Source organism: Mycolicibacterium boenickei, assembly GCF_010731295.1.
Taxonomy (GTDB): Bacteria; Actinomycetota; Actinomycetes; order Mycobacteriales; family Mycobacteriaceae; genus Mycobacterium; species Mycobacterium boenickei.
This window is the reverse complement of the sequence record NZ_AP022579.1, coordinates 6,477,399-6,533,907: the sequence shown is the minus strand read 5'-3', so window position 1 is coordinate 6,533,907 and position 56,509 is coordinate 6,477,399. Positions and strand designations below refer to the sequence as shown.

The following is a 56,509-nucleotide window of genomic DNA, read 5'->3' as shown; positions in this document are numbered from 1 at the left end:
GTGATTCGTCTGCCGTGTCGATTGGCCGTGCCGCTGTGATACCAGTTCAGCTGATCGGTGCCGTCCAGCAACCGAAAGAGCATCTCGGTATTCGATGCGTCACGGAGTCCGGGATGTTCATCTGTGTGGTCGAAGCACAGCACGATGTTCTTCACGGCGACCCCCGGCGGGACTGTCAACTACTTCTCGACAACTGCTGACAAGTACTTTGCCGGGTCTATGGCCTGATGTCCTGAGTATTGCACTACTCGAATCGCGCAAAACGGCGCATTGTTCCTAATGCAACCGTTTGGGCAACGAAATCCGTGGCAGATGGCGGATCGTAAGGCGGAATTGCCCCGTTGCGGCGCCGTAAATTCAGTGGATTCCGCACTCGGCCCGACTGAACCGATTCATCAGCCGCCCATCAACATGCGCCATTGGTCGAGGTTTGACGCGCGATACACGTAGTTGCTGCGTTTGACTTCGTCGAGCGGGGCGCTCGGTTCCTCCGAGTACCAGTGCCCGGGGAAGACGGTCGGGTCTCCGGGCAGCTTGGCCAACGCCTGCAGGCTGCGGAACATGTCGTCGACATTGCCGCCGGGGAAGTCGGTGCGCCCGCATCCGTCGAGGGACAACGTGTCCCCGGCGACCAGGCGGCCGTCCAGCAGGAAGCACTGGCTACCCGGGGTGTGGCCGGGCGTGTGCAGTAGCTCGATCTGCACCTCGCCGACCGAAACCTTGTCGCCGTGGACGTGACCGGTCAGCTCGCTCGGCGCGATCCCGGTGACCTTCGAGACCCAATCGGCCTCGTGGGTGTTGACGTGGACCGGCACGCTCTGGCGTTCCAGCAGCTCGGCGAGGCCCTTGAGGGAGAAGCCCGCCATCGTGCCGCCGACGTGGTCGGGGTGGTGATGTGTGACCAGCACGCCGGACAGGCGCATGCCGTCGTTCTCGATCACGTCGACGAGGTCGTTGGCCGCGTACGCCGGGTCGACCACGACGGCGTCGCCCGTTTCGCGGTCGCCGATCAGGTAGGAGAAGTTGCGCATCTGCTGGGCGATCGGGTCGCCGGCCGCGTAGTCGCGACCCGACAGCAACTGCCGGAAGTACAAGCGGTCTTGGGCCTTGGGCTCGGACATGAGTCAAGCCTATTGGTGCTGCGGATCACCTGCGTCGCGTATCCCCGCAGGTCTAAAAACCGCACGTCATCACGTGTTTGAACCCACATGCAATAAAACTGGTATCAGAAATACGGAATTACTAGCGTCATCGGTATGCACCTCACCCGGTTCACCGACCTAGGACTGCGCACGCTGATGCTGCTGTCCTCGGGTGAGTCCGAGAACCGACGCATCACCACCCGCACCATCGCCGCGGGGGCCAACGCGTCCGAGCACCACGTCGCCAAGGCCGTCTCCAAGCTCTCCGAGCTCGGCATGGTGCACGCCCGGCGGGGCCGGGTCGGGGGACTGGTGCTCACCGACGCGGGGCGCAACGCCTCGATCGGCTGGCTGGTGCGCGAACTCGAAGGTGACCGCGAGGTCATCGAATGCGGCGGGGAATCCCCGTGTCCGCTCATCGCGGCCTGCCGACTCCGACGCGTGCTGGCCGACGCCAAAGAGGCGTTCTACCGCGAACTCGACCGCTACACCGTCACGGACCTCACGGCAGACAGCCGCCTGCCGATCGTTTTACAACTCACAACCGAAGGGAATCTCCGATGACCGTCACCAGCCCCGAGCCGTCCGCGGTACGCGACGAACTGGAGCCGCACCACGCCGAAATCGTCTCGGCGACACTGCCTCTCATCGGCGCGCACATCGACGAGATCACCTCGGAGTTCTACCGGCGACTGTTTGCCAACCACCCCGAGTTGCTGCGCAACCTGTTCAACCGGGGCAACCAGGCCCAGGGTGCCCAGCAGCGCGCGCTGGCGGCCTCGATCGCCACATTCGCCACCCATCTGGTGAATCCCGAGCTGCCGCACCCGTCGGCCCTGCTGGCCCGCATCGGTCACAAGCACGCCTCGCTCGGCATCACCGCCGACCAGTACCCGATCGTGCACGACAACCTGTTCGCGGCGATCGTGGACGTGCTCGGTGCCGAGACGGTCACCGCTGAGGTGGCCGCGGCCTGGGACCGGGTCTACTGGATCATGGCCGACACGCTGATCGCGCTGGAGCGGGATCTGTACGCCGGGGCCGGCGTCGAACCCGGTGACGTCTTCCGGCGGCTGCGCGTCATCTCCCGCGTCGACGATCCGTCCGGAGCAGTGCTGGTCACCGTCCGCGCCGAGGCGCCCGTCAACTTCGCTCCCGGACAATATGTCTCGGTCGGCGTCACGCTGCCCGACGGCGCTCGACAGCTACGTCAGTACAGCCTGGTCGGTGTGCCCGGATCGACCGATCTGACCTTTGCGGTCAAGCCGGTCGACGCCGTCGCGGACCAGCCCGCGGGGGAGGTGTCGTCCTGGATCCGGGCCAACCTGTGCGTGGGCGACCTGCTCGACGTCACGGTGCCGTTCGGCGATCTGTACAACGGCGGCCGGCCCGACGGTCCGCTGGTGCTGGTGTCGGCCGGAATCGGGATCACCCCGATGGTCGGCATCCTGGAATTCCTGGCTGCCGAGGCGCCCGACGCCCACGTGCGTGTCCTGCACGCCGACCGCAGCGACAACGGACACCCGCTGCGGGAGCGTCAGCACGAACTGATCGACGCGCTGCCCAACGCGAGCCTCGAGCTCTGGTATGAGGACGGCGTCACCGGCGGTGCCCCCGGAGTCCACGCCGGCCTGCTCAAGCTCGACGGCATCGAACTGCCCGCCGACGCCGCGTACTACCTGTGCGGCGGGGCCGGATTCGTCGAGGCGGTCCGCACCCAATTGAGCGACCGTGGAGTCGCCCACGAGCGGGTGCACTGCGAGCTGTTCGCGCCCAACGACTGGCTCCTGGACTAGCCGAACAGGGAAAACACCTCCTCGGCGGCCGCGTTGACCTGCGGTTTGGTGCGGCTGCCGGGGAGGTTGTACCCTCTTTAAGGCCCCGCAGCCGCAACGCTGCGGGACAAGCCCCCTTAGCTCAGTCGGCAGAGCGTTTCCATGGTAAGGAAAAGGTCAACGGTTCGATTCCGTTAGGGGGCTCGGTGGACGCCAGGCGAGCGAAGCGACGCGGGAGTATCCGACGTGGAGCCCCACCTGGGACCCTCCGGGGCGGTGTAGCTCAGCTGGTTAGAGCGCACGACTCATAATCGTGAGGTCGGGAGATCGAGCCTCCCCACCGCTACAGAAACATTAAAAGCAGAGCGTGATTTTGAGCAGGGAGAACTGACGTGGCGTCGAGTACCGACGTACGGCCGAAGATCACTTTGGCGTGCGAGGTGTGCAAGCACCGCAACTACATCACCAAGAAGAACCGCCGCAACGATCCCGACCGGCTCGAGATCAAGAAGTTCTGCCCCAACTGCGGCACCCACCAGCCGCACAAAGAGTCGCGGTAGCCAAACGCTCGTGGCTCTATCGACCAGCATCGTCGGGATGCACTACCGGCATCCTGAGCACTACGAAGTCGGGCGTGAGAAGATCCGCGAGCACGCGATCGCGGTCAAGAACAGCGATGCGTACTACTTCGACGAGGCTGCCGCAGCTGAGCTAGGGCACGACTCACTGCTCGCGCCGCTGACGTTCATCTGCATTTTCGGGTACCAGGCGCAGTGGGCCTTCTTCGAGTGGGCCGAGATCGGCATCCAGGACGCCCAGATCGTTCAGGTCGACCAGGAGCTGAAGTTCTTCAAGCCGGTCAAGGCCGGTGACAAGCTCTACTGCGACGTGTACGTGCATTCCGTGCGCAAGGCGCACGGCACCGACATCATCGTGACCAAGAACATCATCACCAACGACAACGGTGAGGTGGTCCAGGAGGCCTACACGACCCTGGCGGGACGTGCGGGTGACGGAGAAGAGGGTTTTAACTGATGGCGCTGCGCGAGTTCAGTTCAGTCAAGGTCGGTGACACGCTTCCGGAGCGCGTGATCCCGCTGACCCGTGGAGATCTGGTCAACTACGCCGGCGTGTCCGGTGACCTCAACCCGATCCACTGGGACGACGAGATCGCCAAGCAGGTCGGCCTCGACACCGCGATCGCCCACGGCATGCTGACCATGGGAGTCGGCGGCGGCTACGTCACCGAGTGGGTCGGCGACCCGGCCGCCGTGACCGAGTACAACGTGCGGTTCACCGCTGTCGTGCCCGTCCCCAATGACGGTGTCGGCGCCGAGATCGTGTTCAACGGGCGCGTGAAGTCCGTCGATCCCGAAGAGAAACTGGTCACCATCGCCATCTCGGCGACCGCAGGCGGAAAGAAGATCTTCGGGCGGGCTATCGCGACCGCGAAACTGGCGTAAGGAGTTCTGGGCCATGGCACTCAAGGCTGACATCCGCGGAATGGTCTGGAAGTATCCGCACCCCTTCCTGATCGGCCGCGAGCAGATCCGCCAGTACGCCAAGGCCGTCAAGGCCATGGACCCGGCCAGCCACGACGAGGCGGCCGCCGCCGAACTCGGCCACGACGCCCTGGTCGCTCCGCTCACCTTCGCCTCCACGCTGGCCCTGCTGGTGCAGGAACATTTCTTCCAGAACGTCGACGTCGGCATGGAGACCAAGCAGATCGTCCAGGTCGACCAGAAATTCGTCTACCGCAAGCCGCTCAAGGCCGGCGACCAACTGCACGCGGTCATGACGATCACCTCGGTCGAGGAGCGCTTCGGCGCCGACATCGTCGTCACGCACAACGTGTGTACCGACGACAACGGCGAAGTGGTGCTGGACGCCTTCACCACGATGATGGGTCACGACGCAGACGATTCGATCCAGGTGAAGTGGGATCCGGAGACCGGCAAGGTCGTTCGCAAGGCCGCCGGGGAGTAGCGGTCGATTAGTAGATGACACCCACGCCGGGGTACACTCGGCACTCGGGGTTTTTCCCATTTCAGCGCGCTGTCCGTCGGCTTGACAATCGAGCGATCGGAGAGCGCGCGAATTGTGTAAGCCTCGGCGCAGTACGGTGACAACAGCGCCAGCAAGTCACCAACAGAGGGGCGTAGCTCAACTGGCAGAGCAGCGGTCTCCAAAACCGCAGGTTGCAGGTTCAAGTCCTGTCGCCCCTGCTCAAACTGAATACTCGACAACGTGTGGACACTGGAAGGTGAACACACAAACCAGGACGAAAGGCATGCGGTGAGCGACGAGCGCGAAGGTGCCGGCTCCGCAGACGACACTGGAACCGACGCTGGCACCGACACCGGGGCAACGGACACCACTCACGGCCAGACCGCTGTGGTGACCCGACCGCTGCGCCCGACCGGCAAGCGGACCCGTCGTGGCGTGGCTGCTGAGGCCGACAGTGACGAGGCCGCCGAGGACGACGCGTCGAGCGACGATGCCAAGGCCGACTCCGGCAAGTCGAAGAAGGCCAAGAAGAACGCGAAGGCCAACAAGACCGGACCTTCGCGGAACCCGATCATGTTCGTCGTCAACTACCTGAGGCAGGTCGTTGCCGAGCTGCGCAAGGTGATCTGGCCGAACCGCAAGCAGATGGTCAGTTACACCACGGTGGTGCTGGTCTTCCTGGTGTTCATGGTTGCGCTGATCTCCGGCGCCGACCTTGGACTGGCGCGGCTGGTGTCGCTGGTGTTCGGCACCTGATCTGGAATTTGAGAGAGGACTGACAACGTGACCACGTTCGACGGCGACGAGACGCTCGCCGACGAGACCGTTAACGTCGACGGCGTCGAGTCGCAGACCGAGGAATCGGCCGAGGGCCAGGAGGTCGTCGAGGCGACCGACACGGTCGACGAGACCGAGTCGGCTCCCGAGGAGGCTGCGGCCGAAGAGGCACCTGCCGCCGACGAAGACGAGGACCCGGCAGTCGCGCTCAAGAAAGAGCTGCGCCTCAAGCCCGGCGACTGGTATGTCATCCACTCCTACGCCGGCTACGAGAACAAGGTGAAAGCCAATCTCGAGACCCGCGTGCAGAACCTGGACGTCGGCGACTACATCTTCCAGGTCGAGGTGCCCACCGAAGAGGTCACCGAGATCAAGAACGGCCAGCGCAAGCAGGTCAACCGCAAGGTGCTGCCGGGCTACATCCTGGTCCGCATGGAACTCAACGACGAGTCGTGGGGCGCGGTGCGCAACACCCCGGGTGTCACCGGTTTCGTCGGCGCCACCTCGCGTCCGTCGCCGCTGTCGCTGAACGACGTGGTGAAGTTCCTGCTGCCGCAGGGCGCGGCCAAGAAGCCCGCCAAGGCCACCGCCGCCGCGGCGACCGGTGCCAGCACCGAGGCCACCCTGGAACGGCCCGAGATCCTGGTCGATTTCGAGGTCGGCGAGTCCGTCACCGTCATGGACGGCCCGTTCGCGACGCTGCCCGCCTCCATCAGCGAGGTCAATGCCGAGCAGCAGAAGCTCAAGGTGCTGGTCTCGATCTTCGGTCGCGAGACACCAGTCGAATTGACCTTCAACCAGGTCTCCAAGATTTAGTCGCCACAGCGGCTAGAAACAACGGGCGTTCGCGCCCTTGGATGAGCAAGTAAAGGAACACCAGAAGCATGGCCCCGAAGAAGAAGGTCGCCGGGCTCATCAAGCTGCAGATCCAGGCCGGGCAGGCCAACCCCGCCCCGCCGGTCGGTCCTGCACTTGGCCAGCACGGCGTCAACATCATGGAGTTCTGCAAGGCGTACAACGCCGCGACCGAGTCGCAGCGCGGGAACGTCATCCCCGTGGAGATCACCGTCTACGAGGATCGCAGCTTCACGTTCGCACTGAAGACCCCGCCCGCCGCCAAGCTGCTGCTCAAGGCAGCCGGTGTGCAGAAGGGCTCGGGCGAGCCGCACAAGACCAAGGTCGCCAAGGTGACCTGGGACCAGGTGCGCGAGATCGCTGAGACCAAGAAGGCCGATCTCAACGCCAACGACATCGACGCCGCGTCGAAGATCATCGCCGGTACCGCCCGCTCGATGGGTATCACGGTCGAGTAGCGAAGCGGATCGACCCGACAACAAGGGTCGAATATCCGCATCCCTAGTGGGAGGGCTGGCATCGGCCCGCACCACGACTCCAAGAACACGATTGGATTTCAATGAGCAAGAACAGCAAGGCATACCGCGAAGCCGCGGAGAAGGTCGACCGGGACAAGCTTTACACGCCGCTTGAGGCTGCGAAGCTGGCCAAGGAGACCTCGTCCAAGAAGCAGGACGCCACCGTCGAGGTCGCCATCCGCCTCGGCGTCGACCCCCGCAAGGCTGACCAGATGGTCCGCGGCACCGTCAACCTCCCGCACGGCACCGGCAAGACCGCCCGCGTCGCCGTGTTCGCCGTCGGCGAGAAGGCCGAGCAGGCACTGGCCGCCGGCGCAGACGTCGTCGGCAGCGACGACCTGATCGAGAAGATCCAGGGCGGTTTCCTGGACTTCGACGCCGCGATCGCCACCCCGGATCAGATGGCCAAGGTCGGTCGGATCGCCCGCGTGCTGGGCCCGCGCGGTCTGATGCCGAACCCCAAGACCGGCACCGTCACCCCCGATGTCACCAAGGCTGTGGCCGACATCAAGGGCGGCAAGATCAACTTCCGTGTCGACAAGCAGGCCAACCTGCACTTCGTGATCGGCAAGGCGTCCTTCGACGAGGCCAAGCTGGCCGAGAACTACGGCGCCGCCCTCGACGAGGTACTGCGTGCCAAGCCGTCGTCCTCGAAGGGGCGTTACCTCAAGAAGGTGACCGTCTCCACCACCACGGGTCCGGGTATCCCGGTTGATCCGTCGGTGACCCGGAACTTCACGGAGGCGTAGCGCAGCGGAGCCGACCATGGGCTCTGAGGCGTAATCCGTCTGTCGAGTGGCCAGTTACGGCACAAGATTCTCTGAATCGCGTGTCATAACTGGCCATTCGGCGTTTCTGGGCCACACTCGGCGAGGCGGCGCCGCAGGAAAGCCCGCGCCGGCTCGGACCCGGCACCCTCGCCGTCGAGGGCGATGCGGTACCAGCGCCGTGCCTCGTCGAAACGGCCCGCCCGGCGCAGCAGATCCGCGCGGATCGGCGCGACCGCATTGGTCCGGGCCAGCCGCGGATCGCCGGCCACCTCGTCGAGGTCAGCCAACCCAGCCGCGAAGCCGTCGCGAAAGCCAACGGCGAGAGCACGATTGGCGCGTACGACGGGCGAGCCCGTCATCGCCGCCAACTGGTCGTAGGCCAGACAGATCGTCGCCCAGTCGGTGTGCTGCCAGGACGGCGCCGTCGCATGCAGTGCCGCGATCACCGCTTGCTGCAGATACGTGCCCGGCGCTCCTTCGGCCAGCCGCAAGTGCTCCAGGCCTCGCGCGATACGTCCCCGATCCCAGTGACTGCGGTCCTGCTCGTCCAGCGGTATCAGAGCGCCGTCCGCGTCGACCCGGGTGCGGCGTCGCGAATCATGCAGCAGCACAAGTGCCGCGAGGGCATGTGCGTCCCGGTTGCCGGGCATCAGTGAACACAACTCGCCCGCGAGCCGGACACCCTCGTCGCACAGCTCGTCACGGATCGCCGACGGCCCGCCCGTAGACCAGTAGCCCTCGGTGAACACCGAATAGATGCAGCCGAGTACATGCGGTGTGCGCTCCTCCAGAAGCTCCGGTGGTGGCACCCGTAGCGGAATGTTGGCCTTGCGAATCTTGTTCTTGGCCCGGGTGATTCGCTGTCCGATCGCGGCGTCGGACTGCAGCAGGGCGCGGGCGATCTCGGTGACGGTGAGCCCCGAGATCAGCCGCAGCGTCAGCGCCAGCTGGGAGCTGCGGTCCAGAGCGGGATGTGCGCAGGTGAACATCATCCGCAGCTCGTCGTCGCGCACCGGATGCAGTTCGGCGTCGCCCGACGCATTCACCTGCTCGTACACTGCAGCGAGTTCCTTTCCGGGACGGGCGGATTCACGCCTGAGCCGGTCCAGGGCCCGATTGCGCGCCACGGTGGTCAACCAGGCACCGGGATTGGCCGGTGTTCCCTCGGCCGGCCAGACCCGCAGCGCCTGCGCACAGGCCTCCTGGACAGCGTCCTCGGCCACGGTGAGATCACCCGACCAGCGGGCGATAGTGGCTACCGCCGGCCCCCACTCCCGCCGAAAGACGCTGTCCAGCTGGGTCATCGGTGATTACAGGCCCGAGACCCCGGCCAACTGGCGGACCTCGATGGCCGACGCCGGAATCATCGACGCCAGCTTCACGGCTTCCTCGCGATCGGCCGCCCGCAGCACGTAGAAGCCGTTGGCCACCTCGGCGCCTTCGATGTAGGGCCCGTCGGTCAACAACACCTTGCCGTCGCGCACCCGCACAGTGGTCGCCGTTGTCGGCGGGTGCAGCGGCGCGCCCGCCAGTGTCCTGTCGCCGATGGTCTTGGCGAGTTCGACGTGCTGGCCCGCCTGCTGATTCCACTCGTCGGTGCCCGGCGTGTTGATGTCCTCGGGCGGCTCCAGCAGCAGGGCCAACCAGTCGTTGCCGAGGGGCTTTTCGGGTGCCTGCCAATGCACCATCGGCCAGACCTCGACGGCGCCGAACTGGGCGACCGGGATGTCGCGGGCCAGGGCCAGCGCCTCATCGAGATTGTCGGCCTCGAGCACGTAGTAGCCGCAGGCCACCTCGGCACCCTCGGCGAACGGGCCGTCGGTGATCGTCGGGTGGTCCGGACCGCCGTCGATCCGGGTGGCGGCAGCGCTTCTGTCCAGCGCGTCGCCGGCCCGGATCGCCGACTTGGCCTTGGCGTGAAATGCCTGGAAGGCTGCCATGCCTTCGGCCTGCTGCTCGGGCGCGAGTGCTACGTCCTGGCTGATCAGTAATGCGAAGTAGTGCATCGTCGTCTCCGGAGGGTCAGCGAGTAGAACCGTCTGTTCCACTCTCTACCTATCCGACGAACGACGCTGCCGGGATCCGACAGTCCGCGGGCGGGATTCCCGGGACTACTTCTGCAGCGTGAACTGATGGACGCTGATGTGGCCAGAGGCGAAGTACTTCTGGCAGCCGTTGAGGTACTTGTCGTAGCGGTCGTACACCTCTTGGCCCTGGATGGCGATGGCCTCATCCTTGTGGGCCTCAAGTGCGTCGGCCCAGATCTTGAGCGTCCTGACGTAGTGCGGGCCGATCTCCTGCAGCTGGGTGACCTTGAACCCGGCCTCGGTCGCCTTTTCCTGCTCCATCGCCACCGAGGGCAGCCGGCCGCCGGGGAAGATCTCGGTCATGATGAACCGGGCGAACCGGGCATCCTCGAACGTCATGTGCAGGCCGAGCTTCTGTCCTTCGCGAAGGTCGAATCCCGTGATGTTGTGCAGCAGCATGGTGCCGTCGTCGGGCAGCGCGTTGTAGGCCGTCTCGAAGAACGCCGGATAACGCTCGAAACCGAAATGCTCGAAGGCGCCGATCGAGACGATGCGGTCGACCTTGTCGTTGAACTCTTCCCAGCCCTGCAGCCGAACCTCGACGTTGCGCTGCGTGGGCACCTTGGAGAGCTTGTCGATGGCGTACTCACGCTGCTCGCCACTGAGCGTCAGGCCGATGACGTTGACGTCGTACTTCTCGATCGCCCGAGCCATGCACGCGCCCCAGCCGCAACCGACGTCCAGCAGGGTCATGCCGGGCTCGAGACCCAGCTTGCCCAGCGCCAGGTCGAACTTGGCGATCTGAGCCTCGTCGCCGGTCATGTCCTCGCGCTCGAAATAGCCACACGTATATCCCATTGTGGGGCCCAGAAACAGTTCATAAAATTCGTTGGAAATGTCGTAGATCGACTGCAGTTCTTCATATTTCGGTGTCAATTTGGACATATTCGATATGCTCCAAGCTGTAGTGTTCTCCCCGCGGATCTCAGGGTACCGCAGGTCACTACCGGGCTCCTGTTGCCGCCGCCGTCACTGAATTTGTTCGGCAAACAAATTTTTCCCGAGGCAAGATCGTTCGTGGGGCGTTGCCTGCGCAAATGCGCCGGGCGCGCCTCGTTAGCGAAGGAAATTAACCTGCGACATGCAGGGTGAACTGGTTGACGTCGATCTGGCCCTTCCGGAAGAGGTCCGCGCATCCGGTCAGATAGCGCATGTACCGGTCGTAGACCTCCTGGGACTGGATCCGGACGGCCGCATCGTGGTTGGCCTCCAGGTTCGCTGCCCACAGGTCGAGTGTGCGGGCGTAATGGCTCTGCAGGGACTGGCGACGGCTCAGCGTGAACGAGGCGCGTGCCGAATACTCCTCGACCATCTCGATCGACGGCAGCCGGCCGCCCGGGAAGATCTCGGTGAGGATGAACTTGATGAATTTGGCGAGGTCCAAGGTCAGCGGGACGCCCCTGCTGTGGGCCTCGCGCGGGTGCAGTCCGGTGATGGTGTGCAGCAGCATCACGCCATCGGCGGGCAGGGCGTCGTGGGCGAAGCGGAAGAAGTCGTCGTAGCGGTCATGTCCGAAGTGCTCGAACGCGCCGATCGAGACGATGCGATCGACCGGCTCGTCGAACTCTTCCCAGCCGGCCAGCAATACTCGCTTCGTGCGTCGGCTGTCGGATTCGTCGAACAGCTGCTGCACGTAGGTGGCCTGATTGCGGCTGAGCGTCAGGCCCACCACGTTGACGTCGTACTGCTCGAGGGCGCGCATAGCCGTTGCACCCCAACCACATCCGACATCGAGCAACGTCATTCCCGGCTGCAGTCCGAGCTTGCCGAGCGCCAGGTCGATCTTCGCCGTCTGTGCTTCTTCCAGTGACATGTCGTCGCGCTCGAAATATGCGCAGCTATAGGTCCGGCTGGGATCCAGAAAGACCGCGAAGAAATCGTCGGACAAGTCGTAATGGGCTTGTACGTCGTCGAAATGAGGTTTGAGTTTTCCCGGGTGTTCGCCCACAAAGGCACCTCTTTGGCAGGGACTTTCCGGGTAGAGCTGCGCTACGCCACGTCTTGACCTAGCCGCCCCCCAGACTGCTGCCACAGACTGTAGAGGCAATCCGTCCAGCTACCGAGCTTTCAGCTGCCGGCAAACAGTGATTCGCGAATTTAACGTTGCGGATTCACGTAATCAGCTTGACATGGCAAAGTTCGTCTTGAGTTCGCCGACGATCTCGTCCCAGACCGGCTCCGGTAGCTCATGCCCCATGCCGTCGATCAGGACCAAGCGCGCACCGTCGATCGCCCGGGCGACCGCGCGGCCACCGAACGGACGCATCAGCCGATCGGAGCGTCCGTGGATCACCACCGTGGGCGCGCTGATCCGCTTGTCGTGGTGGCGCAGACTGCCGCTGCCGAGGATGGCGTCGAAATGCCTGGCGATGCCGGCCGGGTAGTAGGCGCGGTCGTACAACTCGGCCGCCTGGGCCCTGATCTCCTCTTCGGGAGTGGGGTAGCCGGGGCTGCCGTTGATCTTGTTGATCCGAACGGCGTTGTCGATGATGGCTTCTCGCGACGAATTGGCCGGCGGGCCGGTGATCACCGACAGCAGCTGCTTGATGCCGGGAGGCGGTAGCAGGGACTGGTTGTTGCTGGAGAAGATCACCGCGAGCGACTTGGTGCGCTGCCCGTACCGGGACGCGAACACCTGCGCGATCATCCCTCCCATCGAGCCGCCGACGATGTGAGCGGTGTCGATGTTGAGGTGATCGAGCAGAGCCGCAGCATCATCGGCGACATCTTCGAGCGTGTAGACCGACGGGCTGCGCAGGCCCAGAAACGACCGGGCCATCCGCAGCGACAGCGGAGAGTCGACCCGCTTGCCCGACAACTTGGTGGACAGCCCCACGTCGCGGTTGTCGTACCGGATGACGCGCAGGCCCTGGCTCACCAGCTTTTCGCAGAAACCGGTGCGCCACATCAGCATCTGCGCGCCCAAACCCATGATCAACAGCACCGCCGGATCGTTCGGGTCGCCCATGTCCTCGTAATAGAGGTCGACACCGCCGGGTTCCGCCGTCGACTTGGCGAAGCCGGACCGCACCTTCATGCCGGCCACTCAGCCCTCGTTCCCGTCGGAATTCGACCCAGGCGCTCCAGCTGGATTCTCCTCGCGCAAGCGCTCGTCGGCGTGCTCACGGCTGATATCCACCATGAAGTTCGCGAAGTACCCGGTGAGCCGCGGGTCGTTCATCATCTGCCAACTCGGCGCCAGCAGCTTCATGTAGCGCTCGACGTAGAGGAACTGCTTGCCGATCAACACCAGTTCCCGGGGAAGTTTGACGTCGTAGGCATCGGCAAGCGCGGAGAGCTGCTTGCCGATTTCGGCGTAGGACATATCGCCGAGCGACTTCATCGTGAGGGGGGTAGCGAACTTCTCCAGGTCCTTGGCGGCCTGCGCTTCGGGTTTCACCGTCCCCACGGCCCCCATCAGCACCACGATCTTGCCCGCTGCCGCGTGATCCTTCTTGACCAGCAGGGCGTACACCAGCTCGCGCAACAACCACCGGGTGCGCGGGTCGATGCGGCCCATGATGCCGAAGTCGAAGAACACGATCTTGCCCTCGTCGTCGACGTACAGGTTGCCCGCGTGCAGGTCACCGTGGAACAGGCCGTGTTTGAGGCCGCCCTCGAACACGCTGAACAACAGGGCCTTGACCAGTTCGGTGCCGTCGAAGCCCTTCTTGCGGATCGCCGCGACGTCATCGATCCGGACCCCGGTGACCCGCTCCATCGTCAGCACCCGCTGGCTGGTCAGATCCCAATACACCTGAGGGACCCGGATGTTCTCGCCGAGCGGCGAGGCGTGCATGTGTGACACCCAGGCGTCCATCGACTGGGCTTCCAGCCGGAAGTCGAGCTCCTCGGCGAGATTGTCGGCGAAGTCGGCGACCACGTCCTGGGCCGACAGCCGCCTGCCGAGCTTGGCCAGCTCCACCAGTTGCGCCCCACGCTTGAGGATCTGCAGGTCCGCGGCGACGCGGCGGCGGATACCCGGGCGCTGAATCTTGACCACCACCTCCTCGCCGCTGTGCAGCGTGGCGTAGTGCACCTGCGCGATCGACGCGGAGGCGAAGGGCTTCTCGTCGAAACTCTTGAACAGATTGGTGGGCTCATCGCCGAGTTCCTCGACGAAAAGCTTGTGCACCTCGTCGGTGTCGGCCGGCGGCACCCGGTCGAGCAGGCTGCGGAACTCGCGGCTCAGCGGTTCACCGAAGGCGCCGGGACTCGATGCGATGATCTGGCCGAACTTGACGTAGGTGGGACCCAGATCAGAGAAGGTCTGCGGCACCTGCTTGATGATCTTCTGCTGCAGGGACCCGCTGCCGAACATGTTGGCGGCGACACGGACCCCGGTGCGGGTGATCTGCCATCCGGTGGCGCCGATACGGGCGGCCTCCACAGGCAACGGCACCCGGCTCAACCTGGCGACCTCACGGTGCTTGGTTTTCGGCGGCGTAGTGCTCATAGCTGCAGTGTCTCAAAGGCCACGGTGCGGCCAAAAACATCTGTGCCGTGAGTCACACTGACGCGAAGCTCTCTTCGACCTCTTCGCGGCTGAGAACCGGGTCGCTTCCGGGCACGTAAGTGGGCTCGGGGTGCGGGACGGTGGTTCCGTGCGCGACGCGCTTCTGGGCCGCCCGGAACTCGAGCGTGGTGCCCGCCGCGGTGTGCAGGCCGTTGATGATCGACCACACCAGGGCGCGCCGGCCGGCCCGCTCGATCGGGTTCGGATCGGTGTGGCCGATGAGCTGTTTGGCCCACTTCGGCATGGTGTCGCGGATCGCCCAGTCCACGGCGCTCTGCGGCATCGGCAGGTTGGACCCGGTGGCCATGGCGGCCCCGTGGGTGAGGGCCAGTTTGGGTAGGTATGACTCGAGGCAGTCCAGCGTCTCGGCCTTGGTGGTCGGAAGGTCGGTGCCGCCCAACGCGTGCCCGACGCGGACGAACTCGCCGTAGTAGCGGTCAAGTTTCTTGCCGCGCAACGGGTTCGGATGGTAGATCTCGTGCGCGGTGGCCAGGCCCCACACCACGGTCGCGTAGTTCCAGCGCAGCCAGTCCGGATCGTCGGCGTCGTAGACCGCGCCGTCGGGGCGGGCGCCCTTGATGGTGTGGTGCATCGAGCGGACGGTCTTGGACACCCGCTCGGCGGTCTCGGTGTTTCCGTACGCGGTACCGATGAAGAACGCGATGGAGTGTCCGAGTCGGACCGCCGCGCCCTGCGGATCGATCACGGGGATGGCGGTCCCGTCTTCGTCACGTTTGACCAGTCGCGAATGGTGCATGCCCATCCAGTAGATCGACGGATCGAGGCGCTCCATGTAGGCCGCGCACTGCAGGCCGAAGATGAGCGCCTCGGTGTGGGAGTGCACGTGCCAGACGGCGCTGCCCGGGCCGAACCATCCCGGATCGCCCGCAGGCCCGGCGAACTCCATGCCGCGGAAGTAGTGCTGACGAATGTCTTTGTCGAACTTCCGCTGCAGCATCTGTTCGAGCACCTGGTGCGGCATGTCCACCGTGGACCCCCTTCTGGTTACGTCTGTAGCCAGAATACATTTTGGGTACGGGTGTGACCAGACCTAAGCTGTAGGAATGTCCAGTCCGACGCGATGGGCCGGCGTGCCGCTGACGGACCGCCGTGCCGAACGCCGCGCGCTGCTCGTCGACGCGGCGTTCCGGCTGTTCGGGGACGGTGGGGAAGCCGCGCTGTCGGTGCGCTCGGTGTGCCGTGAGTGCGGCCTCAACACGCGCTACTTCTACGAGAGCTTCGCCGACACCGACGACCTGCTCGGCGCGGTCTACGACCAGGTGAGCGCGGCCTTGGCGGCCGACGTCGAGGCGGCGATGGCCGGGGCAGGCGACTCGCTGCCTGCCCGCACCCGCGCCGGGATCGCCGCCGTGCTCGGCTTCAGTTCGGCCGACCCGCGTCGGGGACGGGTGCTGTTCACCGACGCCAGGGCCAACCCCGTGCTGGCCGCGCGGCGCGCCGCGACCCAGGACCTGTTACGCGAGGCGGTGCTGTCGGAGGGCGGACGGCTCAATCCGGGGTCGGACCCCGTCGCCGCCCAGGTCGGTGCGGCCATGTACACCGGTGCGATGGCCGAACTCGCCCAGCAGTGGCTGGGCGGGAACCTGGGCGACGACCTCGGGGTGGTGGTGGACTACGCGCTCCGGTTGGTCCTCGGGCGCTGAGTCGGCAGGGCGGTCAGACCTCGGCGGGCCGCCACCGCTTGATCCACTGGGTCTCGGGCCACTGCTCTTCGGCGGCGAGCAATTCGTACATCGTTGCCCGGTCGATCGATTCGCGGATGATGTCGGCATGCCCGGCGTGGCGGCTGAGCTCCTCGATCAGGTGCATGGCCACCCACCGGACCGACCAGTTGTCGACGTCCTGCGGAAACCACGGCACGTCGTGAGGCACCGGAACGGCCGTGTCCAGATCGCGCTCGGCGAAAATGCGCAGGGTCTCGGCATTCTGGGCCTTGAACGCCTCGAGTAGCCCGGCCAGGGTCTCGTCCTCCCGCATCACGTACAGATCGGCGTATTCGGCGGCCTGTTCCTCGAACGGACGCGGATCCGGCGGCGGAAACTCCGGTCCGTGCTCGGCGCGGGCGGCCCAGCTCTTCTGCACCGCGGTGACGTGCTTGATCAGGCCGCCGACCGACAGTGCGCTGACCGAAGGGGTGGACCGGGCCTGTTCGTCGGTCAGCCCGTGGGCCACCGCGCAGAAGGCGTTCTGCTGAAACGCGAGGAATTCGATCAGGGTCTGACGTTCGTCGGTGGACGGAGGGGGCATTCCGGGCATTGTTCAGTTCTCCTTGTGTTGAGTTGTGTGGACGTAAAGATCACGGATGCAGGCGATTTCGGCGCCGTGGTGGATTGCCTCCCGGTTGATGTGCAGGATCAGCACGGCCATCGAATGCTCGGCCCACGGGCCTTCGGCCGGGCCGACTGGCTTGGCCAGGTCATCATCGTCGAGTCCCCGGACCCCGTCGATCCAATGTCGGTATGTGTCGTCGAGTTGTTTCAGGGCGGTGGCCGCATCGGTGGCGTACGGCCAGGACTGGTAGTCGGCGGGCGGGCCGCCGAAGTGCGAGTGGTTACGCATCGCGAACACGCCGACGATCACGTGGGCGAGCCGCCAGGCGATGGTAGTGAACGGTTCCGGCTGTGGCGGTGGGTAACTGAAGTCGATGCCGCCGTCGGGGTGGACGGTCCAGCAGTCGGGCACCGGTTGCCAGAAGTACTCGTCGTCGGTCAGGCCGTCCAATCGCGGCCTCAGTTGATTGGTCCAGTGGAAGTCCAGTTGGTCGGCCAGGAGGTTTGTCCACATAGGAATACCGTCTCATCTATATAGGACAGATTCGGTCCTAAAAGTGCGGCACACTTCTTGCATGACCGTGAGCAGCGAAACCACCGGCAGGGTGCTGCAGCTCCTCGGACTGCTGCAATCGCGTCGGGTGTGGACGGGTGAGGAGTTGGCCGAACGGCTCGACGTCACCACGCGCAGCGTCCGCCGAGACATCGAGCGGTTGCGCGAACTCGGCTACCCCGTGCACGCCAGCAAGGGACAGGGCGGCGGCTACCAGCTCGGCGCCGGTGCGGCACTGCCGCCGCTGCTGCTCGATCCCGACGAGGCCGTCGCGATGGCGGTCTGCCTGCGGCTGGCCGCAGGCGGAAGCGTCGCGGGCGTCGGCGAATCCGCGCTGCGGGCGCTGTCCAAACTCGACCAGGTGATGCCCGCACGGTTGCGGTCCCAGGTCTCGGCGGTGCACGACGCGACCGTCACCCTGGCACCCAACTCGTCGGACGCGCCGGTGGAACCCGACGTGCTGATGACCCTGGCCCGGGCCTGCCGGGACCACGAACACGTCAGCACCGACTACACCGACATCCGGGGCAACCACACCCAGCGGCGGTTGGAGCCCTATCAACTGGTGACCACCGGGCGGCGCTGGTACCTCATGGCCTACGACCGTGACCGCGAAGACTGGCGCAGCCTGCGGCTGGACCGGATGTCGGTGGTGGCGGCGCGAGGCAGCACCTTCGCGCCGCGCGAGGCCCCGGACGCCGCCGACTACGTGCGGCGCTCGATCAGCTCCTCGCCGTACCGCTACCGCGCCCGGGTCCGCTACCAGGCCCCGCAAGAGGTTGTGGCACAGAAGTTTCCGCCGGCCTCGGCCACCGTCGAGGCCGACGGGCCCGACGCCTGCATCGTCACCGCGGGCGCCGACGACCCCGAGCGCATGGTGCTGTACTTCGCCACGGTCGGGTACGACTTCGAGGTACTCGAACCACCCGAGGTGGCGGCCGCCGTCGGCGCCGTCGCCGCGCGCCTGCGTGCCGCCGCTGGGAACTAGGTGATGCCGAGCCGGTCGAGGAGCATCAGGAACGCGGCGGCGAAATCGTTGTCGGCCGTCGCAACCCGCACCGCATCCCAGTCCACCTGCTCGCGCACCGCCCGGGCGGCAGGAAGCAATGCCGCGAAGTCGCAGTGGTGTTCGTTGAGTGAGCGCAGCTTCTCCGCCACCACCAGCGTCGGCAGCAGGACCGGCATCCGGACCGCCAGCACGTCGAGCACCTCGACGCGGCCGAGCACCGCAGCGTCCACCGATGCCCCGTTGAGTTGGTAGAGCACGTCCACGAGGACGTCGTCGTCGGCATACGCCTTGAACAACCAGTCCTCGGGGACGTGCACGATCTCGAAGCCGGCCTTGCGCAACGTCACCTCGGCCGCCTCGGCGTCGCTCTCGGCCACCACGAAATCGACATCGTGCACGGGTTCGGGCGCCCCGTAGACCCACAGCGCATAGCTGCCGGCCAGCGCGAACCGCGGGCCGTGCGCCTTGAACGCCGACGCGGCGCGCTTCAACGCGTCACGAAGGTTGTCGTTGCGGTCGAACACGTGTGATCCCGGATCTGTCGGGCGTCGATGATGAGGCCGGCGCGGTTATGGGTACTGAGTACCCATGCGGCTGGCCACTTTCAACATCCTGCACGGACGCAGTGTCCACGACGGCGACGTCGACCTGGGCAGACTGGCGGCCGCCGTGGCCGAACTCGACGCCGACATCCTCGCGCTGCAAGAGGTGGACCTGGACCAGCCGCGTTCGGGCAAGGCCGACCTGACCGCCGTCGCGGCCCGCGCGATGAACGCCGTGCACCACCGGTTCGTCGCCGCGATCTCCGGAACGCCCGGCGCCACCTGGATGGCCGCGACCGGACGCGAACAGCCCGGAACCGCCGCCTACGGCATCGCCCTGCTCACCCGCTACCCGGTCGAGAACTGGCAGGTCTTGCGGCTGCCGCGGATACCGGTCCGGTTCCCGATGTACGTCGCGGGCATCCGCCGGTTCAGGATCGTCCACGAAGAACCCCGGGCCGCGATGGTGGCCCGCATCGACACGCCGCTGGGCCCGCTCACCGTGGCCAACACCCACCTGTCGTTCGTGCCCGGGTGGAATCGGGTGCAACTGCGCCATCTGGTCCGGGATCTGAGCGGCTTTCCGGGGCCGAGGGTTCTCATGGGAGACCTGAACTCCGGAGCGCCGGTGCACTGGCGCCCGCTCGGGGCCGCACCGACGTTTCCCGCCGACGCGCCGGCGACCCAGCTCGACCACATCCTCACCGACGACCCCGCGCTGTCCGCCGTCGCATGCGCCGCACCGCACCTGCCGATTTCGGATCATCGGGCGCTAGTCGTCGACATTTCGACGCCTTGAGGTCGTAGGGTTTTGCAGATGCACGTCACGTCAGCGGAGACGACGGAGCTGTTTGCCGGGCCGGAGGACGCCCCTCGGCAGCTGGTTCGGGTGCGATACCAGGACTGCGCCTCACTTACGCCCGTTCGGGTCACCGGAGACGGAATCTCCGGTGAGGCGACCGCCGCCGCCGGTGACGGCACCGTCGAGGTGCCGGTGGATGTCGAGCGCGGCGTACCCGGCGAGATCCGGCGCGCACGCGTGGACTCCGTCGACTTCGATTTCACCGTCGCCGAACCCGGCTGGACGATGTACATGATCAGCCACTTCCACTACGACCCGGTGTGGTGGAACACCCAGGCCGCCTACACCAGCGTGTGGACCGAGGACCCGCCCGGCCAGTGCCGCCAGACCAACGGATTCGATCTGGTCGCCGCCCACCTGGAGATGGCCCGGCGCGAGCCGGAATACAAGTTCGTGCTGGCCGAGGTGGACTATCTCAAGCCCTATTGGGACGCCCGGCCCGAAGACCGGGCCGACCTGCGAAGGTTCCTCGCCGAGGGGCGCGTCGAGATCATGGGCGGCACCTACAACGAGCCGAACACCAACCTCACCAGCCCCGAGACCGCGATCCGGAACTTCGTGTCGGGCATGGGTTTTCAGCGTGACGTGCTGGGCGCCAACCCGGCCACCGCCTGGCAGCTCGACGTCTTCGGGCACGATCCGCAGTTTCCGGGGATGGCTGCCGACGTCGGCCTGACCTCCAGTTCGTGGGCGCGCGGGCCGCATCACCAGTGGGGACCCATGCAGAACGACGGCGACCCCGAGCGCATGCAGTTCGCGAGCGAGTTCGAGTGGATCGCGCCCTCGGGCCGGGGACTGCTCACGCACTACATGCCCGCGCACTATTCGGCCGGGTGGTGGATGGACTCGGCGGCGTCGCTGGCCGAGGCCGAAGAGTCCACCTACACGCTGTTCACCAAACTCAAGCGAGTTGCGTTGACCCGCAACGTGCTCCTCCCGGTCGGCACGGACTACACCCCGCCCAACAAGTGGGTCACCCAGATCCACCGCGACTGGAATTCGCGCTACGTGTGGCCGAAGTTCGTGTGTGCGCTCCCGTCCGAGTTCTTCAGCGCGGTGCGGGCCGAAGTCGACGAGCGCGGGATCACCCCGTCCCCGCAGACCCGCGACATGAACCCGATCTACACCGGCAAGGACGTCTCCTACATCGACACCAAACAGGCCAACCGGGCTGCCGAGGATGCGGTGCTCGACGCCGAGCGGTTCGCCGTGTTCGCCGGTCTGCTCGGCGGTGCGGACTACCCGCACGCCGCCATGGCCAAGGCCTGGGTGCAACTGGCCTATGGGGCACACCACGACGCGATCACCGGCTCGGAATCCGATCAGGTCTACCTCGACCTGCTGACCGGCTGGCGCGACGCCTGGGAGCTGGGCGTCACCGCCCGGGACAACGCACTCGGGTTGCTGTCCGAGGCGGTCGACGGATCGGTCATCGTGTGGAATGCCCTGGCGCACAGCCGAACCGACATCGTCACCGTGCACCTGCAGGAACCCTTCTCCGGCGGAGTGCTCGACAGCGACGGCAACGAGGTGGCGGTTCTCGTCGAACATGACGGAACCACGGTCAGCTGGTTGGCCCGTGACGTGCCGTCACTGGGCTGGCGGTCCTACCGATTCGTCACCGGGACCGCGAGCGGCTGGGAGCCGATGGCCGGGGACGAGATCGCCAACGTCCGGTACCGGCTGCGCGTCGACGCGGCCCGCGGCGGCGGGGTGTGCTCGCTCGTGGACGACGGACGCGAGCTCATCGCCGACGGCGGCATCGGCAACGAACTGGCCGTCTACGACGAGTATTCGGCCCATCCCGAGGCCGGTGAAGGGCCGTGGCACCTGCTGCCCACGGGGCCGGTGGTGTGCTCGTCGGCCGGCCCGGCCGACGAGGTGAAGAGCTATCGGAGCGCGCTGGGGCAGCGGGTGATCGTGCAAGGTCGCATTCCAGGCCTGTTGCGCTACACCCAGATCATCACGCTGTGGTCCGGGATGGACCGCGTCGACTGCCGCACCGTCATCGACGAGTTCGTCGGCGCGGACCGCCTGGTCCGGCTGCGGTGGCCCTGCCCGGTCCCCGGGGCATTGCCGGTGAGCGAGGTCGGCGACGCGGTGATCGGCCGGGGTTTCGGGCTGATGCACGACGGATCGTCCCCGCACGCCGTGGACGCCGCGCAACACCCATGGACACTGGACAACCCCGCCTACGGCTGGTTCGGGCTGTCCTCGGCGGTGCGGGTCCGCGTCGGCGCGGCGGTGCGGGCGGTCTCGGTGGCCGAGGTGGTGGCCCCCGACGGGGTGAATCCGCGCGATCTGATGGTCGCCCTGGTGCGGGCCGGCGTCACGGCCACCTGCAGCGCCGCCGACAAGCCGCGATACGGCGACCTCAGCGTGGACTCCAACCTGCCCGATACCCGGTTCACGCTCGGCGGCCCGGAGGAAAACCCGTTCACCGCAGCTGTTCTCGCCGAGGCGGACATCGCGTACACCGATGAACTCAAACGTCAGATCGATGCCACCGGATCGGCCCGGGTGTGGGTGCCCGCGGCCGCCCCGCTGACCGAGCACTGGGTGCCCGGCGCCGACCTGCGCGGCGTGCGCACCCTTCCGGTCCTCATCCTGGCCGGCGATCTCGACGCCGTGGTCGATGACCTGGGTGACGCGGAAATCGTCGTCACCCAGCGGGCCCCGGGACCGGCCGAGCCGTTCGAGGCCCGCACCGTCGCGCTGCTGAACCGCGGGGTACCGAGCTTCGCCGTCGACCCCGACGGCACGCTGCACACGTCGCTCATGCGGTCGTGCACCGGGTGGCCGTCGGGCACCTGGATCGACCCGCCGCGCCGCACGGCACCGGACGGATCCAACTTCCAACTGCAGCACTGGACACACACATTCGACTACGCGCTGGTCGCCGGTGCGGGGGACTGGCGCTCCGCCGGCGTCGCACCCAGTGCCGCGGAGTTCAACCGGCCGCTGCAGCCGGTCGTCGTCGACTCCGCCGCAGGCGGCGGTCTGCCCCCGTGGGGATCCCTGCTGGAGATCGAACCGGCCCGCGCCGTACAGCTCGGCGCGCTCAAGGCCACGGGCAATCCGCTGGCTTCGGGCAGCGTGCGTAGCACTGAACCGGTCGACGGTGTCACTGCGCGTCTGGTCGAGATCACCGGCAGTGCAACAGAGGTCACTCTCCGGTCCGGCCTGCGCACGCTCTCCGCCGCCGCCACCCTGAATCTCCTGGAGGAGCTCGAGCCCGAGCAGCCGTCAGACCTGACGCTGCACGGCTACCAGATCGCCACGGTGTCCACCCAGCTGAACCTGCCCGAGGTCGTGCGTGCCGAACACCGGCGGTTGGCGCCGGAAGCCGAGGCCGCGCAGCCGCTGTACGCCAGGTACTGGCTGCACAATCGCGGCCCGGCACCGCTGGGCGGTCTGCCGGCCGTCGCCTATTTGCATCCGGAAAGCGTTGTCGGGCAACCCGGTACAGACGTCATCGTGCGCCTGACCGCGGCCAGCGATTGCACCGACGACGCGCTGCACGGGCGGGTGAGGGTGTACGGCCCGCCGCAGTGGGAGGTGCAACCCGCGGAGCTGCCGTATGTGCTGCCACCAGGTGAGCACCTGGAAACCGATGTGGTGCTGAGCATCCCGCCCGATGCCGAGCCCGGCCTGTACCCGTTGTGTGCCGAACTCGCCGTAACCGGAGGCGGCTCGGCGCTACCGCCGTCGTGGCGGCAGGTCGTCGAGGACGTGTGCGTCGTCACCGTCGGCGAGCCCGGCGCCCAGGTACTCAAACTGGTGGCCGAGCCGCAGCCCGTCGACGTCAAGGCCGGGGAGACCGCGCGACTGTCGATCACGATCGGCACCGACGCACGTGCCGACCTGGCGGCCGAGGCCCACCTGATCAGCCCGTGGGGAACGTGGGAGTGGATGGGTCCGGCGGCCGCAGGTGTCGAAGTTCCCGCCGGTGGTACCGCAGAGATCGGGTTCGACGTGGCGCCCCCGTCGTGGGTCGAGCCGGGACAGTGGTGGGCGCTGATCCGGGTCGGATGTGCCGGGCGCCTGATCTACTCGCCCGCGGTCAAGGTCACGGTGCGATGAACCAGGTGGCGTGGGCGGCGCAGGTGGCCGGAAAACCGGTGTCTACCAAGGAGATCGACGAGCGGGAAGCCGCGCTGCGAGCGGGCAACCGGGCCTCGGCGCTGCCGCGTCCAGGAACCAGCGAGGGGCGTCAGCTGCGTCGCTGGCTGACGCAACTCGTGGTGGCCGAACGGGTGGTCGACGGCGAGGCCACCGCACGCGGACTGTCTGATCTCGATGTCCCCGGTCTCGACGAGGTGTTGCCCGACACCGCCGCCCGGTTGGAGATCGGCAGTGTCGCCGCGGCTGTGCTGGGCACGCCCACCGCTCGCGCGTTGTTTGCCGATGTCACTGCCGCGGTTGAGGTTTCGGATGCCGAGGTGGCCGCTTATCACGCCCGCAATCCGCTGCGCTTCGCCGAGGCTCAGGCCGGGTCGCACGGATGGCGCAGGCATCCGCTCACCCCGTCCCTCGATGAGGCCCGCGATCGGATCGCCGCCCATCTCCGGGCCGCCGCGCGCAGGCAGGCTTTCCGGCAATGGCTCGACGCGCGGTGCGCGGACCTGGTGGAGCTGGCACCCGGGTATGAACATCCCGGTGATCCCCGCCAGCCGGACAACACGCACAAGCACTAGGAGCGCCACGTGACTGTCACCCTCGCGCTCGACATCGGCGGCACCAAGATCGCCGTCGGGCTGGTGGATCACGACGGGCGTTTGGTCCATCGGGCCCAGCTGCCGACCCCGGACGGTGACGCCGAGACCGTGTGGGCCGTCGTGGAGAAACTGCTCCGCGAGACCATGCAGGCCGCAGGCACGGCCGCGACGGGCGTCGGCGTCGCCTCCGCCGGGCCGATCGATCTGCCCACCGGCACCGTCAGCCCGATCAATATCACGCAGTGGCAACACTTCCCGATCGTCGAGCGGGTGGCTCACGTCACCGGCCTGCCGGTACGGCTCGGCGGCGACGGGCTGTGCATGGCGCTCGGCGAGCAATGGTGCGGCGCAGGCCGGGGTGCACAGTTCCTGCTCGGCATGGTGGTGTCGACCGGAGTCGGTGGTGGACTCGTACTCGACGGCGCGCCGTATGACGGCCGGACCGGCAACGCCGGACATGTCGGCCACGTCGTCGTCGCTCCCGACGACGGCGACCCCTGTACGTGCGGCGGGCACGGCTGCGTCGAGACCATCGCCTCCGGGCCGAGCATGGTGCGGTGGGCCAGGCGCCATGGGTGGGACGGAACCGACGCCAAGGCGCTCGGCGATGCGGCGGCTCAGGGAGATGAGTGGGCGCTCAAAGCATTTGGGCGCGGCGCGCGTGCCGTGGCGGCGACGATCGCCTCGGTGGGCGCGGTGTGCGACCTGGACCTGGTGGTGATCGGCGGGGGAGTGGCCAAGTCGGGGCCGTTGCTGTTGGACCCGCTGCGGGCAGCGCTGGCCGACTATGCCGGGCTGGAATTCCTGCGCGGGCTGCGCGTGGTGCCTGCCGAACTGGGCGGGGACGCCGGCCTGGTCGGCGCGGCGGCTCTGGTCCGCGGCTGACTGCGCTTCTTGGTCTCCCGCTCGGTCCGCTGAATCTCCATGTGGGTGCGGCCCCAATCGCACAGCGCCGCCAGCACCGGCGCCAGGGTCATGCCGTACTCGGAGATCGAATAGTGCACGCACGGCGGCACCGTGCCCGCGTCGTGGCGATCGATGATCCCGGCGTCGACCAGATCGTGCAGGTGCCGGATGAGCATGCGCTCGGTGATGTCGGGAATGCTGCGGCGCAGTTCGGCGGTGCGCATCGGCCCGTCGGCCAGCCGCCACAGGATGGTGCCCTTCCAGCGGCCGTCGATGACCGACAGCGTCGCGTCGATCGGGCACTCGCCGACCTCCTTCTTGGAAACCGCCATCGTCCCGGACCTCCGTATGCTGACTAATTTGTCAGTACCTTGTTTTTTGTCAGCGTACTGACCAGGCTCGATGATGTGAAGGAAATCGTGCAGATGCTCGCCATCATCGTCACCGGCCCGCTGCTCGGCGTCGAGTTCGGCGTCGCCGCATTCACCAACCCGATCCTGCAGCGGCTGCCCGACGCCGCCTACCGACAGGCGCGCAGCACCGGCGCGCGGATCCTCGGGGCGGCGATGCCGTTCTGGTATCTGATATCGGTGGCCCTGATGATCGCGGCCGCGGTGTTGCGTCCCGGGCCGTTGCTCATCACGCCGGTCGTGCTGATGGTGCTGGTTATCCTGCTGACCCTCACCACGCTGGTGCCGATCAACAACCGCGTGGCGGCGGGATTCGGCGGCGACGGGGACGGTGGCGCGGATTCCGGGCAGTTCCACGAACTGGTCAACCGCTGGGACCGCCTGCATTGGGTCAGGGTCGGACTGTTGGCAGCCGCATTCGTCTGCCTGGTGCTGGCCGGCGCGCGCTGACGGGCCGCGAGCGTGCGCATACTGCTGGTTGATGACGGCGTGGCGGGGGACAGACACGCACTCAGTGTCAATGTGGTGATTGCCGCTGTTGCGGTGGTTGGGTTCTTTCCACCTGGTGTCTGGCTCAAACACGCACTGCCATCCGTCTGGGTTGGCATTCGAGCATTCTGCCGACATCAGGTGGGAAGGACCGACCGGCGTGACTTGATAGGAGCGTGGCACCGCCCCCACTGAGATGTGTCCGCCGGCCGGCCCAACCTTCACTCATCCACCTCTTGATGAAAGAAGGCACTGTCCATGGTGATTGTTGGCACCGACGTACACAAGCGCACCCACACCTTCGTCGCAGTCAACGAGGCCGGCGCCAAACTAGGTGAAAAAGTCGTCCCCGCGACCACCGCCGGGCACCACACGGCGTTGCAGTGGGCGCGCAGCCAGTTCGGCCAAGACCTGCTCTGGGGCGTCGAAGATTGCCGCAATCTCTCGGCCCGCCTCGAGCGCGACTTACTCTCAGCGGGCCAACGGGTGGTCCGGGTAGCGCCCAAACTGATGGCCCAGACCCGAGCCTGCGCCCGCACCCGCGGCAAGTCCGATCCGATCGACGCTCTGGCCGTCGCACACGCAGTGCTGCGGTATCCCGATCTGCCCGTCGCCGCCCACGACGAGGTGTCACGGGAGTTGAAACTACTGGTGGATCGCCGCGAAGACCTTGTGGCTCAACGGACCTCAACAATCAACCGACTGCTGGGACGAATCCATGAACTCGACCCCGCCCGCACCCCCAAACGCGGTGCCCTGGACCGGGCCAAGACCCGTGCCGAGCTGGGCAACTGGCTCGACACCCTGCACGGACTGCTCGCCGAGCTGGCCCGCGATGAACTCGACGACATCACCCGCCTGACCGACACCGTCAACGCCCTCGCCGCTCGAATCGGCCAGCACGTCCACGATGTCGCCCCCGAACTGCTGGCCCTTCAAGGCTGCGGTGAATTGACCGCGGCCAAACTCGTCGGCGAAACCGCCGGCGTAAAGCGGTTCAAAAACGAGGCGGCTTTCGCCCGCCACAGCGGCACCGCCCCCATCCCCGTGTGGTCGGGCAACACCGCCGGACGCGTCCGCCTCACACGCTCAGGCAACCGCCAACTCAATGCCGCCCTCTACCGCATCGCCCTCACCCAGATCCGCATCGCCAACAGCCCCGGACAGCTCTACTACCGCAAACGCCTCGCCCACGGCGACTCATCAACCGAAGCCCTCCGCTGCCTCAAACGCCGCCTCGCCCGCACCGTCTACCACCGACTCCACACCGACGAACAAACCCGCCTCAACGACCCACACCCAGCCGCCGCTTGACATAGGAGCAATGCTCGCGGTGCTGAAGGCGCCCGTTTTGGCTGATTGGTAGGTGTTCGGCTACTCTGGTCGGGTTCCACCGAAGACCGTCGGTCACCGATGAGCGTTCGCGCCAATCGGTTGAAGGTCCGGGAAATGTCCCGGCGGCCCACGCAGGAGGACGAGGCTAGACCAGTTTCGTGCTGGATATCTCTGCGCCCCGACCTGTCTGCGTCGGGGCGTTCGTCATTTCACGGCCCCAAGTTGGTGGAGCGCCCGATACCCACCACAAGGAGGCATGCATGGCCAAGGCTGACAAAGCCACGGCGGTTGCCGACATTGCTGAGCAGTTCAAGGCGTCGACGGCCACCGTCGTCACCGAGTACCGCGGGCTGACTGTGGCGAACCTGGCTGAGCTGCGTCGTTCCCTCGGCGACTCCGCCTCGTACACCGTCGCCAAGAACACTCTGGTGAAGCGCGCCGCGTCCGAAGCAGGCATTGAAGGTCTCGACGAGCTGTTCGCCGGTCCCACGGCGATCGCGTTCGTCAAGGGTGAGCCGGTTGACGCCGCCAAGGCGATCAAGAGGTTCGCCAAGGACAACAAGGCGCTCATCATCAAGGGCGGCTACATGGACGGCAAGGCGCTGTCCGTGGCCGAGGTCGAGAAGATCGCCGACCTCGAGTCGCGCGAGGTTCTGCTCGCCAAGCTGGCAGGTGCCATGAAGGGCAACCTGTCGAAGGCCGCCGGCCTGTTCAACGCGCCCGCTTCTCAGGTTGCCCGCCTCGCCGCGGCGCTGCAGGAAAAGAAGGCTGCCGAGGAAGCCGCGTAGCAGCCGCTTCGCTTGAACTGCTGCTCAATCGCAACCGCACAATCCACCCAACATCTGTAAGAAAAATCAGGAAGGACCATAAACATGGCCAAGCTGTCCACCGACGAACTGCTCGACGCGTTCAAGGAAATGACCCTGCTGGAGCTCTCTGAGTTCGTGAAGCAGTTCGAAGAGGTCTTCGAGGTCACCGCTGCCGCTCCGGTCGCCGTTGCCGCCGCCCCCGCTGCCGGTGGCGCTGCCGCCGAGGCCGGCGAGGAGCAGTCGGAGTTCGACGTCATCCTCGAGGGTGCCGGCGACAAGAAGATCGGCGTGATCAAGGTCGTGCGCGAGATCGTCTCCGGCCTGGGCCTGAAGGAAGCCAAGGATCTGGTCGACGGCGCTCCCAAGCCGCTGCTGGAGAAGGTCTCCAAGGAGGCCGCCGAGGACGCCAAGGGCAAGCTCGAGGCTGCCGGCGCCACCGTCACCGTCAAGTAGTCCGAAACCGGACCGCAAGAACCCCCGAATCCCCACGGATTCGGGGGTTCTTTGCTTGTATGGGCGGATTGGTTCGGCCAGGGCCTGGGTACTCCCGGATATTGGGAGACATGCATGTGTGGTCCGTGCTGCGTGCGCTATGGTGACTCAAGCCACAGGCCGCAGCAGGTGGCGGGGTGAGCCGTAGGCGGAAGGATCTTTATGGGCGTCCAGATCGATGTGACGGGGCTGAGCAAATCTTTCGGATCGTCAAAGATTTGGGAAGACGTCACGATGTCGATTCCCGCTGGCGAGGTCAGCGTGCTCCTGGGCCCGTCGGGTACCGGTAAGTCGGTGTTCCTGAAGTCCCTGATCGGTCTGCTGCGCCCCGAGCGCGGCTCCATCGTCATCGACGGCACGAACATCCTCGAGTGCTCGGCCAAGGAGCTCTACGAGATCCGCACCCTGTTCGGTGTGCTGTTCCAGGACGGCGCGCTGTTCGGCTCGATGAACATCTATGACAACACCGCCTTCCCGTTGCGCGAGCACACGAAGAAGAGCGAGAGCGAAATCCGCAACATCGTCATGGAGAAGCTCGACCTGGTCGGTATGCCGAATGACGGCCACAAGTTCCCCGGCGAGATCTCCGGCGGTATGCGCAAGCGTGCCGGCCTGGCCCGCGCCCTGGTGCTCGACCCGCAGATCATCCTGTGCGACGAGCCGGACTCCGGTCTGGACCCGGTCCGTACCGCCTACCTGAGCCAGCTGCTGATCGACATCAACGCGCAGATCGACGCCACGGTGCTGATCGTGACGCACAACATCAACATCGCCCGTACCGTGCCCGACAACATCGGCATGCTGTTCCGCAAGCAGCTGGTCATGTTCGGCCCCCGCGAGGTGCTGCTGACCAGCGAAGAGCCCGTCGTCAAGCAGTTCCTCAACGGTCGCCGCATCGGTCCGATCGGTATGTCCGAGGAGAAGGACGAGGCCACCGCGGCAGCCGAGCAGGCCATGCTGGACGCCGGTCAGCATGACGGCGGCGTGGAGGAGATCGAAGGCGTGCCGCCGCAGCTCACCGCGACACCCGGGATGCCCGAGCGCAAGGGTGTGGGCCGGCGTCAGGCCAGGGTCCGCGAGATCCTGCACACCCTGCCGCCTGCCGCGCAGGCCGCGATCCTGGACGACCTCGAAGGCACGCACAGGCTGCCGGTGCACGAGTTCGGCGACGAGCCCACCACGCGCCACCACCGCGCGGTCGAGGACGATGCGCCGACCGGCGCCATCGAGGTACCTCACCAGAGCTGAGTTTGGATGAATCAGGCCGGGCCCCATGGGTCCGGCCTGATTCATGTCGCGGTCTGGGGCGGGTTCGGCAGTTGTTCCCTCAGGGCAGTTCGCTCATTTCGGCGCGGTGTGAGTCGTGCCGTGGCCACCGCTCGGCCGGGCGTTTGCGGGAGCTGCAGTTGCGGGGAGAGTTCGCCGCACCGAACCGCGCGTCACCTCTTGACGGACGGCCACGGACAGGCCAATCTGTTGGGCAGCATGTGTGACGGGTTTAGGGACGCCAGCCAGCGCCGGGTTACCCGTTTCATACAGTGGATGTGTGGTGGTTGAGGAATGCGCCGTTCTGCGCTATTGTTGGACGTTGCGCTGGCTGCATCCTGCCCATCTCACCTGACCTGCACATAGTGTTCTAGCCTGAGCATTGCTCAGCACCTAGTCCTTAGTGCCGTGCGTATGGGGTTCTGGACGAGCTGAAGTAGGAAACAGCCAGCCGAACCGACGCAGAATCGCGGCTCAGAAGGACGGCCCTCGGTGGTCTTTTCAAAAGTCGCATGAGGTGCTGGAAGGATGCATCTTGGCAGTCTCTAGCCAGAGCACAGCGAACGCTAACACCAATAACTCCGTCCCAGGAGCACCAAACCGAGTTTCCTTTGCCAAGCTCCGCGAACCGCTTGAGGTTCCGGGGCTGCTCGACGTTCAGACGGATTCTTTCGACTGGCTCGTGGGTTCGGACGAATGGCGGCAGAAGGCCGTCGATCGCGGTGAGACCGACCCCAAGGGCGGCCTCGAAGAGGTGCTCGAAGAGCTCTCCCCGATCGAGGATTTCTCGGGCTCGATGTCGCTGAGCTTCTCCGACCCGCGCTTCGACGAAGTCAAGGCGCCGGTTGACGAGTGCAAAGACAAGGACATGACGTACGCGGCCCCGCTGTTCGTCACGGCCGAGTTCATCAACAACAACACCGGTGAGATCAAGAGCCAGACGGTCTTCATGGGTGATTTCCCGATGATGACCGAGAAGGGCACCTTCATCATCAACGGCACCGAGCGTGTCGTGGTGAGCCAGCTCGTGCGTTCTCCCGGTGTGTACTTCGACGAGAGCATCGACAAGTCCACCGAGAAGACGCTGCACAGCGTCAAGGTGATCCCCGGCCGCGGTGCGTGGCTGGAGTTCGACGTCGACAAGCGCGACACCGTCGGTGTGCGTATCGACCGCAAGCGCCGCCAGCCGGTCACCGTGCTGCTCAAGGCGCTGGGTTGGACCAACGAGCAGATCACCGAGCGCTTCGGCTTCTCCGAGATCATGATGGGCACCCTGGAGAAGGACAGCACCGCCGGTCCCGACGAGGCGCTGCTGGACATCTACCGCAAGCTGCGTCCGGGCGAGCCGCCGACCAAGGAGTCCGCGCAGACCCTGCTGGAGAACCTGTTCTTCAAGGAGAAGCGCTACGACCTGGCCCGCGTCGGCCGCTACAAGGTCAACAAGAAGCTGGGCCTGAACGCCGGCCAGCCGATCACGTCGTCGACCCTCACCGAGGAAGACGTCGTCGCCACCATCGAGTACCTGGTGCGTCTGCACGAGGGCCAGACCACGATGACCGTCCCCGGCGGCGTCGAGGTCCCGGTCGAGGTGGACGACATCGACCACTTCGGTAACCGTCGTCTGCGCACCGTGGGTGAGCTGATCCAGAACCAGATCCGGGTCGGCCTGTCCCGCATGGAGCGCGTCGTGCGTGAGCGCATGACCACCCAGGACGTCGAGGCGATCACGCCGCAGACCCTGATCAACATCCGTCCCGTCGTGGCGGCGATCAAGGAATTCTTCGGCACCAGCCAGCTGTCGCAGTTCATGGACCAGAACAACCCGCTGTCGGGTCTGACCCACAAGCGCCGCCTGTCGGCGCTGGGCCCCGGCGGTCTGTCCCGTGAGCGTGCCGGCCTTGAGGTCCGCGACGTGCACGCCAGCCACTACGGCCGCATGTGTCCGATCGAGACCCCTGAGGGTCCGAACATCGGTCTGATCGGTTCGCTGTCGGTGTACGCCCGGGTCAACCCGTTCGGCTTCATCGAGACGCCGTACCGCAAGGTCATCGACGGTGTGGTCAGCGACCAGATCGACTACCTGACCGCCGACGAGGAGGACCGCCACGTCGTGGCGCAGGCCAACTCGCCGATCGACAACGACGGTCGCTTCACCGAGGACCGCGTGATGGTGCGCCGTAAGGGCGGCGAGGTCGAGAACGTGGCCCCGTCCGACGTCGACTACATGGATGTCTCGCCGCGCCAGATGGTGTCGGTCGCGACCGCCATGATCCCGTTCCTCGAGCACGACGACGCCAACCGCGCCCTGATGGGTGCCAACATGCAGCGCCAGGCGGTTCCGCTGGTGCGCAGCGAGGCCCCGCTGGTCGGTACCGGCATGGAGTTGCGTGCCGCGATCGACGCGGGCGATGTCGTCGTCTCGGAGAAGGCGGGCGTCGTCGAGGAGGTCTCGGCCGACTACATCACCGTGATGGCCGACGACGGCTCCCGGCACACCTACCGGATGCGCAAGTTCGCCCGGTCCAACCACGGCACCTGCGCCAACCAGCGTCCGATCGTGGACGCCGGACAGCGTGTCGAGGCCGGCCAGGTCGTCGCCGACGGTCCGTGCACCGAGAACGGTGAGATGGCCCTTGGCAAGAACCTGCTCGTGGCGATCATGCCGTGGGAGGGCCACAACTACGAGGACGCGATCATCCTCTCGAACCGCCTGGTCGAAGAGGACGTGCTCACCTCGATTCACATCGAAGAGCACGAGATCGATGCCCGCGACACCAAGCTGGGCGCCGAGGAGATCACCCGGGACATCCCGAACGTCTCCGATGAGGTGCTGGCCGATCTCGACGAGCGCGGCATCGTCCGCATCGGCGCCGAGGTCCGCGACGGCGACATCCTGGTCGGCAAGGTCACCCCGAAGGGTGAGACCGAGCTGACCCCTGAGGAGCGCCTGCTGCGTGCCATCTTCGGTGAGAAGGCCCGCGAGGTTCGCGACACGTCGCTGAAGGTGCCCCACGGTGAGTCCGGCAAGGTCATCGGCATCCGCGTGTTCTCCCGCGAGGACGACGACGAGCTGCCTGCCGGCGTCAACGAGCTGGTCCGCGTCTACGTGGCCCAGAAGCGCAAGATCTCCGACGGCGACAAGCTCGCCGGACGCCACGGCAACAAGGGCGTCATCGGCAAGATCCTGCCCGTCGAGGACATGCCGTTCCTGCCCGATGGCACCCCGGTGGACATCATCCTGAACACCCACGGTGTGCCGCGTCGTATGAACATCGGCCAGATCCTGGAAACCCACCTCGGGTGGGTGGCCAAGGCCGGCTGGAATATCGACGTCGCCGCGGGAACCCCGGAATGGGCGTCCAAGCTGCCCGAGCAGCTGTACTCGGCTCCGGTCGACAGCATCGTGAGCACCCCGGTGTTCGACGGTGCCCGCGAAGAGGAGCTGGCCGGTCTGCTGGGCTCGACGCTGCCCAACCGTGACGGCGACGTCATGGTGGACAGCGACGGCAAGGCGACGCTGTTCGACGGCCGCAGTGGCGAACCGTTCCCGTACCCGGTGACGGTCGGCTACATGTACATGCTGAAGCTGCACCACCTGGTGGACGACAAGATCCACGCCCGCTCCACCGGCCCGTACTCGATGATCACCCAGCAGCCGCTGGGCGGTAAGGCGCAGTTCGGTGGCCAGCGATTCGGTGAGATGGAATGTTGGGCCATGCAGGCCTACGGCGCCGCCTACACCCTGCAGGAGCTGCTGACCATCAAGTCCGACGACACCGTCGGCCGGGTCAAGGTGTACGAGGCGATCGTCAAGGGCGAGAACATCCCCGAACCCGGTATCCCGGAGTCGTTCAAGGTGTTGCTCAAGGAGCTGCAGTCGCTGTGCCTCAATGTCGAGGTGCTCTCCAGCGACGGCGCTGCGATCGAGATGCGTGACGGTGACGACGAGGACCTGGAGCGCGCTGCCGCGAACCTGGGAATCAACCTGTCGCGCAACGAGTCCGCTTCAGTCGAAGACCTCGCCTGATCTCGCCCAGTAGTCAAGTTTCAACACCCGCAAGGGGAAAGGGAGTTACGTGCTAGACGTCAACTTCTTCGATGAACTCCGCATCGGCCTGGCCACTGCGGACGACATCCGCAACTGGTCGTTCGGCGAGGTCAAGAAGCCGGAGACCATCAACTACCGCACCTTGAAGCCGGAGAAGGACGGCCTGTTCTGCGAGAAGATCTTCGGACCGACTCGCGACTGGGAGTGCTACTGCGGCAAGTACAAGCGCGTCCGGTTCAAGGGCATCATCTGTGAGCGCTGCGGCGTCGAGGTGACCCGTGCCAAGGTGCGCCGTGAGCGGATGGGCCACATCGAGCTGGCCGCACCCGTCACGCACATCTGGTACTTCAAGGGTGTTCCGTCCCGGTTGGGCTACCTGCTCGACCTGGCCCCGAAGGATCTGGAAAAGATCATCTACTTCGCGGCCTACGTGATCACCTCTGTCGACGACGAGATGCGCCACAACGAGCTGTCGACGCTCGAGGCCGAGATGGCCGTCGAGCGCAAGGCCGTCGAGGATCAGCGCGACTCCGACCTGGAGGCCCGGGCCCAGAAGCTCGAGGCCGACCTGGCCGAGCTCGAAGCCGAGGGCGCCAAGTCCGACGTGCGCCGCAAGGTGCGCGACGGCGGCGAGCGTGAGATGCGTCAGCTCCGTGACCGGGCCCAGCGTGAGCTGGACCGGCTCGACGAGATCTGGACCACCTTCACCAAGCTGGCTCCCAAGCAGCTCATCGTCGATGAGGTGCTGTACCGCGAGCTGCAGGACCGCTACGGCGAGTACTTCACCGGTGCCATGGGCGCGGAGTCGATCAAGAAGCTCATCGAGAACTTCGACATCGAGGCCGAGGCCGAGAACCTGCGCGAGACCATCCGCAGCGGCAAGGGTCAGAAGAAGCTGCGCGCGCTCAAGCGTCTGAAGGTCGTCGCGGCCTTCCAGCAGTCGGGTAACTCCCCGCTGGGCATGGTGCTCGACGCCGTCCCGGTGATCCCGCCGGAGCTGCGTCCGATGGTTCAGCTCGACGGTGGCCGTTTCGCCACCTCCGACCTGAACGACCTGTACCGCCGCGTGATCAACCGCAACAACCGGCTCAAGCGACTGATCGACCTCGGTGCGCCCGAGATCATCGTCAACAACGAGAAGCGCATGCTTCAGGAGTCGGTGGACGCGCTGTTCGACAACGGCCGTCGTGGCCGTCCGGTCACCGGGCCGGGCAACCGTCCGCTCAAGTCGCTGTCCGATCTGCTCAAGGGCAAGCAGGGCCGCTTCCGTCAGAACCTGCTCGGTAAGCGCGTCGACTACTCGGGCCGTTCGGTCATCGTGGTCGGCCCGCAGCTCAAGCTGCACCAGTGCGGTCTGCCGAAGCTGATGGCTCTTGAGCTGTTCAAGCCGTTCGTGATGAAGCGTCTGGTCGACCTGAACCACGCGCAGAACATCAAGAGCGCCAAGCGCATGGTGGAGCGTCAGCGTCCCCAGGTGTGGGATGTCCTCGAAGAGGTCATCGCCGAGCACCCGGTGCTGCTGAACCGTGCACCTACGCTGCACCGCCTGGGTATCCAGGCCTTCGAGCCGCAGCTGGTGGAAGGCAAGGCCATCCAGCTGCACCCGCTGGTGTGTGAGGCGTTCAACGCCGACTTCGACGGTGACCAGATGGCCGTGCACCTGCCGCTGTCGGCAGAGGCCCAGGCCGAGGCTCGCATCCTGATGCTGTCGTCGAACAACATCCTGTCGCCCGCGTCGGGTAAGCCGCTGGCCATGCCGCGTCTGGACATGGTGACCGGTCTGTACTTCCTGACCACCGAGGTGGCCGGCGATGTCGGCGAGTATGTGCCCGCCGGCAAGGATTCGCCGGAGCAGGGTGTGTACAGCTCGCCGGCCGAGGCCATCATGGCGCTGGACCGCGGTGCCCTGTCGGTGCGCGCCAAGATCAAGGTGCGGCTGACCGATGCGCGTCCGCCGGCCAACGTCGAGGCCGAGCTGTTCGAGAACGGCTGGAAGCCGGGCGATGCCTGGACCGCGGACACCACGCTGGGCCGGGTGCTCTTCAACGAGCTGCTGCCCAAGGGCTACCCGTTCGTCAACGAGCAGATGCACAAGAAGGTCCAGGCCCGGATCATCAACGATCTGGCCGAGCGCTTCCCGATGATCGTGGTGGCGCAGACCGTCGACAAGCTCAAGGACGCCGGCTTCCACTGGGCCACCCGTTCGGGTGTCACGGTCTCGATGGCCGACGTGCTGGTGCCGCCGCAGAAGCAGGAGATCCTGGAGCGGCACGAGGCCGAGGCCGAGGCGATCGAGCGCAAGTACCAGCGCGGCGCGCTGAACCACAACGAGCGCAACGAGTCCCTGGTCAAGATCTGGCAGGACGCCACCGAAGAGGTGGGTAAGGCGCTGGAGGAGTACTACCCGGCCGACAACCCGATCATCACGATCGTGAAGTCCGGCGCCACGGGTAACCTCACCCAGACCCGCACCCTGGCAGGCATGAAGGGTCTGGTGACCAACCCGAAGGGTGAGTTCATCCCGCGCCCGATCAAGTCCTCGTTCCGTGAGGGCCTGACGGTGCTGGAGTACTTCATCAACACCCACGGTGCTCGTAAGGGTCTGGCCGACACCGCGCTTCGTACCGCCGACTCGGGTTACCTGACCCGTCGTCTGGTGGACGTGTCGCAGGACGTCATCGTTCGCGAGAACGACTGTGAGACCGAGCGCGGCATCATCGTCACGCTGGCCGAGCGCGCTGCGGACGGTTCGCTGATCCGCGATGCGCACGTCGAGACCTCGGCGTTCGCCCGGACCCTGGCCACCGATGCGGTCGACGCCGACGGCAACGTCGTCATCGAGCGCGGCCATGACCTGGGTGACCCGGCCATCGACGCGCTGCTGGCTGCCGGCATCTCGCAGGTGAAGGTCCGCTCCGTGCTGACCTGCGCCTCGGCCGCCGGTGTGTGTGCCAAGTGCTACGGCCGTTCGATGGCCACCGGCAAGCTGGTCGACATCGGCGAGGCCGTCGGTATCGTCGCCGCGCAGTCCATCGGTGAGCCCGGTACCCAGCTGACGATGCGTACCTTCCACCAGGGTGGTGTTACCGGTGGCGCCGACATCGTCGGTGGTCTGCCCCGTGTGCAGGAGCTGTTCGAGGCTCGTATCCCGCGGAACAAGGCGCCCATCGCCGACGTCGCGGGCCGGGTCCGGCTGGAGGAGAGCGACAAGTTCTTCAAGATCACCATCGTTCCCGACGACGGTGGCGAGGAAGTTGTCTACGACAAGCTCTCCAAGCGTCAGCGCCTGCGCGTGATCACCCACGAGGACGGCTCCGAAGGCGTGCTGTCCGACGGTGACCACGTCGAGGTCGGCGACCAGCTGATGGAAGGCTCCGCGGATCCGCACGAGGTGCTGCGTGTCCAGGGCCCCCGCGAGGTGCAGATCCACCTCGTCAAGGAGGTCCAGGAGGTCTACCGGGCCCAGGGTGTGTCGATCCACGACAAGCACATCGAGGTCATCGTCCGGCAGATGCTGCGTCGCGTCACGATCATCGATTCGGGTGCGACGGAGTTCCTGCCCGGCTCGCTGACCGAGCGTGCCGAGTTCGAGACCGAGAACCGTCGCGTCGTGGCCGAGGGTGGCGAGCCCGCGGCCGGACGTCCGGTGCTGATGGGTATCACCAAGGCATCGCTGGCCACGGATTCGTGGCTGTCGGCGGCGTCGTTCCAGGAGACCACTCGCGTGCTCACCGATGCGGCGATCAACTGCCGCAGCGACAAGCTGCAGGGTCTGAAGGAGAACGTGATCATCGGCAAGCTGATCCCGGCCGGTACCGGCATCGCCCGTTACCGCGACATCCAGGTGCAGCCGACCGAAGAGGCCCGCGCTGCGGCGTACACGATCCCGTCCTACGAGGATCAGTACTACAGCCCGGACTTCGGCCAGGCCACCGGTGCTGCGGTGCCGCTGGACGATTACGGATACTCGGACTACCGGTAACCGTTTCTGCGCGAGCAGACGCGAAAACCCCCAAAATCCCCGGATTTTGGGGGTTTTCGCGTCTCTTGGGCAGGGTTATCCACAGCCCCGCCAGTCGGGGGTTCCGCGGGGTGCATCGGCCCGCAACCATGCAATACATGCCGCCCGACTTCGTGCTCGACGTGTTCGCCGCCAACGGTGGTGTTGCCACGACACGACAGCTCCTTGCGGTCCTGTCTCCCAAGGCCTTAGAGGTCGCTGTCCGGGCTGGTACGTACATCCGGGTGCGCCGTGGTGTGTACGCGCTCCAGTCGCCCGATGTGGCCACGAAACTCGCCGCAGTAGACCTGGCTTGCGGCACGCGGGTGGTCGCTTGCATGCAGACCGCTGCAGAGATGTATGGCTTCTGCACCGAAACCCCTGACCGGCTGCACATTCTCGATCCGGCGATTCGGATGAGGCCGTCGCCGGATCTCATGGTGCATCAACGAGTTGGTGCTCCGTTGAAGATGGTTCAAGGTCGGTTGGCGACGGCTCCGGCGTGGACAGCCGTCGAAGTCGCTCGGACCCTGCGCCGGCCGCGTGCCTTGGCGGTGCTCGACGCCGCTGTGCGTAGCGGCACCTGCAGTGCAATGGAAATCGACGCAGCGATACGGGAGCAGAAGGGCCGGCGCGGGATCGTCAAGGTCCGCGAGCTGCTGCCGCACGCGGACGGCCGTGCCGAGTCGCCGATGGAGAGCGAGGCACGGCTGGTGTTCATCGACGGTGGTTTGCCGCTGCCTGAGCTGCAGTTCGAGATCGTCGACCTCCACGGAAAGCTGTGGCGCGTCGATTTCGCCTGGCCCGGGTCGAACGTGGTTGCCGAGTATGACAGCTTGCAGTGGCATGCGAATCCTGACGGCTGGAAACACGACCGGATCAAGGCCGCGAGACTTCAGGAATGTGGGTGGACCACCGTGACGATAGTTGTCGATGATGTTCGGAAGCATCCATCCGAACTGGTCAGCAGGATATTCACGTATCTGGAACGTCCGTCACTTGCCGGATGAGCAGACGTGTACACCCCCGATTTGGGCCGAAAATGGGGGTGCACGCGTCTGCTCGGCGGAAAAAACTTTCTAGACTTGGCGGCGTGCTCATCGGCTCGCATGTAGACAACACCGACCCATTGGCCGCGGCCGCCGCAGATGGCGCCGACGTGGTGCAGTTCTTCCTCGGCAACCCGCAGAGCTGGAAGAAACCCAAGCCCCGCGAGGATGCCGAGGTACTGAAGGCGTCGACGGTGCCGCTGTACGTGCACGCGCCGTACCTGATCAATGTGGCGTCGGCCAACAACCGGGTGAGGATTCCGTCCCGCAAGATCCTGCAGGACACCTGCGACGCGGCCGCCGAGATCGGTGCCACCGCGGTGATCGTGCACGGCGGCCATGCCGACGACAATGACATGGACGCCGGGTTCGAGCGGTGGGTCAAGGCCCTGGATGCGCTGAACACCGATGTGCCGGTGTACCTGGAGAACACCGCGGGCGGCGATCACGCCATGGCACGGCATTTCGACACCATCGCCCGGTTGTGGGATCACATCGGGGACAAGGGAATTGGTTTCTGCCTCGACACGTGCCACGCCTGGGCGGCGGGGGAGGCGTTGATCGACGCGGTGGATCGGATCAAGACGATCACCGGGCGTATCGACCTGGTGCACTGCAATGATTCCCGCGACGCGGCAGGTTCGGGCGCCGACCGCCACGCGAATTTCGGTGCCGGGCAGATCGATCCGCAGTTGCTGGCGGCGGTCGTCAAGGCGGCCGATGCGCCGGTGATCTGCGAGACCGCGGAAGCGGGACGCAAGGACGACATCGCGTTCCTGCGAGAGCACGCCGGCTGAACACGTTCGGCGGCTGAACCGCTTTCAACGGCATCGTGACGTGAAGGTGAACTAACGTCACCTCTGTGACCGCGGTTGATGACTCGGTAACCGAAGAAGCCCCAGCGCAATGGGGCCTCGATACGCGTGCTCGTCGACTGCGCATCCTGCGGTACGGCGCGATCCTCGTGTGGGCCGCGGTGGTCGTCTACCGCACCGTCACCGACGGCTTCGCGTTCAACCGGGAATTGTTGCTGCTCTACATCGCGACCGGCCTGCTGGCCGCGAGCATCGGGCAGGGCCGACGGATGCTCTACGTGATCCGCGACTGGCTGCCGTTCGCCGTGGTGCTGGCCGCTTATGACCTGAGCCGCGGAGCGGCCACCCTGGTCGGCCGGCCCACCTTGTGGCACTGGCAGGTCGACGCGGATCGCTGGTTGTTCTTCGGCACGGTGCCCACGGTGTGGTTGCAGGAACGGCTGAAACAGCTGCACCCGCCGTGGTGGGAGGTGGTGATCAGCACCGTGTACATGTCGTTTTTCATCCTTCCCTACGTGGTCGCGGGTGTGCTGTGGCTGCGTGACCGGGAGGAGTGGAAGCGGTTCGTGCGCTTGTTCGTCGGACTGTCGTTCGCGGCGCTGGCCATCTATGCGCTGCTGCCCGCCGCCCCGCCGTGGGCCGCGGCGAGGTGCAGTGCCGGTGACGTCGACGGAGGCCCGGCCGGGCCCGGGTGCATGTTCCGGTCGGCGCGCGAAGCCGTCGACGGAGGACTTCTCGGGGCGATGCAGAGCAGTCGGGACGGTGCCCACGACTGGATCGAAAGGATCGTCACCCGCGGTTGGGGCAAGCTCAATCTGCATACCGCCACGGCGCTGATCGATCAGGGCCAGGCCAGCGTGAACCTGGTCGCGGCGATCCCGTCCCTGCATGCGGGGCTCACCGCTGCGGTCGCGGCCTTCTTGTGGAACCGGGTGAACCGCGGGTGGCGGCCGCTGTTGGTGGCGTATCCGCTCATCATGGCGTTCACGTTGGTGTACACGGCTGAGCACTATGTGGTCGACATCCTGCTCGGCTGGATCCTGGCGGGCGTGGTGCTGTTCGTGCTCAGTCGCTACGAGGCGCGGCGGTCGACGGGGCCGCGGGAGGGCGACGAAGTAGACGAGACGCCGGTCGCCACCGCGGAGCTCGACCCGGCCTGACGCCCGCTCATTACAAGTATTGTGCGGTTGTCGGAAATTTGTAACACTGGGTGCATGGCTGTTGATCCATCGCTCCTCGCGTCCGCGGGCACGCACGTCGTCACCAATCAGGTCCCCACCCTCGAGGACTACAACCCCGCCACCTCGCCGGTGCTGGCCGAGGCTCTCATCCGCGAAGGCGGGCAGTGGGGCGTCGACGAGGTCCACGAGCTCGGCGCGATCAACGGCAGCGCCCAGGCGCAGCGCTGGGGTGAGCTGGCCGACCGGAACCGGCCGGTCCTGCACACCCACGATCGCTACGGCTACCGGATCGACGAGGTCGAATACGACCCGGCCTATCACGAGCTGATGAATGTGGCCGTCACCCACGGCCTGCACGGTGCCCCCTGGGCCGACGACCGTGAGGGCTCCCACGTGGTGCGTGCCGCCAAGATGTCGGTGTGGACCGTCGAACCCGGGCACGTCTGCCCGATCTCGATGACCTACGCCGTCGTACCCGCCCTGCGGTTCAATCCCGAACTGGCCGCGATCTACGAGCCGCTGCTGACCAGTCGGGTATACGACCCCGAACTGAAACTGGCGACCACGAAAGCCGGCATCACGGCGGGCATGTCGATGACCGAGAAGCAGGGCGGCTCCGACGTCCGCGCCGGCACCACCGAAGCCACGCCCAACGGCGACGGCACCTACTCGCTGCGCGGGCACAAGTGGTTCACGTCGGCGCCGATGGGCGACATCTTCCTGGTGCTCGCGCAGGCCCCGGGCGGTCTCAGCTGTTTCTTCCTGCCCCGGATCCTGCCCGATGGCAGCCGCAACCGGATGTTCCTGCAGCGGCTCAAGGACAAGCTCGGCAACCACGCCAACGCCTCGAGCGAAGTCGAGTACGACGGCGCCACCGCCTGGCTGGTGGGCGAGGAGGGCCGAGGCGTGCCGACCATCATCGAGATGGTCAACCTCACGCGCCTGGACTGCACGCTGGGCAGCGCCACGAGCATGCGCAGCGGCCTGACCCGCGCCGTGCACCATGCCCAGCACCGAAAGGCGTTCGGCGCCTACCTGATCGATCAGCCGCTGATGCGCAACGTGCTGGCCGACCTGGCGGTGGAGGCCGAGGCGGCAACCATGCTGGCGATGCGGATGGCCGGGGCCACCGACAAGGCGGTCCGCGGTGACGACCGCGAGGCGCTGCTGCGCCGGATCGGCCTGGCGGCCGGCAAGTACTGGGTCTGCAAGCGGGCCACCCCGCACGCCGCCGAGGCGATGGAATGCCTTGGCGGCAACGGCTACGTCGAGGATTCGGGTATGCCCCGGCTGTACCGCGAGGCTCCACTGATGGGGATCTGGGAAGGTTCCGGCAACGTCAGCGCATTGGATACCCTGCGCGCCATGGCAACCCGGCCGGAGAGCATCGAGGTGTTGTTCGACGAACTATCCCGGACCGCCGGGCAGGACCCCCGGTTGGACCGCCATGTCACCACGCTGCAGAACGACCTGCAGGACCTGGAGACCATCACCTACCGCGGTCGCAAGGTCGCCGAGGACATCTCGCTGGCCCTGCAGGGCGCGCTGCTGGTGCGTCACGGTCACCCGGCGGTGGCCGAGGCCTTCCTGGCCAGCAGGCTCGGCGGGCAGTGGGGGCAGGCCTTCGGCACCCTGCCGACCGGGCTGGACCTGGCGCCGATCCTCGAGCGTGCGCTGGTCAAGGGATGACGGTCGATACGCTCAAGACGATGACCTACGAGGTCACCGATCGAATCGCGCGAATCACGTTCAACCGCCCGGAAAAAGGCAACTCGATCGTCGCGGACACCCCGCTGGAGCTGCAGGCCCTGGTCGAGCGCGCGGACCTGGATCCGAACGTGCACGTGATCCTGGTGTCCGGACGCGGTGAGGGTTTCTGCGCCGGATTCGACCTGTCCGCCTACGCCGACGGCACCGGCGACGCCGGGGGAGGCCGTTACGACGGGACGGTGCTGTCCGGGAAAACCCAGGCGGTCAACCATCTTCCGGATCAACCGTGGGACCCGATGGTCGACTACCAGATGATGAGCCGCTTCGTCCGCGGCTTCTCCAGCCTGATGCACGCCGACAAGCCGACCGTGGTCAAGATCCACGGCTACTGCGTGGCCGGCGGCACCGATATCGCATTGCACGCCGACCAGGTGATCGCCGCCTCCGACGCCAAGATCGGCTACCCGCCGATGCGGGTATGGGGCGTTCCCGCCGCCGGCCTGTGGGCGCACCGGCTCGGGGATCAACGCGCCAAACGCCTTCTGTTCACCGGGGATTGCATCACCGGCGCGCAGGCCGCCGAATGGGGTCTGGCCGTCGAGGCGCCCGAGCCGGACGACCTCGATGAGCGCACCGAGCGGCTCGTCGCACGCATCGCCGCGATGCCCGTCAACCAGCTCATCATGGCCAAACTGGCCTGCAACTCCGCACTGCTGCAGCAGGGGGTCGCAACCAGCCGGATGGTCAGCACGGTGTTCGACGGCATCGCCCGGCACACGCCCGAAGGTCACGCCTTCGTCGCCGATGCGGTCGAACACGGCTTCCGCGAAGCGGTGCGCCACCGCGACGAGCCGATGGGTGACTACGGACGCAGGTCCTCCGGGGTCTGAGATGCCGGTGCTCAAACGGATGACGGCACGTTCGGTCGTGCTGAGCGTGCTGCTGGGTGCACATCCGGCCTGGGCGAGTGCGGCCGAACTGGTCCGGCTGACAGCCGATTTCGACATCAAAGAGCCGACTCTGCGGGTGGCCTTGACCCGCATGGTCAGCGCCGGTGACCTGGTCCGTTCCGAGGACGGCTACCGGTTGTCGGACCGGCTGCTGACCCGCCAGCGACGCCAGGACGACGCGATCGATCCGCGGCTTCGCGAGTACGACGGGCAGTGGCTGACCCTCGTCATCACCAGTGTCGGTACCGATGCCCGCACCCGGGCGTCCCTGCGGAACACGCTGCAGCAGTACCGCTTCGGCGAACTGCGCGAGGGGGTGTGGATGCGGCCGGACAACCTCGACCAGGTGTTGCCGGAGGAGATCACCGGCCGAGTGCGGCTGCTGCGCACCCGGGACGACGATCCGGCCGGTCTGGCCACCGCGCTGTGGGATCTGCCCGGCTGGCGGCACACGGGCGAGCAGCTGCTGGCGGAGATGGCCGCCGCGACGGACGTTCCGGGCCGATTCGTCGCGGCCGCAGGCATCGTGCGTCACCTGCTGGCAGACCCGGTACTGCCCGACGAGCTGCTGCCCGGGAACTGGCCAGGGCCCCAACTACGCAAGGCATACAACGACTTTGCCACCGAGCTCGTCGAGCGGCGAGATCGCGATGAACTCATGGAGGCGACATGACCGAAGCTGTGCGGGTGGAGCGCAACGGACCGGTGACCACGGTCATCATCGACCGGCCGCACGCGCGCAACGCCGTCGACGGTCCCACCGCCGCGGCGCTGTTCGCGGCCTTCGAGCAGTTCGACGCCGATGACGACGCCGCCGTCGCGGTGCTGACCGGGGCCGGTGGAACATTCTGTGCCGGAGCCGATCTCAAGGCCTTCGGCACACCGGAGATGAACCGGCTCGATGCTGCCGGGCCCGGTCCCATGGGGCCGAGCCGGATGGTGTTGTCCAAGCCGGTGATCGCCGCGATCAGCGGGCATGCGGTGGCCGGTGGATTGGAGCTGGCGCTGTGGTGTGACCTGCGCGTGGTCGACGAGGACGCCGTGATGGGGGTGTTCTGCCGCCGGTGGGGAGTGCCGTTGATCGACGGCGGCACCGTGCGGCTGCCCCGGCTGATCGGGCAGAGCCGCGCCATGGACCTGATCCTGACCGGCCGTGCCGTGGACGCCGCCGAAGCTCACGCGATCGGCCTGGCCAACCGGGTGGTGCCCACAGGTCGGGCCCGCGAACATGCCGAGGAACTGGCCGCCGAACTGTCCCGGCTGCCCCAGCAGTGCCTACGGGCCGACCGGCTTTCGGCGTTGCATCAGTGGGGCGAATCCGAGGAGGCGGCAATGGAATTCGAGTTCGCCAGCATCTCCCGGGTGGCGGAGGAGGCTGCCCACGGTGCCGGCCGGTTCGCCGGGGGCGCCGGTCGCCACGGCGCGAGCGCGTAGGTTTCGCAGACCGGAGCCAAGGCGCTCGGTGGGATGTCTCCTGCCGAGCGCCTTGCGCGCGTTGCGCGGGCCGGGGGCTACCCGCTGTGCTCGCCACGGACACGTTGCTTGGTGCCGCTGCTGCGGGGTTTCGCCGCGTGCTTGGCCGTGTTGCGGTGCGCCTTCGCGGTGCTCTTCGCTGCGCCGACGACCCGTTTGGCCGCTGCACTCGATGCATTGGTATCACGGCTGGCCTTGGCCGACGTGTATCCCGGCTCAGCACCGTCGTTTTCGGTTGGGGTGTCTTCCGTTTGGGTGTCGGTCACCGTGCGTTCTGGTGCGATGGACAGTGCGACGGTCTTGACCGCCGCGGCGGTGGAGTCCGCGATGCGGTCGACGCCCCGGGTGAGGTCGGCAACCGGTCGGCTCACGACTGCGGTTGCCGCGGGTGCCTTGCGCTGAACCAATGTCGAGTCGGTGTGTGTGTCGGTCGTGACATCGGTTTGCGCAGTCGATTCGTCCAGCGCGCTGGTCGCCGGTGCCGGCTCCGTGCTGGGCTTTTGCCAGCCGATGGCCGTCGCGATCGCCTGCGGCACGGTGACCAGCACGCTTTCGAGAGCGCCCCTGTTGAGCACGGCTGCCGATGCGCTGAGCAGACCGGATGTCCCTGCCGCGATACCGTTGTAGTACCCGTTCAGAATCGCGCCGGTGAGGACGGCTGGAGTATTGATGAGCGAGGTGAGCGCCGCACCCGGATCGCCGGCATCGACGGCGTCGAGAACTCTTTGGGCGCTGTCTCCGAGCACGTTGATCACACCCTCGACCGGATTCAGCGCTCCCAGGCCCAGGGGCATCAATAGATCTGGCACCGCGGAGAGGGCGTTCACGATGTTCCGGCCCATCCCCAAGGGGATCTGGATGGTGTTGATCAGCGGGTTGGCAAAGGCAAAGAGGCGGAACACCACATTGCTGAGAACGCTCGCCGCGCCGGCGACATTGCCCGACGAGAGGTAGTCGAGGGCCATTCCGGCAAAGTACTTCAGCCTGTAGTCCTCATCCGATGTGAAGAACTGAATGTAGCTGTTGGCGGCGGCTTGAACCGAGTCGGCGAGAAGCTGCCCGTACCCCAACTGGTTGGCGATGACCTGCTGAAAGATCGGAAATGGATTGGCGGCCATTTCTCCGCCGATTTGTGCCGCATTATCCGACGCGGCCTCGAATACGTTCAGCCACGCCGTGATCGGGTCGGTGGCGAAGGGATCTTCGAGGTCGTCGGCGAGGGCGGTGAGTTCCACAGACGCGGTCATGGCATGAGGCGTCGCAACCGCTGCGTCCGGCAGCGGGGGAGTGACCGGGCTGATCGGACTCACCGCGATTGCGCCGGCGCCCGCCAGCGCGATGCCGGCGGTGAGCGTCGACCGAATAGCTGAGTACATCAAGTGGCTCTCTCTTCTGTGCGTGATCTGGACCGCGTCAGAAGTTAGCCGAGGAAAGATCGAGTCAAGCTGTTAGGCAAAATGTCTGGCATTCCGTTGCCCCGCCGGCAATCGATGGTCTGAGTGAACACGCACGTCCAAGACGGGGTTGCCTTGTTGGGCAAAGGAAATCGGGCCAGCATTTACTTCACTGCCAAAATTGTTCGGGCGGCGCTGAAACAGGTTGTATCACATTGCTTCTCGGCCATACACGGCTTTTGGCCGACTGTGATGAGCTCGGATGCCGACGGCATTGGGACGGCAGTAGATAGCTGAGCGGAATTTCTCGCCGAATTGTCGACTTATCGCGCACGTTGATGCGCGCCCATGGAAGCCGCTGTGGGCCTTGGGGTTATCGGGTGGCTATACGCTGTCGAACCACCGGCGTACCGATGGCAGGTCGTCGTTGATCCGCCGGCAACTGTCTCCGAGTGCCGTCATACGTTGACGCGAGAGTCGATCCAGATACAGCTCGCGAACCGTTCGTGCATAGGTGTGCATCGCGCGGTGCACGCAAGCCCGGCCGTCGCGGGTGATGCTGGCCAGCACGGATCTCCGGTCGTTCGTGTTGGTCGTGCGCCCCACGAGCTTGCGGGTCTGCAACCGCTGGATCCGTGCGGTCACGCGGCTGGGCGTCAAGGTCAGACGGTTGGCGAGGTCGCTCATCCGGGCCGACCCGCCGTCGGACTTGGCGAGCGCATCGAGCAGAAGCAGGTCGACCAGCGTGAGGTCGTGCTCGTCGAGCAGGCGTTGATAGAGGATCTCGCCGAGCTGCGTCGAGGATTCGAGAAAGAACTGCCAGCAGGCCTGTTCTGCGTCGTCCAGGCCAGGCAAACAGCTACCGGGTCGGCTCGTGCCTGTCTGGTCCACGGTGCGCGACTCTAACAGCAGGTGGCGGGCATCCGTGGGAAAATGAATTCATAGATCGGCGGCCTGTCGACGCGCGAAAACAGGCGCCTCAGCACACATCAACTCATGAATCTGGCATCGGGATCGAGTGGGCGGGGCCTCCGCAGCGCCAAAAGCATTCAAAACTGCGTCAGGTCAGCCATCCAGTTCCGCCAGGCCTGACGCCGATCAGCCCTTGTTGACCTTGTTGTTACTGCCGGTGTTGGTGACCTTGGGGTCGCCCGCGGCGTAGCTGACGGTGTTGTTGAGCCCGATGATCGTCAGTCCCTTGTCGATCCGCTCGAAGGTGATCTTGTTGTCGGATCCGCCGATGTTCACATTGGCGCAGGTGCCCTTGACCGTGAGCGTGTTGTTGGTGCCACCGACGGTGAGCGACTTGCCGTCGGCGCAATCGATGTCGGTCGTGGTGCCGACCGACATGTAGTTGATGGTGTTGCCGACCTCGACGTTGACTCCGGACTCTCCCGCGGTGGCGCTGGGCGTGCTGGTGTCCGAGCTTTCGGAACCGCAGGCCGCCAGGGTGAACGCCGCTGCGGCGGCGCCGATCCCGAGGATCAACTTGGCGTGGGGGAAACGGGTGAGCACGGTGTGTCTCTGCTTTCTGCCTCGGATTTGATCAGGCGGGGACGCGGCTGATCTGGTTCGTCATCCCCAGTTCACGGCCGCGGTCGACCATGATCGGATCGCCGTTCTTGAAGAACACGGTCTGGTCGTAGCCGTACACGGTGACGTCGTTGATGACGTTGTCGGCGACGACGACGTTGGACGACCCCTGCACGGTCACGGCCCAGCAGGTGCCCAGTGCGGTGACTCGGATACCGGTTCCGTTGACGAACAGTGTGGCGTTGTTGCAGTCCAAGGTTTGTTCGATGCCCTGGCCGGTGATGTGGGTGTCACCGTTCTTGGCTGCCGCGCCGGGAGTGCCGACGGTGAGCGCCAGCGGCAACGCGAGGGTGCCGGCTGCCAGCCCGGCAAGCATCCTGCGGCCCACAGCTGTCCAATTCACGGTGAGTTCCCCTTCCGATCCGCTGTGAGCAGAGTACGTGGCGCACTTCTCGCGGCGGCAAGTGTTGACCAGTTTGACCGGCGTTCGCCGACGGGTCGCGTGCGGTCTCGGTGCTGGGTACCGTGTTCAGCAATGCGTCGGTGTGTTGTTCAGGCTGCTGCCGTGGCAGTCACAGCCGTAGTGACCGTCGCGGGGTGTTCGCACACCATCGACGGAGCTGCCCAGCGCGCGTCGGCCGACACCGCAGACCCTGATCGCAGTTTCGGATACGTCGATGATCGCTGCGGGCTGCTCGTCGACAGCACGATCCAGGAGATCCTGGCCGCCGACAACGTGGTGCGCCCGTACAGCGGCGCGGTCTGCCAATACGTGTTGTCGCGGAAGGCCCAACTCGGCCCCGAGCCGAATGCGAGCTCACCCGCGATGCTCGACGTGATCTTCTCCTGGTTCGAGCAGGGCTCGCTGGACCGTGAGCGCGCGGTGGCCCGAAGCCGGGATGCGCAGATCACCGATGTCGTCGTCGAGCGGCACCAGGCGTTCGTGGCGCGTCGCGATGTGACGGGCGCGGCCTGCTCGGCAACCGCGGCGGCCGGGTCGGGCGTGATCAGTTGGTGGGTTCAGTTCCGTAGCGCGGGCAGCGCCATGCAGGCCGGCAAGGGCGATCCGTGCCAGGACGCCAAGAAGTTGTTGTCGGCCACCCTGCAGTCGGAACTCTGACCGTGGCGCACCGCTACCTCGCAGTGAGGTGCCTGGTCGGCATCGTCGTCGGAGTCGCGCTGACCGCGTGCGGACCGACGGAACCACCGAAGCCGTCCGAACCGGCGGCGTCCGGCGACGGTTTTCACGGCGCGGACTGCAACGGCATCACCGATACCGACATCGCCGACGCCGTCGGCTCGTCGATGTTCACCAAGGCCGTGGTCAGCGATGCCGGGTGTTTCTGGCAGGAGAACTCGGTGCTGGGCACCTTCGGTGCCGGTATGGGCATCTCCACCTGGTGGTACCGGGGGAGCGACATGGACACCGAGCGGACCCTTGAAACCCGGGCCGGACGCACCCTCACCGAGCTGTCGATCGACGGCAACCAAGGCTTCCGCGCGTCGGATGCGAATGTCTGCAGTATCTATGTGGCCAAGGGCCAGGATGTGATCACGTGGTCGATTCAGACGATGAACCCGGCCACCCTGCCTGACCTGTGCCAGGTCACCGAGAAACTCGCCCGGCTCAGTCAGGGCCGGGTGAACTGATCTGCGCTGTCTGAGGGGCTACAGTTTCACGGCGACCCAAACGGCGGCGTCAATCACATCGACTCGAAGGCAGTGCGTACATGTCAGCTCGGCCAGAGGCACAGGCGGCTGGAACTCGACGTTCCCCGTCGCGGCCGTCGCGGACCACGAAGCTCAGCCGTGATGCGATCGTCAACGCGGCGCTGACCTTCCTGGACCGTGAGGGCTGGGATGCCCTGACCATCAATGCACTGGCCGGCCAGCTCGGCACCAAGGGCCCGTCGCTGTACAACCACGTGGACAGCCTCGACGACCTGCGACGCACGGTTCGGATGCGTGTGATCGACGACATCATCGAGATGCTCAACACCGTGGGCGCGGGCCGCACCCGTGACGATGCGGTGGCGGTCATGGCCAGTGCCTACCGCAGCTACGCCCATCACCATCCCGGTCGCTACTCGGCATTCACCCGGATGCCCTTCGGTGGGGACGACCCGGAGTACTCGGCCGCCACCAAGGCCGCGGCCGGGCCGGTGATCGAGGTGCTCACCTCGTACGGGTTGGAAGGTGAGGATGCCTTCTATGCCGCACTGCAGTTCTGGTCGGCCCTGCACGGCTTCGTCCTGTTGGAAATGACGGGCGTTATGGACGATATCGACACCGATGCGGTATTCACCGATATGCTGCGACGACTGGCCGCAGGTATGGGGCAGTCAGAGTCGTAGCGTCTGACCTGGGATTAGGTCGTCGTTAGCGGGTTTGGTTCGTCGCGGCCAGCCCTGGTATTGTGGTAGATCGTGCCTGGCCGGAAGGCGCACGCCGCTGAGTGTTTCGCTAGCGTGCCCGCACGCCGGGCGAATTTGCATGTCTAACACGCATCGGAATTCCACCGGTGTAAGCACGTGCGACACGCCCGGACGCGGGGTACGCGACCGGGGGATAACTGCAGTACAGAGACTTAGAACAGCAAGAAGCAACACAGAGAAAGCCGGTACATGCCAACCATCAACCAGCTGGTCCGCAAGGGTCGCCGCGACAAGGTCGCCAAGGTCAAGACGGCGGCTCTCAAGGGCAGCCCGCAGCGCCGCGGTGTGTGCACGCGTGTGTACACCACCACCCCGAAGAAGCCGAACTCGGCGCTTCGCAAGGTCGCGCGCGTCAAGCTGACCAGTGGGGTTGAGGTCACCGCCTACATCCCCGGTGAGGGTCACAACCTGCAGGAGCACTCCATGGTGCTGGTGCGCGGCGGTCGTGTGAAGGACCTCCCCGGTGTCCGTTACAAGATCATCCGCGGGTCGCTCGACACCCAGGGTGTCAAGAACCGCAAGCAGGCCCGTAGCCGCTACGGCGCCAAGAAGGAGAAGAGCTGATGCCGCGCAAGGGTCCCGCGCCGAAGCGTCCGTTGGTCAACGATCCGGTCTACGGGTCGCAGCTGGTCACCCAGCTGGTCAACAAGGTGCTGCTGGACGGCAAGAAGTCACTGGCTGAGCGCATCGTCTACGGTGCGCTGGAGCAGGCTCGCGACAAGACCGGCACCGATCCGGTCGTCACCCTCAAGCGCGCGCTCGACAACGTCAAGCCCGCCCTCGAGGTGCGCAGCCGCCGCGTCGGTGGTGCCACCTACCAGGTGCCGGTCGAGGTCCGCCCCGATCGCTCCACCACCCTGGCCCTGCGTTGGCTGGTCAGCTTCTCCAAGGCCCGTCGTGAGAAGACCATGATCGAGCGCCTCGCCAACGAGATCCTCGATGCGAGCAACGGCCTTGGCGCCGCTGTGAAGCGTCGTGAGGACACTCACAAGATGGCCGAAGCGAACCGGGCTTTCGCGCACTACCGCTGGTGATACCCGCGCCCGGCATCCAGCGTCGGGTGCCGGTACGCGCGCAATCGAACACCTAATCAAGCAAGCGAAAGAGTTGGGAAGACTTCCGTGGCACAGGACGTGCTGACAGACCTGAACAAGGTCCGCAACATCGGCATCATGGCGCACATCGACGCCGGCAAGACGACGACGACAGAGCGCATCCTCTATTACACCGGCGTCAACTACAAGATCGGTGAGACGCACGACGGTGCCTCCACCACCGACTGGATGGAGCAGGAGCAGGAGCGTGGTATCACCATCACCTCCGCAGCCGTGACCTGCTTCTGGAACAACAACCAGATCAACATCATCGACACCCCCGGGCACGTCGACTTCACCGTTGAGGTGGAGCGCAGCCTGCGTGTGCTCGACGGTGCCGTTGCCGTCTTCGACGGCAAGGAGGGTGTTGAGCCGCAGTCCGAGCAGGTGTGGCGTCAGGCCGACAAGTACGACGTGCCCCGGATCTGCTTCGTCAACAAGATGGACAAGCTGGGTGCGGACTTCTACTTCACCGTGCAGACCATCAAGGACCGCCTCGGCGCCAAGCCGCTGGTGATCCAGCTCCCGATCGGTGCCGAGAACGACTTCGAGGGCATCATCGACCTGGTCGAGATGAACGCCAAGGTGTGGCGTGGCGAGACCAAGCTCGGTGAGAGCTACGAGACCATCGAGATCCCCGCGGATCTGGCCGACAAGGCCGCCGAGTACCGCAGCGAGCTCATGGACACGGTCGCCGAGACCGACGAGGCGCTTCTGGAGAAGTACCTCGGCGGCGAAGAGCTCACCATCGATGAGATCAAGGGCGCCATCCGCAAGCTGACCGTGAGCAGCGAGCTGTACCCGGTGCTGTGCGGCAGCGCGTTCAAGAACAAGGGTGTGCAGCCGATGCTGGACGCCGTGATCGACTACCTCCCGTCGCCGCTGGATGTCGAGTCCGTCAAGGGCCACGTCCCCGGCAAGGAGGACGAAGAGGTTCTGCGCAAGCCGTCGACCGACGAGCCGTTCGCCGCGCTCGCGTTCAAGATCGCCGTGCACCCCTTCTTCGGCAAGCTCACCTACGTCCGCGTGTACTCGGGCAAGGTCGAGTCCGGCGCCCAGGTCATCAACGCGACCAAGGGCAAGAAGGAGCGTCTGGGCAAGCTGTTCCAGATGCACGCCAACAAGGAGAACCCGGTCGAGTCGGCCTCCGCTGGTCACATCTACGCGGTGATCGGCCTGAAGGACACCACCACCGGTGACACCCTGTGCGATCCGAACCAGCAGGTCGTGCTCGAGTCGATGACCTTCCCGGATCCGGTCATCGAGGTGGCCATCGAGCCCAAGACCAAGAGTGACCAGGAGAAGCTGGGCACCGCAATCCAGAAGCTCGCCGAAGAGGACCCGACCTTCAAGGTGCACCTGGACCAGGAGACCGGCCAGACCGTCATCGGCGGTATGGGCGAGCTGCACCTGGACATCCTGGTGGACCGCATGCGTCGCGAGTTCAAGGTTGAGGCCAACGTCGGTAAGCCGCAGGTGGCCTACCGCGAGACCATCCGCCGCAAGGTGGAGAAGGTCGAGTTCACCCACAAGAAGCAGACGGGTGGCTCCGGCCAGTTCGCGAAGGTGCTGATCGACCTCGAGCCGTTCATCGGCGAGGACGGTGCCACCTACGAGTTCGAGAACAAGGTCACCGGTGGTCGCATCCCGCGTGAGTACATCCCGTCGGTGGATGCCGGTGCGCAGGACGCCATGCAGTACGGCGTGTTGGCCGGCTACCCGCTGGTGAACCTGAAGGTGACGCTGCTCGACGGCGCCTACCACGAGGTCGACTCCTCGGAAATGGCGTTCAAGGTGGCGGGTTCGCAGGTGCTGAAGAAGGCCGCCCAGGCGGCTCAGCCGGTCATCCTCGAACCCATCATGGCTGTCGAGGTCACGACGCCCGAGGATTACATGGGCGACGTGATCGGCGACTTGAACTCCCGCCGTGGTCAGATCCAGGCCATGGAGGAGCGCAGCGGTGCGCGTGTCGTCAAGGCACAGGTGCCGCTGTCGGAGATGTTCGGCTACGTGGGCGACCTTCGGTCGAAGACCCAGGGCCGGGCGAACTACTCCATGGTGTTCGACTCGTACGCCGAAGTTCCGGCGAACGTGGCGAAGGAGATCATCGCGAAGGCGACGGGTCAGTAGGCTCGTCGCGGCAACTGTCGCGGGCACACAACTGAACACATCAACACTGCTTTAAGTAAAAGCACCAACAAGTCCAGGAGGACACCACAGTGGCGAAGGCGAAGTTCGAGCGGACGAAGCCGCACGTCAACATCGGGACCATCGGTCACGTTGACCACGGCAAGACCACGCTCACTGCAGCAATCACCAAGGTTCTGCACGACAAGTACCCCGATTTGAACGAGTCGCGCGCATTCGACCAGATCGACAACGCGCCTGAAGAGCGTCAGCGCGGTATCACCATCAACATCTCGCATGTTGAGTACCAGACCGAGAAGCGCCACTACGCACACGTGGACGCCCCCGGTCACGCCGACTACATCAAGAACATGATCACCGGTGCCGCCCAGATGGACGGCGCGATCCTGGTGGTCGCCGCGACCGACGGCCCGATGCCGCAGACCCGCGAGCACGTGCTGCTGGGCCGCCAGGTGGGTGTGCCTTACATCCTCGTGGCCCTGAACAAGTCGGACATGGTCGACGACGAGGAGCTCCTCGAGCTCGTCGAGATGGAGGTCCGCGAACTGCTGGCCGCCCAGGAGTTCGACGAGGACGCCCCGGTCATCCGCGTCTCCGCGCTGAAGGCGCTGGAAGGCGACCCGAAGTGGGTCAAGTCGGTTGAGGACCTCATGGAGGCCGTCGACGAGTCGATCCCGGATCCGGTTCGCGAGACCGACAAGCCGTTCCTGATGCCCGTCGAGGACGTCTTCACCATCACCGGTCGTGGCACCGTGGTGACCGGTCGCGTCGAGCGTGGCGTGATCAACGTCAACGAAGAGGTCGAGATCGTCGGCATCCGGCCGACCACGACCAAGACCACCGTCACCGGTGTGGAAATGTTCCGCAAGCTGCTCGACCAGGGCCAGGCCGGCGACAACGTCGGTCTGCTGGTTCGTGGCATCAAGCGCGAGGACGTCGAGCGTGGCCAGGTTGTGGTCAAGCCCGGCACCACCACCCCGCACACCGAGTTCGAGGGCAGCGTCTACATCCTGTCCAAGGACGAGGGCGGCCGCCACACGCCGTTCTTCAACAACTACCGTCCGCAGTTCTACTTCCGTACCACGGACGTGACCGGCGTGGTTACCCTGCCCGAGGGCACCGAGATGGTGATGCCCGGTGACAACACCGACATCTCCGTCAAGCTGATCCAGCCCGTCGCCATGGACGAGGGCCTGCGCTTCGCGATCCGCGAGGGCGGCCGTACCGTCGGCGCTGGCCGGGTTACCAAGATCATCAAGTGATCTAGCTACACACAACACAAGAGCGGCGCTCACCTCCGGGTGAGCGCCGTTTTTGTTTTCCGGCGTGTTGGTGCTGGGTCCGGTGTAACGCCTGTGGTACCTGAGACGATCTTCATTGCATAGTCGAGCTACACGGGTTGGGGACGAACATGTTGCGACGGATATGGGCGCTGGCTTCAGCGGCAGTTCTTGCCGGCACGGCGGTCGGATTCGCGGCGGGAATGGCGCAGGCCAGTCCCGGGTGCCCGGACTTGCACTGGATCGGTGTCGCCGGTTCGGGTGAGCGGGACGATCCGACGACCGACGACGGCATGGGCCGGGTGGTCTACAACTCCTTGCGCGACCTGTCTCAGTGGGTTCAGCAGGATGGCCGTACGATCACCGCGGAGGCCGTGGTGTACCCCGCGGCACCGGTACCGGCCGACGGGGACCTGCTGGGCTGGGGCGGCTTCATGAGCAGTGTCGACACCGGCGTCGCGGCGCTGGGGAATCAGTACGCGGCGTTCACCCAGCAATGCCCGGCCAGCAAGGTCGTCCTGGCCGGCTATTCGCAGGGTGCGATGGTGGTGCACCGCAATCTTGCCGGGTTGGCGGGCAGCCCCAATCTGGCCGCCGCGCTGTTGGTCGCCGACGGTGACCGGCTGCCCGCCGACCCCACCGTGAACCTGGGCACGGCCACAGCCGTGACCGGAGCCGGCAAGGGTGTCGCGCAGGACTGGCCGATCCTGGCCCACGCTCCGGCTCCGCTGCCCGCCACGATCGGCAGCCGCACGATCAGCGTGTGTGATCGCGGGGACGCGGTGTGCGACTACGACGAGGACGCCGAAGAGGTGACCGCCACCGCGATCGCCGTGCACACCAGTTACGCCCGGTCGAGCAGCGGTGGATACCGGTGGACCTGGCCGTTGTACCGGATGCTGGGCCCGTCGCCGATGCAGCAGCAGACGGTGCAGGCGGGCGGCGGTACGGATGGAGTCGTTCACTCCTGATCTGCCCGGTCTCTGGCGTTAATCTGATGGCGCCCGAGACGACGACAGGAGTCCGCGATGTCCACCTTCCTGCGGTACTTACGCATTCAGGCCTTTGTTCTGTTGTGCGGCATCGTCGGTCCGATCTTCCTGATCATCTACTTCGCCAGCGGTGGCGACCCGATGATGAAATGGATGTTCTGGACCGGCCTGTTGGTCACCGCGATCGATATCCTGATCGCGCTGGGGCTCACCGCCGCCGGGGCGAAGTCGGCCGCGCAGAACGAGAAGCTCGAGCAGGTGGGCGTGTTGGCCTTGGC

At 65.9% G+C, this 56,509-nt stretch carries 56 protein-coding genes and 3 tRNA genes (2 of these 59 only partly in view); 42 read left to right on the top strand and 17 right to left on the bottom strand.

Going from position 1 to position 56,509, the window contains the following annotated elements; all coding sequences use genetic code 11:
* A protein-coding gene (locus tag G6N57_RS31350; RefSeq protein ID WP_077742293.1) for a phospholipase effector Tle1 domain-containing protein crosses the window boundary here: on the bottom strand, positions 1-155 show its beginning. The gene continues 835 nt to the left of window position 1, outside the view; only the first 155 of its 990 coding nucleotides appear in the window; it begins with the start codon at positions 153-155; the stop codon falls past the left edge of the window.
* A gap of 240 nt (positions 156-395) precedes the next feature.
* Positions 396-1,121 (bottom strand): MBL fold metallo-hydrolase, encoded by a 726-nt coding sequence (locus G6N57_RS31345; RefSeq protein WP_077742291.1) that lies wholly within the window; start codon positions 1,119-1,121, stop codon positions 396-398.
* A gap of 135 nt (positions 1,122-1,256) precedes the next feature.
* Between G6N57_RS31345 and G6N57_RS31340 the strand changes: the two genes are divergently transcribed.
* The 13 genes from G6N57_RS31340 (at position 1,257) to rplA (ending at position 7,823) form a co-directional block, all read left to right on the top strand.
* Positions 1,257-1,706, top strand: a complete 450-nt coding sequence (locus G6N57_RS31340; RefSeq protein ID WP_075921686.1) for an RrF2 family transcriptional regulator — start codon at positions 1,257-1,259, stop codon at positions 1,704-1,706.
* Positions 1,703-2,938 (top strand): globin domain-containing protein, encoded by a 1,236-nt coding sequence (locus tag G6N57_RS31335; RefSeq protein ID WP_077742289.1) that lies wholly within the window; start codon positions 1,703-1,705, stop codon positions 2,936-2,938. Before G6N57_RS31340 ends, G6N57_RS31335 begins: the two co-directional genes overlap by 4 nt.
* Before the next feature lie 110 nt (positions 2,939-3,048).
* A tRNA-Thr gene (locus G6N57_RS31330) sits at positions 3,049-3,121 on the top strand.
* A 68-nt stretch (positions 3,122-3,189) separates the two neighbouring features.
* Positions 3,190-3,263: transfer RNA gene (locus G6N57_RS31325), tRNA-Met, on the top strand.
* 46 nt (positions 3,264-3,309) lie between these two features.
* On the top strand, positions 3,310-3,477 hold the full coding sequence (gene rpmG, locus G6N57_RS31320) for a 50S ribosomal protein L33 (protein ID WP_003881823.1): 168 nt from the start codon (positions 3,310-3,312) through the stop codon (positions 3,475-3,477).
* Between the two features lie 10 nt (positions 3,478-3,487).
* Positions 3,488-3,952 (top strand): (3R)-hydroxyacyl-ACP dehydratase subunit HadA, encoded by a 465-nt coding sequence (gene hadA / locus G6N57_RS31315; protein WP_077742288.1) that lies wholly within the window; start codon positions 3,488-3,490, stop codon positions 3,950-3,952.
* Positions 3,952-4,380 carry a (3R)-hydroxyacyl-ACP dehydratase subunit HadB gene (gene hadB / locus G6N57_RS31310; protein WP_036441468.1) on the top strand — a complete coding sequence of 143 codons (429 nt, stop codon included), beginning with the start codon at positions 3,952-3,954 and terminating at the stop codon, positions 4,378-4,380. The genes hadA and hadB overlap by 1 nt, the downstream gene beginning before the upstream one ends.
* A 13-nt stretch (positions 4,381-4,393) precedes the next feature.
* Entirely contained in the window at positions 4,394-4,903 is a 510-nt protein-coding gene (hadC, locus tag G6N57_RS31305) for a (3R)-hydroxyacyl-ACP dehydratase subunit HadC (protein ID WP_077742286.1), read from the top strand.
* A 166-nt stretch (positions 4,904-5,069) separates the two neighbouring features.
* Positions 5,070-5,142: transfer RNA gene (locus G6N57_RS31300), tRNA-Trp, on the top strand.
* 70 nt (positions 5,143-5,212) lie between these two features.
* Positions 5,213-5,680: a preprotein translocase subunit SecE gene (gene secE / locus G6N57_RS31295; RefSeq protein WP_077742645.1), complete on the top strand. Its 468-nt coding sequence runs from the start codon at positions 5,213-5,215 to the stop codon at positions 5,678-5,680.
* A gap of 27 nt (positions 5,681-5,707) precedes the next feature.
* Positions 5,708-6,517: a transcription termination/antitermination protein NusG gene (gene nusG / locus G6N57_RS31290; RefSeq protein WP_077742284.1), complete on the top strand. Its 810-nt coding sequence runs from the start codon at positions 5,708-5,710 to the stop codon at positions 6,515-6,517.
* Between the two features lie 68 nt (positions 6,518-6,585).
* Entirely contained in the window at positions 6,586-7,014 is a 429-nt protein-coding gene (gene rplK, locus G6N57_RS31285; protein ID WP_003881829.1) for a 50S ribosomal protein L11, read from the top strand.
* 101 nt (positions 7,015-7,115) lie between these two features.
* Positions 7,116-7,823, top strand: a complete 708-nt coding sequence (gene rplA, locus G6N57_RS31280) for a 50S ribosomal protein L1 (protein ID WP_044516013.1) — start codon at positions 7,116-7,118, stop codon at positions 7,821-7,823.
* A gap of 83 nt (positions 7,824-7,906) precedes the next feature.
* Here rplA and G6N57_RS31275 read toward each other — a convergent pair whose 3' ends face one another.
* The 7 genes from G6N57_RS31275 to G6N57_RS31245 all read right to left on the bottom strand — a co-directional run bounded on the left by G6N57_RS31275 (position 7,907) and on the right by G6N57_RS31245 (position 15,435).
* The gene (locus G6N57_RS31275; RefSeq protein WP_077742282.1) at positions 7,907-9,148 is read right to left on the bottom strand and encodes an RNA polymerase sigma factor; all 1,242 of its coding nucleotides are present in this window, start codon (positions 9,146-9,148) and stop codon (positions 7,907-7,909) included.
* A 6-nt stretch (positions 9,149-9,154) separates the two neighbouring features.
* Complete coding sequence (locus G6N57_RS31270; RefSeq protein ID WP_077742644.1) at positions 9,155-9,850, bottom strand: YciI family protein; 696 nt, start codon at positions 9,848-9,850, stop codon at positions 9,155-9,157.
* 105 nt (positions 9,851-9,955) lie between these two features.
* Complete coding sequence (locus G6N57_RS31265; RefSeq protein ID WP_077742280.1) at positions 9,956-10,816, bottom strand: cyclopropane mycolic acid synthase family methyltransferase; 861 nt, start codon at positions 10,814-10,816, stop codon at positions 9,956-9,958.
* 184 nt (positions 10,817-11,000) lie between these two features.
* Positions 11,001-11,879, bottom strand: a complete 879-nt coding sequence (locus tag G6N57_RS31260) for a cyclopropane mycolic acid synthase family methyltransferase (protein ID WP_077742278.1) — start codon at positions 11,877-11,879, stop codon at positions 11,001-11,003.
* A 171-nt stretch (positions 11,880-12,050) separates the two neighbouring features.
* Complete coding sequence (locus tag G6N57_RS31255; protein WP_077742643.1) at positions 12,051-12,968, bottom strand: alpha/beta fold hydrolase; 918 nt, start codon at positions 12,966-12,968, stop codon at positions 12,051-12,053.
* A 9-nt stretch (positions 12,969-12,977) separates the two neighbouring features.
* Positions 12,978-14,387, bottom strand: a complete 1,410-nt coding sequence (locus G6N57_RS31250; RefSeq protein ID WP_077742277.1) for an ABC1 kinase family protein — start codon at positions 14,385-14,387, stop codon at positions 12,978-12,980.
* A 52-nt stretch (positions 14,388-14,439) separates the two neighbouring features.
* Positions 14,440-15,435, bottom strand: coding sequence for an oxygenase MpaB family protein (locus tag G6N57_RS31245; protein ID WP_077742275.1), 996 nt, complete (start codon positions 15,433-15,435; stop codon positions 14,440-14,442).
* Between the two features lie 76 nt (positions 15,436-15,511).
* Here G6N57_RS31245 and G6N57_RS31240 point away from each other — a divergent pair, with 76 nt between their 5' ends.
* Positions 15,512-16,111 carry a TetR/AcrR family transcriptional regulator gene (locus tag G6N57_RS31240; RefSeq protein ID WP_077742273.1) on the top strand — a complete coding sequence of 200 codons (600 nt, stop codon included), beginning with the start codon at positions 15,512-15,514 and terminating at the stop codon, positions 16,109-16,111.
* Positions 16,112-16,124: 13 nt separating this feature from the next.
* On the opposite strand, the gene G6N57_RS31235 is transcribed toward G6N57_RS31240, so the two are convergent.
* A complete protein-coding gene (locus tag G6N57_RS31235) occupies positions 16,125-16,724 on the bottom strand; it encodes a DinB family protein (RefSeq protein ID WP_077742272.1) in 600 nt (199 codons plus the stop codon).
* A gap of 3 nt (positions 16,725-16,727) precedes the next feature.
* Positions 16,728-17,252, bottom strand: coding sequence for a DinB family protein (locus tag G6N57_RS31230; protein ID WP_077742270.1), 525 nt, complete (start codon positions 17,250-17,252; stop codon positions 16,728-16,730).
* Between the two features lie 61 nt (positions 17,253-17,313).
* On the opposite strand from G6N57_RS31230, the gene G6N57_RS31225 reads away from it, so the two are divergent.
* Positions 17,314-18,279, top strand: a complete 966-nt coding sequence (locus tag G6N57_RS31225; RefSeq protein WP_077742269.1) for a helix-turn-helix transcriptional regulator — start codon at positions 17,314-17,316, stop codon at positions 18,277-18,279.
* Here the strand turns inward: G6N57_RS31225 and G6N57_RS31220 are convergent.
* Positions 18,276-18,824, bottom strand: a complete 549-nt coding sequence (locus tag G6N57_RS31220; protein ID WP_077742267.1) for a nucleotidyltransferase family protein — start codon at positions 18,822-18,824, stop codon at positions 18,276-18,278. The genes G6N57_RS31225 and G6N57_RS31220 overlap by 4 nt on opposite strands.
* Before the next feature lie 64 nt (positions 18,825-18,888).
* Here G6N57_RS31220 and G6N57_RS31215 point away from each other — a divergent pair, with 64 nt between their 5' ends.
* Genes G6N57_RS31215 through G6N57_RS31200 form a run of 4 tightly spaced genes read left to right on the top strand, consistent with a single transcriptional unit; the run spans position 18,889 to position 25,307 of the window.
* The gene (locus tag G6N57_RS31215; protein WP_077742266.1) at positions 18,889-19,641 is read left to right on the top strand and encodes an endonuclease/exonuclease/phosphatase family protein; all 753 of its coding nucleotides are present in this window, start codon (positions 18,889-18,891) and stop codon (positions 19,639-19,641) included.
* 18 nt (positions 19,642-19,659) lie between these two features.
* Positions 19,660-23,787 (top strand): glycoside hydrolase family 38 N-terminal domain-containing protein, encoded by a 4,128-nt coding sequence (locus G6N57_RS31210; RefSeq protein ID WP_077742264.1) that lies wholly within the window; start codon positions 19,660-19,662, stop codon positions 23,785-23,787.
* Positions 23,784-24,401, top strand: a complete 618-nt coding sequence (locus G6N57_RS31205) for a DUF7158 domain-containing protein (protein WP_077742262.1) — start codon at positions 23,784-23,786, stop codon at positions 24,399-24,401. Before G6N57_RS31210 ends, G6N57_RS31205 begins: the two co-directional genes overlap by 4 nt.
* 9 nt (positions 24,402-24,410) lie before the next feature.
* Positions 24,411-25,307, top strand: a complete 897-nt coding sequence (locus tag G6N57_RS31200; protein ID WP_077742260.1) for an ROK family protein — start codon at positions 24,411-24,413, stop codon at positions 25,305-25,307.
* Here the strand turns inward: G6N57_RS31200 and G6N57_RS31195 are convergent.
* Positions 25,208-25,660 carry a winged helix-turn-helix transcriptional regulator gene (locus G6N57_RS31195; protein ID WP_077742258.1) on the bottom strand — a complete coding sequence of 151 codons (453 nt, stop codon included), beginning with the start codon at positions 25,658-25,660 and terminating at the stop codon, positions 25,208-25,210. The two genes, G6N57_RS31200 and G6N57_RS31195, sit on opposite strands and share 100 nt — an antisense overlap.
* 75 nt (positions 25,661-25,735) lie before the next feature.
* On the opposite strand from G6N57_RS31195, the gene G6N57_RS31190 reads away from it, so the two are divergent.
* The 14 genes from G6N57_RS31190 to G6N57_RS31125 all read left to right on the top strand — a co-directional run bounded on the left by G6N57_RS31190 (position 25,736) and on the right by G6N57_RS31125 (position 45,316).
* Positions 25,736-26,188, top strand: a complete 453-nt coding sequence (locus G6N57_RS31190; protein ID WP_234815766.1) for an anthrone oxygenase family protein — start codon at positions 25,736-25,738, stop codon at positions 26,186-26,188.
* A gap of 297 nt (positions 26,189-26,485) precedes the next feature.
* Complete coding sequence (locus tag G6N57_RS31185) at positions 26,486-27,541, top strand: IS110 family RNA-guided transposase (RefSeq protein ID WP_077741413.1); 1,056 nt, start codon at positions 26,486-26,488, stop codon at positions 27,539-27,541.
* A gap of 281 nt (positions 27,542-27,822) precedes the next feature.
* Positions 27,823-28,350 (top strand): 50S ribosomal protein L10, encoded by a 528-nt coding sequence (gene rplJ / locus G6N57_RS31180; protein WP_077742256.1) that lies wholly within the window; start codon positions 27,823-27,825, stop codon positions 28,348-28,350.
* An 84-nt stretch (positions 28,351-28,434) separates the two neighbouring features.
* Complete coding sequence (gene rplL, locus G6N57_RS31175) at positions 28,435-28,824, top strand: 50S ribosomal protein L7/L12 (protein ID WP_036441406.1); 390 nt, start codon at positions 28,435-28,437, stop codon at positions 28,822-28,824.
* 201 nt (positions 28,825-29,025) lie between these two features.
* Positions 29,026-30,111 (top strand): ABC transporter ATP-binding protein, encoded by a 1,086-nt coding sequence (locus G6N57_RS31170; RefSeq protein WP_077742254.1) that lies wholly within the window; start codon positions 29,026-29,028, stop codon positions 30,109-30,111.
* Positions 30,112-30,646: 535 nt separating this feature from the next.
* Complete coding sequence (gene rpoB / locus G6N57_RS31165) at positions 30,647-34,156, top strand: DNA-directed RNA polymerase subunit beta (protein WP_036441400.1); 3,510 nt, start codon at positions 30,647-30,649, stop codon at positions 34,154-34,156.
* Positions 34,157-34,205: 49 nt separating this feature from the next.
* Entirely contained in the window at positions 34,206-38,159 is a 3,954-nt protein-coding gene (locus G6N57_RS31160) for a DNA-directed RNA polymerase subunit beta' (RefSeq protein WP_077742252.1), read from the top strand.
* 137 nt (positions 38,160-38,296) lie between these two features.
* The gene (locus G6N57_RS31155; RefSeq protein ID WP_097925748.1) at positions 38,297-39,187 is read left to right on the top strand and encodes a type IV toxin-antitoxin system AbiEi family antitoxin domain-containing protein; all 891 of its coding nucleotides are present in this window, start codon (positions 38,297-38,299) and stop codon (positions 39,185-39,187) included.
* An 83-nt stretch (positions 39,188-39,270) separates the two neighbouring features.
* Complete coding sequence (locus G6N57_RS31150; protein WP_036441389.1) at positions 39,271-40,023, top strand: deoxyribonuclease IV; 753 nt, start codon at positions 39,271-39,273, stop codon at positions 40,021-40,023.
* A 65-nt stretch (positions 40,024-40,088) separates the two neighbouring features.
* Positions 40,089-41,201 (top strand): phosphatase PAP2 family protein, encoded by a 1,113-nt coding sequence (locus tag G6N57_RS31145; protein ID WP_077742250.1) that lies wholly within the window; start codon positions 40,089-40,091, stop codon positions 41,199-41,201.
* Between the two features lie 54 nt (positions 41,202-41,255).
* Positions 41,256-42,911 (top strand): acyl-CoA dehydrogenase family protein, encoded by a 1,656-nt coding sequence (locus tag G6N57_RS31140; RefSeq protein WP_077742248.1) that lies wholly within the window; start codon positions 41,256-41,258, stop codon positions 42,909-42,911.
* Positions 42,908-43,822 carry a crotonase/enoyl-CoA hydratase family protein gene (locus G6N57_RS31135; RefSeq protein ID WP_077742247.1) on the top strand — a complete coding sequence of 305 codons (915 nt, stop codon included), beginning with the start codon at positions 42,908-42,910 and terminating at the stop codon, positions 43,820-43,822. The genes G6N57_RS31140 and G6N57_RS31135 overlap by 4 nt, the downstream gene beginning before the upstream one ends.
* A gap of 19 nt (positions 43,823-43,841) precedes the next feature.
* Positions 43,842-44,555 carry a PaaX family transcriptional regulator C-terminal domain-containing protein gene (locus G6N57_RS31130; RefSeq protein ID WP_077742640.1) on the top strand — a complete coding sequence of 238 codons (714 nt, stop codon included), beginning with the start codon at positions 43,842-43,844 and terminating at the stop codon, positions 44,553-44,555.
* Positions 44,552-45,316, top strand: coding sequence for a crotonase/enoyl-CoA hydratase family protein (locus tag G6N57_RS31125; protein WP_077742246.1), 765 nt, complete (start codon positions 44,552-44,554; stop codon positions 45,314-45,316). Before G6N57_RS31130 ends, G6N57_RS31125 begins: the two co-directional genes overlap by 4 nt.
* Positions 45,317-45,393: 77 nt before the next feature.
* Here the strand turns inward: G6N57_RS31125 and G6N57_RS31120 are convergent, their stop codons facing one another.
* The 4 genes from G6N57_RS31120 to G6N57_RS31105 form a co-directional block, all read right to left on the bottom strand.
* Entirely contained in the window at positions 45,394-46,602 is a 1,209-nt protein-coding gene (locus tag G6N57_RS31120; protein WP_133118284.1) for a hypothetical protein, read from the bottom strand.
* Between the two features lie 531 nt (positions 46,603-47,133).
* Positions 47,134-47,604 (bottom strand): MarR family winged helix-turn-helix transcriptional regulator, encoded by a 471-nt coding sequence (locus G6N57_RS31115; RefSeq protein WP_036441369.1) that lies wholly within the window; start codon positions 47,602-47,604, stop codon positions 47,134-47,136.
* 243 nt (positions 47,605-47,847) lie between these two features.
* A complete protein-coding gene (locus G6N57_RS31110) occupies positions 47,848-48,264 on the bottom strand; it encodes a DUF3060 domain-containing protein (RefSeq protein ID WP_077742243.1) in 417 nt (138 codons plus the stop codon).
* Between the two features lie 31 nt (positions 48,265-48,295).
* Positions 48,296-48,658, bottom strand: coding sequence for a DUF3060 domain-containing protein (locus G6N57_RS31105; RefSeq protein ID WP_077742242.1), 363 nt, complete (start codon positions 48,656-48,658; stop codon positions 48,296-48,298).
* A gap of 159 nt (positions 48,659-48,817) precedes the next feature.
* On the opposite strand from G6N57_RS31105, the gene G6N57_RS31100 reads away from it, so the two are divergent.
* The 9 genes from G6N57_RS31100 to G6N57_RS31060 form a co-directional block, all read left to right on the top strand.
* Entirely contained in the window at positions 48,818-49,402 is a 585-nt protein-coding gene (locus G6N57_RS31100; RefSeq protein ID WP_077742241.1) for a DUF3558 domain-containing protein, read from the top strand.
* Positions 49,399-49,932, top strand: coding sequence for a DUF3558 domain-containing protein (locus tag G6N57_RS31095; RefSeq protein WP_407666002.1), 534 nt, complete (start codon positions 49,399-49,401; stop codon positions 49,930-49,932). Before G6N57_RS31100 ends, G6N57_RS31095 begins: the two co-directional genes overlap by 4 nt.
* Before the next feature lie 80 nt (positions 49,933-50,012).
* Positions 50,013-50,636, top strand: coding sequence for a TetR/AcrR family transcriptional regulator (locus G6N57_RS31090; protein ID WP_077742240.1), 624 nt, complete (start codon positions 50,013-50,015; stop codon positions 50,634-50,636).
* A 270-nt stretch (positions 50,637-50,906) separates the two neighbouring features.
* A complete protein-coding gene (gene rpsL / locus G6N57_RS31085) occupies positions 50,907-51,281 on the top strand; it encodes a 30S ribosomal protein S12 (RefSeq protein ID WP_003881867.1) in 375 nt (124 codons plus the stop codon).
* Positions 51,281-51,751, top strand: a complete 471-nt coding sequence (gene rpsG / locus G6N57_RS31080; RefSeq protein WP_003881868.1) for a 30S ribosomal protein S7 — start codon at positions 51,281-51,283, stop codon at positions 51,749-51,751. The genes rpsL and rpsG overlap by 1 nt, the downstream gene beginning before the upstream one ends.
* Positions 51,752-51,889: 138 nt before the next feature.
* A complete protein-coding gene (gene fusA / locus G6N57_RS31075; RefSeq protein ID WP_234793471.1) occupies positions 51,890-53,941 on the top strand; it encodes an elongation factor G in 2,052 nt (683 codons plus the stop codon).
* An 89-nt stretch (positions 53,942-54,030) separates the two neighbouring features.
* A complete protein-coding gene (tuf, locus tag G6N57_RS31070; RefSeq protein WP_003881870.1) occupies positions 54,031-55,221 on the top strand; it encodes an elongation factor Tu in 1,191 nt (396 codons plus the stop codon).
* Positions 55,222-55,370: 149 nt separating this feature from the next.
* Positions 55,371-56,210 carry a cutinase family protein gene (locus G6N57_RS31065; RefSeq protein ID WP_077742238.1) on the top strand — a complete coding sequence of 280 codons (840 nt, stop codon included), beginning with the start codon at positions 55,371-55,373 and terminating at the stop codon, positions 56,208-56,210.
* A 57-nt stretch (positions 56,211-56,267) separates the two neighbouring features.
* Positions 56,268-56,509 carry the 5' portion of an SHOCT domain-containing protein gene (locus G6N57_RS31060; RefSeq protein ID WP_077742236.1) on the top strand. The gene runs 634 nt beyond the window's last position, so 242 of the gene's 876 nt are visible here — the first part of the coding sequence; the start codon lies at positions 56,268-56,270; its stop codon lies off the right edge, out of view.

Bases quoted from the DNA above. Each gene is read 5' to 3' on its own strand.
- G6N57_RS31345 (WP_077742291.1), bottom strand. From the start codon at position 1,121: ATGTCCGAGCCCAAGGCCCAAGACCGCTTGTACTTCCGGCAGTTGCTG.
- G6N57_RS31340 (WP_075921686.1), top strand. From the start codon at position 1,257: ATGCACCTCACCCGGTTCACCGACCTAGGACTGCGCACGCTGATGCTG.
- G6N57_RS31335 (WP_077742289.1), top strand. From the start codon at position 1,703: ATGACCGTCACCAGCCCCGAGCCGTCCGCGGTACGCGACGAACTGGAG.
- hadB (WP_036441468.1), top strand. From the start codon at position 3,952: ATGGCGCTGCGCGAGTTCAGTTCAGTCAAGGTCGGTGACACGCTTCCG.
- hadC (WP_077742286.1), top strand. From the start codon at position 4,394: ATGGCACTCAAGGCTGACATCCGCGGAATGGTCTGGAAGTATCCGCAC.
- rplK (WP_003881829.1), top strand. From the start codon at position 6,586: ATGGCCCCGAAGAAGAAGGTCGCCGGGCTCATCAAGCTGCAGATCCAG.
- rplA (WP_044516013.1), top strand. From the start codon at position 7,116: ATGAGCAAGAACAGCAAGGCATACCGCGAAGCCGCGGAGAAGGTCGAC.
- G6N57_RS31275 (WP_077742282.1), bottom strand. From the start codon at position 9,148: ATGACCCAGCTGGACAGCGTCTTTCGGCGGGAGTGGGGGCCGGCGGTA.
- G6N57_RS31270 (WP_077742644.1), bottom strand. From the start codon at position 9,850: ATGCACTACTTCGCATTACTGATCAGCCAGGACGTAGCACTCGCGCCC.
- G6N57_RS31265 (WP_077742280.1), bottom strand. From the start codon at position 10,816: ATGTCCAAATTGACACCGAAATATGAAGAACTGCAGTCGATCTACGAC.
- G6N57_RS31255 (WP_077742643.1), bottom strand. From the start codon at position 12,968: ATGAAGGTGCGGTCCGGCTTCGCCAAGTCGACGGCGGAACCCGGCGGT.
- G6N57_RS31250 (WP_077742277.1), bottom strand. From the start codon at position 14,387: ATGAGCACTACGCCGCCGAAAACCAAGCACCGTGAGGTCGCCAGGTTG.
- G6N57_RS31240 (WP_077742273.1), top strand. From the start codon at position 15,512: ATGTCCAGTCCGACGCGATGGGCCGGCGTGCCGCTGACGGACCGCCGT.
- G6N57_RS31235 (WP_077742272.1), bottom strand. From the start codon at position 16,724: ATGCCCGGAATGCCCCCTCCGTCCACCGACGAACGTCAGACCCTGATC.
- G6N57_RS31230 (WP_077742270.1), bottom strand. From the start codon at position 17,252: ATGTGGACAAACCTCCTGGCCGACCAACTGGACTTCCACTGGACCAAT.
- G6N57_RS31225 (WP_077742269.1), top strand. From the start codon at position 17,314: ATGACCGTGAGCAGCGAAACCACCGGCAGGGTGCTGCAGCTCCTCGGA.
- G6N57_RS31215 (WP_077742266.1), top strand. From the start codon at position 18,889: ATGCGGCTGGCCACTTTCAACATCCTGCACGGACGCAGTGTCCACGAC.
- G6N57_RS31210 (WP_077742264.1), top strand. From the start codon at position 19,660: ATGCACGTCACGTCAGCGGAGACGACGGAGCTGTTTGCCGGGCCGGAG.
- G6N57_RS31205 (WP_077742262.1), top strand. From the start codon at position 23,784: ATGAACCAGGTGGCGTGGGCGGCGCAGGTGGCCGGAAAACCGGTGTCT.
- G6N57_RS31195 (WP_077742258.1), bottom strand. From the start codon at position 25,660: ATGGCGGTTTCCAAGAAGGAGGTCGGCGAGTGCCCGATCGACGCGACG.
- G6N57_RS31185 (WP_077741413.1), top strand. From the start codon at position 26,486: ATGGTGATTGTTGGCACCGACGTACACAAGCGCACCCACACCTTCGTC.
- rplJ (WP_077742256.1), top strand. From the start codon at position 27,823: ATGGCCAAGGCTGACAAAGCCACGGCGGTTGCCGACATTGCTGAGCAG.
- rplL (WP_036441406.1), top strand. From the start codon at position 28,435: ATGGCCAAGCTGTCCACCGACGAACTGCTCGACGCGTTCAAGGAAATG.
- G6N57_RS31170 (WP_077742254.1), top strand. From the start codon at position 29,026: ATGGGCGTCCAGATCGATGTGACGGGGCTGAGCAAATCTTTCGGATCG.
- G6N57_RS31155 (WP_097925748.1), top strand. From the start codon at position 38,297: ATGCCGCCCGACTTCGTGCTCGACGTGTTCGCCGCCAACGGTGGTGTT.
- G6N57_RS31140 (WP_077742248.1), top strand. From the start codon at position 41,256: ATGGCTGTTGATCCATCGCTCCTCGCGTCCGCGGGCACGCACGTCGTC.
- G6N57_RS31135 (WP_077742247.1), top strand. From the start codon at position 42,908: ATGACGGTCGATACGCTCAAGACGATGACCTACGAGGTCACCGATCGA.
- G6N57_RS31130 (WP_077742640.1), top strand. From the start codon at position 43,842: ATGACGGCACGTTCGGTCGTGCTGAGCGTGCTGCTGGGTGCACATCCG.
- G6N57_RS31125 (WP_077742246.1), top strand. From the start codon at position 44,552: ATGACCGAAGCTGTGCGGGTGGAGCGCAACGGACCGGTGACCACGGTC.
- G6N57_RS31120 (WP_133118284.1), bottom strand. From the start codon at position 46,602: ATGACCGCGTCTGTGGAACTCACCGCCCTCGCCGACGACCTCGAAGAT.
- G6N57_RS31105 (WP_077742242.1), bottom strand. From the start codon at position 48,658: ATGCTTGCCGGGCTGGCAGCCGGCACCCTCGCGTTGCCGCTGGCGCTC.
- G6N57_RS31100 (WP_077742241.1), top strand. From the start codon at position 48,818: ATGCGTCGGTGTGTTGTTCAGGCTGCTGCCGTGGCAGTCACAGCCGTA.
- G6N57_RS31090 (WP_077742240.1), top strand. From the start codon at position 50,013: ATGTCAGCTCGGCCAGAGGCACAGGCGGCTGGAACTCGACGTTCCCCG.
- rpsL (WP_003881867.1), top strand. From the start codon at position 50,907: ATGCCAACCATCAACCAGCTGGTCCGCAAGGGTCGCCGCGACAAGGTC.
- rpsG (WP_003881868.1), top strand. From the start codon at position 51,281: ATGCCGCGCAAGGGTCCCGCGCCGAAGCGTCCGTTGGTCAACGATCCG.
- fusA (WP_234793471.1), top strand. From the start codon at position 51,890: ATGGCGCACATCGACGCCGGCAAGACGACGACGACAGAGCGCATCCTC.
- G6N57_RS31065 (WP_077742238.1), top strand. From the start codon at position 55,371: ATGTTGCGACGGATATGGGCGCTGGCTTCAGCGGCAGTTCTTGCCGGC.